Raw genomic sequence first — 57,671 nt, forward strand, 5'->3', positions numbered from 1 at the left:
GGTTTACTTGAGCCCAGATTCTTACTTAGCATTTGGCGGCTACTACCAGTGGATGCAGGATCTAACGACGATCAAAGATGCTTTTACTAACGCTAAATAATGTCGTTTTCTAGACAAACGACTGTTGCACAAGTAAGTATTATTACCGTTAACCCTGCTCATTTTTAAGCCAGTAGAGATTATGTCGTTATTTTCACCCCGTACTCATGCTAGGCTCAAATCCAGTACTGCTCCATCAGTATCAAGTTGGCAGAGCGGTACTGGCAATGTGTTACATCGACGTACTGTCATACCACCGTGGTTCATCAATACAGCAAGCCTCATTCTTATGGGGCTTTTGGTGTTATTGAGCTTATCTATCGGGGTGGCTGACTTTTCCTGGTCAGGTATCTTGCAGAGCCTGCTGACGCAGAGTGCTAATTCTGATAGCTCGCTGCTATTGGTTAGCCGCATACCGCGCACCATTGCCATTATCTTGACTGGTATTGCAATGGCTGTGGCTGGGATGATTATCCAAGTGGTGCTAAAAAACCGCTTTGTAGAGCCATCCATGGTCGGTGCAACTCAGAGCGCTGCACTTGGTTTGCTAGTGGTCAGTTTACTGTTCCCTGCCAGTGCGCTCATTGTCAAAATGGGCGTGGCAACCATCGCTGCCGTTTTTGGCATGATGCTATTTATGCTGCTCATTCACCGTATTCCGCCCACTGATTTTTTGATGATTCCACTGATTGGCATTGTCTTTGGTGGCATTATTGAAGCAGTCACTACCTTTATCGCCTATCAAACCGAGTCGCTACAGATGCTGAGTGTTTGGCAGTTTGGTGATTTTTCGGGCGTATTGGCAGGGCGCTATGAGCTGTTGTGGCTCACGGGTGGACTGTGTGTGCTGGCTTATATTATTGCCGACAAGCTGACCATCGTCGGTTTGGGTGACAATATCGCTTTGAACTTAGGCATTAGTAAGCGTCAAGTCACTTGGATTGGCGTGGGTATGGTAGCCATGATGAGCGCTGTCGTGGTCGTGACTGTGGGCATGATTCCTTTTATTGGGCTGGTCGTACCAAACATTGTGAGCCGTCTAATGGGAGATAAGTTACGTCGTAGCTTGCCAGCAGTTGCCCTACTTGGTGCTTCAGCAGTGTTGCTATGCGATATTATCGGACGCTCTATTCGCTATCCATTTGAAGTGCCGGTCGCCACTATTTTTGGTGTGGTTGGTACAGTGCTATTTTTATGGCTGTTATTACGTGCACCAGCTGAGCAGTAGCACTATGTTCACTAACTGTGTATTAATTTTCAACACTCACTTACCGTCGTTCATTTTTTGCCTTATTAGATAAGCTTGGCACCATAGGATTTTTGTATGTTCTCATCAACTAAGCTTACTTCCACCAAGACTGGTACTACAAACACTAGCACAGCGGTAGATAACTCATCTTCAACAGATGATCAGTATTCAGCCGCTGCACAAGGTCAGTTGGCAAAGCTTTGGGCATGGATAGCTGAGCATCCAAAATCCATAGCAGCTATTGTTCTACTTATCTCGATGACCTTGTTTATGACACTCAATGTCAATGGCTATTGGGACTTTGCGCTACCATTACGCGGCAAAAAACTGCTGGCACTGATGGTGGTTGGCTATGCGATTGGCGTGTCGACGTTACTGTTTCAGACGTTGACTCACAATCCAATTCTAACGCCCTCCCTACTTGGCTTTGATTCACTCTATGTTCTGTTGCAGAGCTTACTGGTTTTCTTTTTAGGTGCGATTAGCTTTACCAGTATCGACCCCCTTGCCAAATTCACACTTGAAATTGTCCTGATGTTTGGGGCATCTTTATTATTGTTTAAGTTATTATTTTCTAAAAGCAGTCAGGATCTGACGCGGCTAATATTGGTGGGCGTTATCTTTGGTGTGTTGTTTCGCAGCTTATCAGCACTTATTGCACGGCTGATTAATCCTGATGATTTTGTGGTTGTACAGTCTGCTAGCTACGCGCAGTTCAACACAGTCAACCCTCAGCTACTAGGTATCAGCTTATTTATCTGTGTCATCACCGCGATATTTGTATGGCGCTGGCGTTACCAGTGCGATGTGTTGATGCTCGGACAAGCGCAGGCCGTCAACCTTGGTATCAACTATCAACGTTTAGCATTTGGTCTATTAACTGTCATCGCTGTATTGGTTGCCACGGCTACCGCCCTGGTCGGTCCAGTGACTTTCTTTGGTCTATTGGTTTGCGCATTGACCAATCGTATCGCTCGACATATGTATCACACCGAGCGGCTGATATTAGTCAGTTTGGTCGCTATGATTTGCTTGGTGCTGGGTCAAACTATCTTTGAGCAAGTGCTAGATATGGCAGGCGTATTGTCCGTCGTGATAGAGCTAGCAGGTGGATTGATGTTCTTAGCATTGATATTTATGTCTCAACGTCGTTCTTTATGATTACTTAGCCGACATTGTTTATTTAGCTGATGCTGTTGATAGAGAAAACCCTAAGACTTTTTTAAATAAGACTGACTATGATTAAACTGAATAATATCTCTCACCATATTGGCAAACAACAAATCTTGCATGACATTACGTTGTCCCTACCAACGGCGCAGGTGATTGCTTTGATTGGTCCTAATGGTGCTGGGAAGTCTACGTTGTTTTCTGTCATGGCTCGCTTGCAGCCGCTACAATCTGGGCAGGTGAGCTTCGCTGTAGATAATGAGGAACGTGACATTGTCAGCTGTCAGGCGCGGACGCTGGCCAAGACTGTCGCGATGCTCGGGCAAGACAATCATGTACAAGGACGCCTGCGCGTACATGAGCTACTGATGTTTGGTCGTTACCCTTATCATCAAGGGCAACCAACCGCAGACGATCAGCAAAAAGTACAGGAAATCCTCGAACGCTTTGAGCTTGAGCCACTTGCCGAGCGTTTCTTGTCAACGCTATCAGGTGGACAGCGTCAGCGCGTGCTGATCGCTATGATTGTCTGCCAAGATACACCCTATCTATTGCTCGATGAGCCACTGAACAACCTAGATATGTATCATGCTGGTCGGCTGATGCGTGAGCTACGTCAGCTTAGCCACAATCAGCAAAAAACCGTGGTGATTGTCCTGCATGATATCAACCAAGCGGCACAGTTTGCCGATACAGTAGTTACGATGAAAGCAGGAGAAGTGACGGCTGTTGGTCGTCCTGCTGATGTTATTACTAAAGAAACGATGAAAGATTTATACAACGTCGATGTCACTGTCCTAAGTCATCAAGGACGTCCAGTGATTGTTGATACGGTTTAATGAGTGGTTAGACTCAAGTACGCAATAAAAAACTCAATATAGTGCCAGTACATTGGTACCAGCATTATATTGAGCACATTAATTTTATCTCTTAATATCTATTTAAGTTTTTGCGCTGCTTTAAGTCGTTGCTGTCGACCTTTCCACCATAGATAGACGCCCGTAATGGACAACACTGTCACAGCCAAACCTACCAGTGCTAAAAATATTTGATACAGTAAGTGGCCGATGCCATGGCCAATATGACCCATATGTAAAGTCATCAACCAATTGTTGGTTTTGCTACCAAATGATGAGTTCTGGTAGCCAAAGTTCACCTGTTCAACGCTACCCATTTTTGCATTGACCGTGATGGATGATGCACCGCCTTTTTTACCAATGTCCTTATCTGTCTTAAAGCGCAGCTGCCATTGACCTTCGTCCTCAATCCAACGTATGCCTAAAAACTCTCGTACTATCATACCCTTGCTTTGGGCAGCGATGTTTGCCTGTTCACTTAAATAAGCAATACTATTGGCTTTGTTGACCATATCGACAGCCTCGACGTCGACAGCCTCATTGTTTACAGCTTCAACTCTAGTCGCTGTTTCTGTACCAGAAGTCTGCTCTGCTTTTCCATGTGGTTTTCTTGAGTTCTCCTGTCTCTCACCTCTTTCCTCGAGTCCTACGACAGCGTGCATCACAGGTTGATAGACCTGTCTTAGGTTAAAACCAACACTCGACCACGCGATGACAAACAGCATGATCCATAACCATAGCCCAAAGGCATGGTGTAGATCATAATTCAATTTAAACATATTACTTTTGGTACGAATTTTCCACGCTGGTAACCAACGTTTCAAAAAGGAGGCACGTTTTTTAGGCGAGGTTTGATTCTGTGCTTTTTTCTTGATCGCTCTAGGAAACGTTAAGTAAAAGCCAATAAAGCAATTAATCGTCCACACGAGCGCGACAATCCCTAGTAGCAATTTTCCAATATCACCCAATAATAAATCGCGATGTAACCAAAACACTTTCCACATGGTGTTGTGCCATGCCCACTCATCTCTATCACGAGTACCAATGATATCGCCAGTATAAGGGTGGACATAAACTTGTTGAAACGGTGCTTTTGGTTGGTTTTGGATGGCTTTTCCTCGTGCTCTATCTACCGAAAATACGGCTGACCTCTCTGCTGCTATTGAGGTTGGCATGCTAGAAAAAGCATATTGAGGGTACGCACTAATGACCTTATCATGAAGCTCTGCAATAGGCAGATGTGATGCGTTTTGTTTCTCAACCTGAGCCAGTTTATGGTTAAAGATATCGTCTAGCTCGTCATGAAATGCCAATAATGTGCCAGTAATACCAGTGATAATTAAAAAAGCTGCCATGGCAAGCCCAGTATAACGATGGAGCCATAGGCAAGCTTGACGAGGATTGAATGAAATCATTAGTGTTGGTTCTTTATCATATATTGTTTTGGTAGATGCTTATCAGTTAATACATCATTACTGTTATAGCCAATGTAAAAGCTAATAGGCAATAAAAAGCCAGCTCCCGTGTAAGACAGCTGACTTTATAAGTACGATTAGACTTAAATTCGATAAGCTAGATTAGAACTGATAAGTTAAAGACGTTTTGATATTACGTCCCATCTCAAAATCAGTATAGGCATCATCGATAGAGTTACGTGACGCATGGCTTGCATAAGTCTCATCAAAGATGTTGTACACACCTAGTGTGGCCTTTAAACCTTCGATTTGAGTTGGCGTATAAGTCATAAAGATATCGTGCACGTCATAGCCTGGTTTTTCGTTGTCATCACCAGCGGTATTCGGTGTCACATCGGCGACATAAGTACTGCGCCAGCCAAGCTCAGTTGTGTTGGTTGGAGCGTAACCTAGGTTGACCATGTACTTATCGCCAGACTCAGAGCCACTACCACTGACAGAAGAGATATTGTAACCCGTATCTTCGCCTTTGCTACGCGCACGAGCATAGCTTAGACCCATGTTGAAGTTATCTGCTCGATAATCAGCTGATAGCTCTACGCCTTTGATTTTAAAATCTTCATCATTATTAATGACACCTTGGCAGCTACCGTTTAGTTGTCCAGTCGCACAATCTAAACCAACTCTACCATTGCCTGCACGTACAAACTCAATATAGTTTTCGATATTGGTTTCAAAGTATTTAGCACTTAACTTTAAAGAGTCATCAGCCACTGTCAGACCACGCAGCGTTGTAGCAATACCGACTTCTGCATTGTCGCCTTCTTCTGCTTTTAAGTCGTCATTGACATATGTACCAACACCATCGGAATTAAAAATCGTTTGGCTAAGATCTGGACCATTAAATAACTGAGTATAGCTTGCAAATAGTTGGGTGCGCGGTGCAATCTCATAGCTAGCAGCTAGTGCGCCAACGACATTGTCATAAGTCTTGCCAGCAGATACATATTCTGGAGACTCATAACGGTCATAACGGACGCCTGGCGTTAAGCTAAGCTTACCCATTTGCCACTGGTCTTCTAGATACACTGAAGTATTGGTTGCTTCATCGGTGCTCGCATTACCAAAGTCGCGTGTCATCTCAGATTCTTTTTTGTAATGCTCAACCCCAGCGATTAACTTATGAACCCCTGGCACACCGTTAATAATACTGCTATCGATGATACTGGTGTTTTGTACTTTTGCGCCTGTGGTTTGGACTTCTGCATCAAACTCAAACCCAGGTTCGCCATCAGAGTTACGCAAAATCTGCGTGCTAGTCTGATAGACATTGGCATCTACATTAACCAACTGGTTAGCAGGACTGTAAGCGTAGTCAAGCGCATAGGTATCACGTTTGACTTCCTGCGGGATGATTGGGTTCCAGCCCCCAGCAGGAAAATCTGGACGTAATGGGAACTTGCCTTTGTTTTCGGTACGGCTAAAGCTAGCGCCTACATGATGGTCACTACCGACATAAGCACCGGCTTTTAATAGGATGTTTTCGCCTTCGCTGTCTTCCGTCTGGATTTTACGACCTTTACCGTCTTCACCAGCGTCTGCATTGCGTTTGCCATAATAAGCCAGTAAATCAACATTTTCTGTTGGCGCACCATATACAGTAGCTGAGGTTAGCAGTTCATCATTGTTGCTAGCATAACCTGTATGCAGCTTAGCACCTATCTTCTGACCTGGCTTGAGTAAATCTGCCGCGTCGACTGTCTCAAAAGCAACCGCACCGCCGATAGCATCATTGCCTAGCGTTACTGAGTTATTGCCCACTGATACTTCTGCTTGTTTTAGCAGATCTGGATCAATAGTGACGTCACCCATATGGTAGAACAACGCGCCTTCTTGACGTGCGCCATCAATCGTTACTTTTAGGTTGGTATCATCAAGACCACGTACACGAATACGTTGGTTGACTGATGAGGTACCGCCCACGCTTACCCCTGGTACAACGTCCAGAAAATCGCTCAAATGGCTGGCTTGTGCAGCTGGGGTGTAGTCATCTATGTAGACAGAGTCTTCTTGTACAGCGTCACGTACTGAGCTATTTGCTGTTACAGTGATAGTCTGCAATGTCGTGTTTGGCATATCTGCTGCCGTTGCGGCACTGGCAGCTTGTGTCCACAATACAGCGGCAACACCGATAGACAATACTGTCAATTGACTAGATAACTTTACTTCGCGCATAACACATTTACTCACTTTGTTTACTGTCAGAAATTAGAATGTTTAGAATTATTTTTAAAAGTTGTCGTCAAACAACCCTTAAAATAGTGCCTACCAGAAGATGGAATATCTTGAAAACACTTAACTCGTTATGCAAATAACATGATTAATGTTAATGATAATGATTAGCGTTTAAATAATGAGAGGCATAATAACGAAGTATTAACACTTTGGCAATAATTAATATAATAAATTCTCAGTTTTAGCTCTGAATATGCTGAGAGAGTGCGAAAATGCTTCTGTACTAGCCGTAAATATAGCATTCAATATGATTTTGGCTATGTATGAAGGCTATATGTAGTCAGGTGTAGGAACTTATCACTTCTACATCAGTCTGCTATTAACTTAGCTCATCACTTGTTTTTATTGTACTACTGTACTAGAATGCTGAAACAAGATGGTTCGCAGCGAAAAATTGCTCAATAACCGACCTATCTATTTTCTTTGGCTAAGATTACCTACTATGACTACCGATCCTTATCAAAGCTTAGTGAAACATTTGACCAACTGTGCTGATAGCGCAGATATCGAAAAGCTGCTCAGTGCCCTGCTGACCCATAAAGAACAGCATGACATTGCCAATCGTATTCGGATTTTTGACTTGCTAGATCGTGGTAACACCCAGCGTGATATCTCTGAGCAACTAGGTGTTGGTATCGCCACTGTCTCTCGCGGTGCCAAGGCCAAGCAAAGCCATGATGTCAGTGCGTTACTGGCTACTCATAGAGACCACTCTTAACCATTTTAACGATACTATCTAGCTTTTTACTGACGAAACTTATACTTATTAATCGAAACTTATCAATCAACACATATTTGAACCATTTCGGACTTTGTTATGACCTCTAGTACTCGCACACAGACCAAACCTGCTCCTATCGATATCCCGAGCAAACCACAACGTATCAAACTGACGCAAGATATCGATTTTTTTGCATTATTCAAACGTATCGAAAGCGCGTTTGATACCTGCTATTTACTCGAATCATTAGGTGAAGACAGCCATATCTCGCGCCATCATGCGATTGGCTTTGACCCTGTGACAACTATCGCCGCATTAGACCGCAACACGCTTGCCATTACCGATAACAAAACTGCTGAAACAAGTTGCTATCAAACCGATAACCCTTATCAGCTACTGCGTGATATAACGCCCCAGCATGTTATCGCTCGCGATCAAAGCGGTGGTCTAGTCGGGTATTTGGGTTATGACTGCGTGAACTTCTTTGAACCTAGCCTCAATGCAAAGGCCAGTGAAGACTTCGAACCATTTAAGTTTGGCGTGTATCTAGATGGATTGACCCTAGATAAGATGACTGGAGAAATCTTCTACTTTTATTACCCAACTGCTCAACAAGAAAACCGCATCGAGCAAATCAAAGCCCTACTCGATGAGCCAACGCCTAGCTATGAAGCGCCTAAAGTTGAATTTTTAGGTGATGGTATGAGCCAAGAAGAGCATGCCAATGTCGTCATGCAAGTCAAAGAAGACATCATCGCTGGGCGTATTTTTCAGTGCGAGGTTGGGTTTAAATCTAAGTACCGTATTGCCGGTGACAAGATGCCGATTTATGAAAAGCTGCGCGCGGTCAATCCATCACCGCACATGTATTTTATGAAATTTGCGCAACAGTGCATCATTGGTGCCTCGCCTGAGCTGCTATTCCGCTTGCGTCAGGGTGAAATGGAAACCTATCCGCTCGCAGGAACGGCTAAACGCGGCGTCGATGTGATTGAAGACCGTAAGCTTGCCCGCGCCTTGCTCAACGATGACAAAGAAATTGCCGAGCATAATATGTTGGTGGATTTGCATCGCAATGATATTGGCCGTGTGGCACGATTTGGTACGGTAAAAGTACGTAGTTTGATGGATATCAAACGCTTCTCTCACGTGCAGCATATCTCTTCTGAAATCGTTGGGATCTTGCATCCTAACGAAGATATGTTTAGTGCCCTTGCCAGTAACTTCCCTGCTGGTACCTTGTCAGGCGCGCCCAAGGTAGAAGCCATCAAAGTGATTAATGAGCTAGAGCCAGATGGCCGCGGTGCTTATGGCGGTGCATTAGGCTCGTTCAATTTTAATGGTGATTGTATCTTTGCCATTCCTATTCGCAGTCTGTTTATCAATGGCGAGTCTGCCTACGCTCAAACTTGCGGCGGTAACGTTTACGACTCCAACCCAGCTGATGAGTACTTAGAGATTCAGCGTAAACTGTCGGCGATGAAAGTCGTGTTAGACAGCTTTATGCAGTCGTAATTCGTATCAGCCATAATTCATACTAAACGTACTGCATAAATTGACCATATTTTACCTAGCTATATTTTTATAAAAGAGTTTATGACCCATGAATGTTTTAATTATTGATAACTACGACTCATTTACCTTTAATCTCTACCAGTATGTGGGCGAGATTTTGCAAACCTTAGACAGTGATGAAGAAGCCAGCGTCATCGTCAAACGCAATAACGAAATCACCTTAGCAGACGTGGAAGCGATGAATCTTGATAGAATCATTATCTCACCTGGCCCTGGCTCCCCTGATGATCCCGCATACTTTGGCATCTGTAGCGAGGTCATTGAAACACTAGGCAAAACTGTGCCACTATTAGGTGTCTGCTTGGGTATGCAAGGCATTGCTCATGTATTTGGCGGTGATGTGGTACGCGCCAGTGTACCGATGCATGGCAAGGTCTCATCAATTCGCCATGATAATTCAGGTATTTATCAAGGCTTACCACAAGAGCTTGAGATCATGCGCTATCACTCGCTGGTGGTAAAAGCCGACACCATCCCAAGCTGTCTGACGATTACCTCAGTAGTCGCCAATGACAGCCGTGCTGAATTGAGCTTTGCTGAGTCAGCATTGACTGGTGATGAGATTATGGGACTGGCGCACAAAGAGTACCCAATCCAAGGCGTACAGTTTCATCCTGAGTCGTTTGCCACTGAAGGTGCTAAACGATTGCTGAGTAACTTTTTATTGCAGGTGTGAGCACTACTATCCAGCCACGCCTTCTATTTTAAATGACAGTCGATTAAATTTAGCACACGACCTAGTAGCGGTTTATAATCTTTTAGTGATAGACTCAAAAGAATAAACAAAAGACAGCCTTTAATCAGGTTGTCTTTTCTTATTTCAGTATTGCTTGGAGAGATTGTATCAATAGCAATTTTACAACATCTTGTGTCACTTAGATCGTAAGAAGAAAACAGTATGGCAAACATCGACAACGGAATGACGACCCATTCGCATCAATCATGGCTAGGCACCATCCAAATCATCACGGCTGCTATTTGCTGGGGCACCTTGGGTATATTCTCGACTTACCTAAACCAAATTGGCTTTAGTGGGTGGCAAGTAACCATATTACGCATTGTCACAGCGGCCTTTATCATTTTAGCCATGCTACCAACACTATGGCCACACCTTATCAAATTACAGCCAAAACAGTGGCTTGGTTTGGCGATGCAGTCGTTAATAGGTGTCCTTGGCATGTCGGTCTGCTATTTTTTTGCGGTAAGCTACGTTGGCGCTGGCCCTGCCGTTGCCTTACTCTATACCGCGCCTGTATTTAGTTTATTGTTTTCAAAGTTCTTACTGAGTGAGTCCATCACTCGTAAATCAGTGCTGCTAGCACTCATGGCAGTGTTTGGCGTTGGATTGACGATGCTAGGTGAGCAAGCAAAAATTAACTGGGGGATTTTACTCGGCCTATCAGCAGGGATGTGTTATTCGTTATATGGCGTATTGGGTAAACGTGCGATGCATTATGCTCACCCTGCCCCTTTGGTATTTTTCACTTCCATTATCATTAGTGCTGGCGTACTACTGCTCTTGCCTGAGACCTATAACACTTATAATCAGCTATTAGATCTCCCCTTAATGACTTGGGGCTATGTTTTGGGATTATCCTTATTGGGAACCGTCGTGCCATTTGGGCTATATATGAAGGCATTGGAAAAGCTGCCCGCCACTCGCGCATCGGTATTTACGATTTTCGAGCCATTGACTGCTATTGCGCTCGCGATGCTATTACTGCATCAATCTTTGTCTTGGATTCAGTATTTGGGCGTGGCGCTTATTTTGCTAGCAGCTTTATTAAATGCTGTATTAAATGGTACTGCTACTCGCGTACCTCGCTGGTTAAAACAACGACAAAAAGTATAGTTTACTGTCTATTTATTTGAAATACGTCCTATTTATTGCGATAAAAAAAGCCCCAACCATTACATCATGATTGGGGCTTTTTTTATCGCTTACGCAAAAACAAACGTTTTTACTGCTCAATACGTTGCAGAAATGCCTGTGTACGAGGATGCTTTGAGTCTTCAAAGAGCTGTTTGGCACTGCCTTCTTCGACCACATGACCGTCTTCAATCAGTACAACATGATCGGCAACGTCACGAGCAAAGTTGATTTCGTGAGTCACTACGACCATCGTCCAACCTTCAGAGGCGAGCTGCTTCATTGTCTCTAGCACATCCTGTACCAACTCTGGATCAAGTGCAGAGGTTGGCTCATCAAACAGTAATAATGACGGCTCAATAGCAAGCGCACGGGCAATACCAATACGCTGCTGCTGACCACCAGATAACTGGAACGGATAGAGATCCGCTTTGTCCGACAGTCCAACTTTCTCAAGTAGTACCAATGCCTGCTCACGGGCTTGCGCTTTGCTTTGCCCCTGTACTACCGTAGGCCCAAGCATCAAGTTTTCAATGGCTGTCTTATGTGGAAACAAGTTATAAGACTGAAATACCATACCTGATTTACGCTGTAAGGCTAGTAGCGTTTTTTTGCTTGGCTTAGTCGCAAAGTCGACGCTCAAGCTATCGTCATCAAAAGCAATCACACCTTGATCAGGAATCTCTAGCGCATTTAAACAACGCAAAAAGGTGGTTTTACCCGATCCTGAAGGTCCTAATATTACGACCACTTTGCCTTTATTGATAGTCAAGTCGATGCCTTTTAGCACCTGATTGCCACCAAAGGCTTTATGAATATTAGTGACTTTGATCATAAAAATTCCTGTTGTACTGGTCTTTATTTGCGACTGTTTATTCTTGCGTGCTTGTTCTTAAGCGCTTGTATGACTAATGGCTACGGAGCTAATAAAATCTGGGTAATAATTATCCAACCATCAATTATTTTGCCACATAGCGATCTAACCTAGTTTCAAGCTTGCCTTGGATAAAGGTCAAGAACAGACAGATACCCCAATAAATAATTGCCGCTTCTGTATAGACCAGCATAAACTCATAGTTACGAGCTGTGATGATCTGCGCTTGTTTGAATAGCTCGGTGACTAGCACCAGTGAAGCAAGTGAGGTATCTTTTACCAGACTGATAAAGGTATTAGACAACGGCGGCACCGACACTCGAAGTGCCTGCGGTAAAATCACATGGCGAAAAGTCTGTAGATACGTCAAACCAACCGTCGAGCCTGCTTCCCACTGTCCTTTTGGTATCGACAAAATCGAAGCACGCACTGTCTCCGATGCATAAGCACCGATGTTCAGTGAGAATGCAATAATCGCTGAGGGAAAGGGATCAAGCTTCACCCCAACACTTGGCAGACCATAGAAAATAATAAACAGCTGAACCAGCATCGGTGTACCGCGAATGGCGGACACATAGACACGAGCGAGCCGATAGATGATTTCATGGAACCAAGTGGCACGCGGAATGATACGAATCAATGCCACTGTCAGTGCAATGGCCATACCAATCGCAAATGAGATCAATGCCAGCGGTATCGAATAATAGATACCGCCTTTGAGCATTGGCCAAAACGACGAGATGACAATCTGCGCTCGATCAGGACTCATAAATGGCAATACTGCCAATAAGTCCGCGAACCATGATGTAGACATTACAGAAGCTGACATGATAGAAACTGACATTATTTTTGTTGACTTATATCAGCACCAAAGAACTGTTCGCTAAGCTTAGTTAGCGTGCCTTCAGCCGCCAATTCAGCCATCGCGTCATTTAGTTTTGCTACGACTTCATCATCACCTTTGATAAGCACTAGGCCTGAACCTGTTTGTTCACTTGCAGGTGCAGTTAGCTTAATCTCAAGATTAGAATCTGGAAATTTTTTGAGATAATCCAATACCGCTAGATTGTCATTCATCGTAAAGTCAGCACGGTCTTGCTTCACTAATTGAATCGCTTGCGCCATACCGTCGACAGGGACAATTTCTGCGCCGTATTTTTCTGCCAGCTCGCCGTAGTTACTGCTAAGTGATTGCGCCGTACGTAGACCTTTTAGACCTTCCCACGAGCTATAACGGTTATCATCAGTAGGTGCCAATACAACCGCACCTGACCAGCTATAAGCCATTGCTTTGTCATACTTTGCTTTACGCTCAGGCGTGGTCAAACTAACTTGGTTAGCCACCATATCAAAACGTTTTGAATCCAAACCAGCCAGCATCGCATCCCATTGAGTTTCTTTAAACTCAACGTCTACACCTAGTTTATCCGCGACTGCACGCGTTACTTCAACATCATAACCCGTTAGTTTGCCGCTCTCATCATGATACGTGAACGGAGGATAAGTACCCTCTGTACCGACGTTGATAGTGCCGCCGTCGTTGATACGTTGTAGCAAATCAGAACCGCCTGTTGCAGCGCTGTCAGTTGCACTGGTATCGGCTTCGTTGGTAGTAGATTGACCACAAGCGGCAAGGAACATGGTGCTGGCGGCAAGGGCTAAAAGAGTACGACGTTTCATAAGACGTCCTTATAAGAGTGAATGAATAAAGTAAAAACACATAATGCTAATAAGACACACAGCACTAATAAAATATACGGTGCTAATAAATAGGACAAGCCGACACAGAAGAACAATATAAGCTCATCTATGGTATTCGGCTTTGGTTGCCCGATTTGAGGTTATTCGGGCTATTTTTCAATACTGTTTCTATATTATATTTTAATTTTTAACGATTGTTCAAATATTCTGGCGACTTTAATTAACGCCAATTGCTATCTCATTAAATAGCAGCTTATGGATATAGTATCTCACTTTAGACAGAAAAACGTACACAATCAGTGAGCATACGTAAGCTATAGTCAGTTCAATATAATTTCGATACAAGCAAACCGAATGCAAGTTATACATGAGTATGCTTAGCGAGGATGACGATGTAGCGGATTTATATAGGCTTGACTATATCTGCTACAACTCGCCTGAGAACTGATAGCGAGCACCCGCATGCCACATTTTGACAAAGGTAACGACTTGGCCGGCCGAATAGGTCTGTCGACGCAGCACAAGCGTTGGTGACTGCGGCGCAATTTGCAAAAACTCAGCTATTTCATCAGGGGCTGCCAATGCTCGGATGGTATAGCTACCACTCTCTAGAGGGCTTTTGGCAATCAAGTAATCACTGGTATTGACCACACTAAAATCCTGATCGATAAACTTCGGCACTTTTTTAGCATCAACCCAACGTTCTTCAAACTGTATAGGCTGACCATCAGCAAAGTGAATGATTTTTACTTCATACAGGACAGCTTTATCACTAGCATCTGTCTGAGCAATCGCGTTTACAGACGTAGCCCCTTCATCAATCACAACCCCTTCATTAATACCAAACTTACGACGCAGCTCATTATCGAGCATATCAGCCGTAATAGCACGCTTACTCACGACCTGTGCCTCATAGTCGCGATTGGCTGACTTTAAATCCTCAGCGATGTTGCGTACCTCAACAAACGTATGATTGAACTGCTGCTGCGCGACAAACGTGCCCGACCCTTGTCGACGCTCTAGTACCCGCTCCTCGCTCAGCTCTTTTAGCGCACGGTTGACCGTCATTCGTGACACACCGAACTCTTCAGCCAATGCCATTTCTGTCGAAATCGCGTTGCCTGCTTGCCACTTACCAGAATGAATATTGTCTAGTATGGCGTTTTTTATGCGTTGATACGCCGGAATTGTCTTTGTCATATCCGCCTTTGACCGTCAGTTTTGCTAATAGGAATGACCACATAATATCACGAGACCACCGTGCAAGCCTTAGTCAAAATGTCTGAGCATTCAGTATTAACTAGGACGCTTTTCAACTCACTCGATAGTTATCTAAATCGGCTGAGTTAATAACAAAAATAATCAGTTCATGAAAAAAAATCCTTGCATGAAAAAAGCATCTTTGATAATTTGTATATACAAATATACAGCAGTGCTAGAAAATTTGTTTTATCGATTCGATATTTCTATGAATTTAGATGAACGCTTAGTAGTAGATAAATACTTAGTAGATGAATACCTAGGCTGACTGTAAGACACTTACTTTAATGACTTTATCGCCCTATTTGCTATCACAAGGATATGATCATGACTACTGACAATGGAACCAACAAAGAGACTAAGCTGACTCGCCGTGATGAGAGCCGTAATATTGCTGCGCCTACTGGTAGCACGCTACATTGCAAAAGCTGGCTGACCGAAGCCCCTTATCGCATGTTGCAAAACAATCTGCATCCTGATGTGGCAGAAAACCCAAAAAGCCTGGTCGTCTACGGTGGTATCGGACGCGCAGCCCGTAATTGGGAAAGCTATGATCAAATCTTAGAGTCATTAAAAGAGTTAGAAGATGATGAGACGTTGCTGGTACAGTCTGGTAAGCCAGTCGGCGTGTTTCAAACACACGAAAACGCACCACGCGTATTGATTGCCAACTCCAACCTTGTACCGCGCTGGGCAACATGGGAACACTTCAATGAGCTGGATCGCAAAGACCTGTTTATGTACGGTCAGATGACTGCGGGTAGCTGGATTTATATCGGTACGCAAGGCATCGTCCAAGGGACGTATGAGACTTTTGTGGAAGCGGGTCGTCAGCATTATGATGGTAGCTGGGCGGGTCGTTGGATTTTGACCGCTGGTCTTGGTGGTATGGGCGGTGCGCAGCCACTAGCTGCTACCTTTGCAGGTGCGACTTCGTTAAACATCGAATGTCAGCAGTCTAGTATCGATTTCCGTTTGCGCACGGGTTATGTCGATAAACAAGCGGACAATCTTGACCACGCTTATGAGTTAATCAAACAACATACGGACGCTGGTGAAGCCGTCTCTATCGCCCTACTTGGCAATGCCGCAGACATCTTGCCTGAGATGGTCAAGCGTGCTAATGCGGGTGGCATGAAGCCTGATCTGGTCACCGATCAAACCTCGGCGCATGACTTGATCAATGGCTATCTACCAAGCGGTTGGACGGTTGATGAATGGAAAGCTGCCCAAGAAGATCCAGAGCAACATGCAGCATTGACCAAAGTCGCTGCTCAGTCTTGCGCCGTACACGTACAAGCGATTTTAGACTTGCAAGCGATGGACATTCCAGCGACTGATTACGGTAATAACATCCGTCAAGTGGCGTTTGATGAAGGGGTCAAAGATGCCTTCAACTTCCCAGGTTTTGTCCCTGCTTATATTCGTCCGCTATTTTGCCAAGGTAAAGGCCCTTTCCGCTGGGTAGCGCTCTCAGGTGATCCAGAAGATATCTATAAGACTGATCAAAAAATCAAAGAGCTGTTCCCTGAAAACCAACATATCCATCGCTGGTTAGATATGGCAAAAGAGCGTATTCAATTCCAAGGCTTGCCTGCTCGTATCTGCTGGTTAGGGCTTGGTGAGCGTGACAAAGCAGGCTTAGCATTTAATGAAATGGTCAAAAACGGCGAGCTAAAGGGCCCAATCGTCATTGGTCGTGATCATTTGGATACGGGCTCTGTCGCCAGTCCAAACCGCGAAACAGAAAGCATGAAAGATGGTTCAGACGCCGTATCTGATTGGGCACTATTGAACGGTATGCTGAACGTGGCTGGCGGCGCGACGTGGGTATCACTACATCATGGCGGCGGTGTCGGCATGGGCTACTCGCAGCACTCAGGTATGGTCATCGTCGCGGATGGTACTGACGCCGCAGCCAAAAGATTGTCACGCGTGCTTGTAAATGATTGCGGCTCAGGCGTCATGCGCCATGCAGATGCAGGTTATGAGCTGGCCATTAAAACAGCGAAAGATTATGGTCTAAATCTGCCAATGATCAAATAGTTTGTCCCTTGTTCTTATACGCTGTAGCTGGGTATAAGGACATAATCGGCGTCTTATCAAGGAGGATAATATGATTGAACAAAATACAGCATCTGATCTGAACGATGAAAATGCAACGACATCGTCAAAAAAACTGCTATCAACCACTATTGCATTAATACAGCTGATTGTATTCAGTGCGATCGGTTTGGTCATGTTTTTCGTACCATTTACCATTGGTGAAAAAAGCACGATTTTGTTCGATCATGGCGCAACCTATCTGGTGACTCAGCAGCATACCTTGTCCGTGACGCTATTATTTTTACTCATGCTCTATGGAGTGAGTAAACCATTTATCGATGGCTCATGGCGCAAAAATATCACCCATATGATTATGACTACTTTCAAGATCATCGGTCTGATACTGGCAGTGATGTATGTGGCTGACGTAGCGCCTACCTTTATGATGGAAAAGGACATGCTGCCTTTTCTGTTTGAAAAACTGGCCTTACCAGTCGGCATGATTGTACCGCTTGGAGCGTTGATACTGGCATTCTTGGTTGGTTTTGGCTTACTAGAAATGGTTGGTGTGCTCATGCAGCCGATTATGAAACCTATTTGGAAAACCCCAGGTTCATCAGCGATTGATGCTGTTGCTTCCTTTGTCGGCAGCTACTCCATTGGCTTACTCATCACCAATCGTGTGTACTTGCAAAAGCAATATTCAGCACGTGAAGCCATTATCATTGCGACTGGGTTTTCGACTGTATCAGCGGCGTTTATGGTTATTGTTGCCAAAACGCTTGGTCTGATGGAGTTCTGGAATATGTTCTTCTGGTCTACGCTAGTAATTACCTTTATTGTTACTGCGATTACTGCTCGTATTCCGCCTATCAGTCTCTTTGATGATCATGTCGAACGTCCCACTTTAGATCATAAAGGTCGTACACGGCTAGCTGCAGCATTTGACTTGGGATTATCCACTTCGCGCCGTGCCACTGACCTCAAACAAATCTTGTGGTCTAACTTTCGTGATGGCCTGACGATGGCAGCCGCCATTGTACCATCTATCATCGCAGTCGGCTTAACAGGATTACTATTAGCAAAATATACGCCCGTATTCGATGCCTTGGGCCTGCTTCTTTATCCCTTTACATGGCTTGGCGGCCTACCGGAACCGCTAGTCGCTGCCAAAGGCATGTCAGCGGGATTGGCTGAGATGTTCTTGCCAGCATTACTACTAAGTGAGGCAGATATTCTGACACGCTATGTGGCAGGGGTCATTTCCATTAGCAGTGTGCTGTTCTTTTCAGCCATGATTCCATGCGTGCTTGCCACTGAAATTCCTATCTCTGTTGGCAAAATGGTCATCATTTGGTTCGAGCGCGTTGTACTTAGTATTTTATTGGCTGCGGCATTCGGACATCTGGCTATGTATTTCAACTGGATTGGCTAAAAAATTCAAACCCAATAATAAGTATTTCGTTGATTAAAATCCTTTTAACAACTTCATTTTAATAAAGATACTAGGGCGTGTCCTCAATTCAAACGAGTGTCCTCTAAATGGGCTAAAAACAGCTAAATTTTGCCAAACATCGTCAAATAGTTGGTCAATATCTCGATATTATCTGCACTATTTTCCTTGTTTGACGGCAATTTATCTCATTTTTATTACCATTTTTAAAATGAGGACACGCCCTAAACAAAAATAATATAACCCATACGGCTTACAACACTAGGATTACCCCTATGAACGACATCAAACAACTAACCCTACACCCTCGCCAGCTTAGCTTTAAAATGCTACGTGATATCTATGAGCAGCCTGTCATATTGACACTGCCCGAGAGCGCTTATGCCGCAATAGATGCCTCACACGAAGATGTGCGCACCATCATTGCACGAGACAAAAGCGCTTATGGTATCAATACGGGTTTTGGCCTATTGGCAAAGACACGTATCAGTGACGACCAACTTGAGCTACTTCAGCGCAACCTGATCGTTTCTCACTCAGTGGGTACTGGTGACGCGCTACCAGATGGCGTGGTACGACTGATTATGGTGATGAAAGTTGCCAGTCTGGCGCAAGGTGTCTCTGGTGTACGCCGCGAGGTAGTTGATAGCTTACTTGGCTTAATCAATAATCAAATCACACCCAATATCCCAGCCAAAGGTTCAGTTGGTGCATCTGGTGACTTAGCGCCATTATCACATATGACGCTTGCGATGATGGGTGAAGGTGATGTGTTTGTCGCTGACAAAAAAGTACCTGCTGCTGACGCTCTAGCACAGCATGGACTTGAGCCTATTACTCTTGCAGCTAAAGAAGGCCTCGCGCTTATCAATGGCACGCAAGTATCAACTGCTCTAGCATTACGGGGTTATTTCTTAGCGCGTGATTTGCTTGAGACCGCCACTATTGTTGGCTCGATGTCGATTGATGCTGCCAAAGGCTCGGACTCACCATTTGATGCCCGTATTCATGAAGTACGTGGCCATCATGGTCAAATCGAAATCGCCAAAGCACACCGTCAGCTAATCAAAGGCAGTGCTATTCGTGCCTCACATGACGGTGAGCAAGACGATAGAGTACAAGACCCTTACTGCTTACGCTGCCAGCCGCAGGTCATGGGTGCTTGCCTTGATATCATCAACCAAGCAGGGAAAACGCTACTTATCGAATCCAATGCAGTAACTGACAATCCACTTATCTTTAATAACGAAGATGGTCCAGTTGCTATATCAGGTGGTAACTTCCATGCTGAGCCAGTCGCTTTTGCCGCTGATATCTTGGCCTTGGCAATCGCTGAGATTGGCTCTATGTCTGAGCGCCGTGTCGCTTTGCTAATCGATGCGACGCTATCAGGTGGCTTACCGCCATTCTTGGTTGATAACGCTGGCGTCAACTCAGGCTTTATGATTGCTCATGTGACTGCCGCAGCGCTAGCTTCAGAAAACAAATCTATCGCCCATCCTGGTAGCGTCGATAGTATCCCGACTTCTGCCAACCAAGAAGACCATGTGTCTATGGCCACCTATTGCGCACGACGCCTATACGAAATGGCTCAAAACACTGCCACCATTATTGGTATTGAACTTCTGGCTGCTGGTCAAGGCATTGACTTCCATCGCGGACTAGATACGTCAGAGCCGCTGACTGTGGCACATCAGAAACTACGTGAAAAAGTGACTTTCTATGACAAAGATCGCTACCTAGCCCCTGATATTGAAGCCGCCAAGCAATTAGTATTAGACGGTACGCTTGCTGAACATTGGCAGTCACTACGCAGCGATTGGTACGACTCTAAATAAAGATCAATAAGCGGAGAGCAGCGATGACAATAGCGAGAACAGCAATGACTACCACACCCATTAGCCATACACCTGCTGATATGAGCCAGTGGACAGGACGTGCAGAGCCATTTGAGACTGCGCGTGCCCGCTATTGGTATCAGCTTGCTCAGCCCTATGAGAAACAACATATCGGACTAATTGGCTTTGCCTGTGATCAAGGCGTCAGACGCAATCAAGGGCGCGTGGGTGCTAGAGCAGCCCCGCCATTGATTCGTCGAGCTTTTGCTACGCTGCCAGTCATCGCTGAATTGCAACAACGCTTTGATGGTCAGTTATCAACCTTGTTAGGTGATGCTGGCGACATTCATTGTGATGATAATGATGGCCTTGCCGAGAGCACTCTTGAGCAAGCTCAGATCAAATATGCCGATGCAGTGAGCACTATCATCAAGCAAGGCGGATTACCCGTCGGACTTGGTGGTGGTCATGCCATCGCTTATGGTAGCTTTTTGGGATTATGGCAGGCCTTAGAAAATACTAGCGAAGCAACTATCAGCACAAACACAGCGCCTACTATCGGGATCATTAATTTTGACGCGCATTTGGATATTCGTCAGTCTGATGTGGCGACTTCTGGGACACCTTTTCGTCAAATTGCTGAGCACCTTGATGCACACGATCAGCCCTTTCATTATTGCTGTATAGGCGTCAGTCGCTTTTCTAACACGGCGGCGCTCTTTGATCGTGCCGAGCAATTGGGCGTACAGGTCATTAGTGATGAAGACTGTCATTATCAGCCTTGGGATACACTTGCTGAGCGGGTCAAAAGCTTTGTAGATCAGGTCGATATCATATATTTAACCGTCGATATGGACTGCTTGCCATCTAGTGTTGTGCCCGGTGTGAGTGCCCCAGCTGCTTACGGCATTGAGCTGGGTTTCGTTGAGCGTATGGTCAAAACCATTATGGCATCAGGCAAAGTAAAAATCGCAGATATTGCTGAAATCAATCCTACCTTTGATATTGACAGTCGTAGCTGCAAAGTTGCTGCTCGACTGCTAGCTACTATTGTAGAGCAGTATTTAATTGTCACCTAAACACATTAGCCTCCCAATAATTTAGGAGCATATTATGAATGCATCAAAGAACTCCGTATTGAAAAATTCTACAAAACAGACGCTAGACGAGTCTACTATGACATCATTTGACCACATCATTATTAACGCCAATATTGCGACCTTTTCAGCGCAGCATGGTTTTGGCATTGATACAGGTGTAGATGCAAATAAGAACGCTGATAGCATTCCATACGGTCAGCTACTTCACGCGGCTATCGGTATCAAAAACGGCAAAATCGCTTGGATTGGAACACAGAATCAAATCACTGCTCATTTGCCTAAATATCAAGCTAACCAAATCACAGATGTGGATGGCAAATGGATAACTCCAGGGCTTATCGATTGTCATACGCATATCGTTTATGGTGGCAATCGTAGCAATGAGTTCGAATCTCGTTTACAAGGCGCTAGCTATCAAGACATCGCTGCACAAGGCGGCGGTATTGTCGCGACGGTTAGTGCTACACGCGCCGCCAGTATTGAATCGCTATTTGCACAAAGTGAAAAACGCTTAGTCGCACTTATGAAAGAAGGCGTCACCAGTATCGAAATCAAATCTGGCTACGGCTTGGACTTGGACACTGAGCGAAAAATGCTCACGGTCGCGCGCCAACTGGGTGAAAAATACGACATCCATGTAAGTACCACTTACCTAGCAGCGCATGCCCTACCCACTGAGTACAAAGACCATGCGGACGACTATATTGAGCAAGTTTGCGAATGGCTACCAATCTTGCATGCAGAAGGCTTAGTCGATGCGGTCGACGGTTTCTGTGAAAACATCGCCTTTAGCACAGAGCAAATCAGACGAGTGTTTGAAGTAGCTCGCTCATTGGATCTACCAGTCAAACTGCACTCTGAGCAACTGTCTGATATAGGTGGTAGTGCCTTAGTTGCTGAATATAAAGGGCTATCGAGCGACCATCTAGAGCACTTATCAGAAGAAGACATCAAAAAAATGGCGGCTAGCAATACCGTTGCCGTGATATTGCCAGGGGCGTTTTATACGCTACGTGACACCAAGTTGCCACCGATTGAGGCATTACGTAAGCACCAAGTTCCTATGGCGATTTCAACTGACTGTAATCCTGGCACCTCACCGTTGACGTCGCTGTTATTGACGATGAATATGGGCTGTACGCTATTTTACCTCACGCCTGAAGAAGTATTGGCAGGCTCAACCGTTTATGCAGCACAGGCGTTAGGGCTACCTAATAAAGGAAAAATCGAAGTAGGCTGTGATGCTGATTTAGTACTGTGGGATATCGCCCGTCCTGCTGACTTGGCCTATCAGATGGGGTTGAACCCTATCCAGGGTATCATGGTTCAAGGAAAATGGCGCGAGACACTGTAATCAACCTACCTTTATTTATCGTCATTAGAAAAGCCCCAATCATTGAGTGGTTGGGGCTTTTTTAATAACAATGTTGCAAATTTTATGGAATTGAAGAAAAAAACCTTCATAACCTTACTTTAAATAGGGATTTACTATATCAATATTATTAGTAAGGATTTATAATACCCTTTTTTAAACAGGGTTATTTTTGGCTAACTATAGTTCATAAATAAAAATCAACAAACAGTATAGAGAAAGCGATATGCGTACAGATTCATTTCAGCAGATATTGGAAGACTTAAACAGTTCATCAGCAGATGTTGAAGCATCTGCCCTAATCTCTAACGATGGTCTTATGATTGCTTCAGCTCTACCAACCGGCGTGGATGAAGATCGCGTGGGTGCTATGTCAGCAGCATTATTATCATTGGGTGATCGTGCAGGACGCGAGTTGGCACGCGGTGGTATTGATCGCATCATGATTCAAGGCGAAAAAGGCTATGTGATCATGACCTCATCAGGCGATGAAGCGGTACTTACCATCATGGCAAAACCCAACGCCAAGCTTGGCTTGATATTCCTAGATATTAAGCGTGCTTCAGAAGCGTTGGCAAAGCTCATTTGATTGGCGACTGCTTATCGAATTTATTAGCTTTTTAATCACTATAAACATAGTCGGTTCAATATAGTTTGAATACAAGGAAGCCGAGTGAGAGTACTACAAGTAGTAGGCTAAGCAAGGCTGACACTGTATCCAATTTATAGAGGGTTGACGATATAACGATCAACGAAGGAGATGACCATGGGTTCTCCAATCCCTGATGCACACAAACCCGATATGCCTGCTGAGCAAATCACAATGACTTATTATGATGGCACGTCACGGACTGTCTATGATACTGGTATAGAGCGCCCCTACCCAGACGGTAAGCTGATTGTCTCGCGTACCAATCTCGACGGTATCATCACTCACGTCAACGACGCCTTTGTCGAAATCAGTGGCTATCATGTAGATGAATTGATTGGCCAACAGCACTATATTTTGCGTCATCCTGATATGCCAAAAGCTGCCTATAAAGACTTATGGAGTACTGCTGAGTCTGGACAAAAATGGCATGGCTATGTCAAAAACTTATGCAAAGACGGCAGTCATTATTGGGTCTATGCCACTGTGGTGCCTAACGTGCGTCGCGGCGAAACCGTCGGCTACACCTCGGTACGACGCAAACCATCACGCAGCAAAATTGAAGCAGCGATGACTCAATATGCCCAAATGAAACAAGATGAGGAAGGCTAAGTCATGACGACACACCATATGTTAATCGCCCCTGATTTTTCGCCTGATCGCTTTGCAGGCTGGCACATGTTCAATACTTTGATTCAAAAACGTGCCAACTTAAACATGCATCTAAATATCCCTGCCTCTCACGCTGAGCAAGAGCAGGTCATTGATGCTGGTGACATTCAAATCATTTATGCCAACCCTTTTGATGCAGCCACTCTCATCCGAGAGCAAGGCTATCGAGCCATTGCCCGACCTATCGGCAAGTCTGATGAGATGGTCATTGCAGCCGCAGCTAATAGCGCTATTAGCCGTTTGGAAGATATTCAAGCAGAGGCTACTGTCGCGATGGCTGACAACCGAGATGTCAAACTGATTGGCTTGCGCTTGCTAGAAGCCGTCGATATAGAAGCATCTGATCTCAACTGGGATGTGACCGAGACCTATCAAGCGGCTGCCCGCAAAGTCATCAAAGGTGAAGCCCAAGTCGCGTTCTTTTTGGCAGAGATTTTTCATAGCTTTTCACGCTTGACCAAGACTCAGCTATCGGTACTTATCGAAAGTGACTTGGCTGATATCAGTCATGTACTCCTTGTTAAAGAAGACTTTCCCGATGCGCAAATCTTCCTAGAGGCCATCCTCAATTTGCATAACGATGCAGATGGTAAAGAAGCATTGTCTGAGCTTGGCATGCCTCAAGGATTTGAGCCAATGAGCGAAGAAGATGCCGAATTTATGATTGATTTGATGCAGACACTATTGGATTAGTCGCTCAATCATTATATTGATATCAAGCGCTATTTCTCTGGATTACATCATCGCTTGTCGTATGACATCATTATCATTGAAGCAAGCACCGTCGTCATAATAGCGATGACAGGAGGGTATTATTATGTCTGATTCAGACCTGATCAAAGAAAATGAAAGAGTCGCACACCGAGTATTTCGGTTTTACTCTCGTAAAGTATTTTTGGCTCCTAACAACCGTCATTTTCATGAGCAGCGCATCAATGCAGCGTTACTGTTGACGGAGAAAGAACCGCTACAGGGTGCAGTGGCTGACTTTTTTTATGGGTGCTGGTTTGATATCCCATATGATGTAAACAATCTATTTACTCGTATCAAAGATCGTTTGTATCCTCATGTCCAGCAAGGCTTTCGCGAGTGCATTGATAAAAAAAGATACATCCAGCGCAATAGTATGTTGGCCACTCGTTGGAGTGTGCTGATATCCCCTTCTCTCAATGAGCAAAAGCAACGGCTGCGTATCAGCAGCGACGATGCCCGAGAAATCGCTAAAGACATCACCACTGAGCTGATGCAAGCGCGTGAGGACGAAGACTGGGGTACGATCGAGCAAATCGAAAATGAGTTTTTTGCCCATTGTACTGCGCGCAATGATCGTCTCGCATTTTCGTTGGTATGGTTTCGCTTGGGTAGAAGTGATTGGCAGTTCGATGCACGTTGGGACAACTGCCAACAACATCTCGATCAAACTATAGTCAAATCCATATAAAGCTGCTACATCGTCATCCTCGCTAAGCATAATAATGTATAACTTACGCTCGGTTTCCTTGTATCGAAATTATTTGAACTCAACAATATGAAAGCTTAATTTGTCACTTATTAATCACTTTTATCATAATGGTAGTTACTATGTCCTCTTACTTAAATGCTGATAAAACCTATCTTACCCTGACGCCAGCTGGTATTTTTGAGGCGTTTTCACAGAACGAACCGACTGATGAGCAGCTGGCATTACAGGATTTGCTATCTTATGATCAGACACTGCTCGCTGCTGACTGGCTTCAGCGCTATTCTGAACAATGGCTACAGAGCTTTATAGAACAAGGTTGGATTGAAAAGCTGTCGCTACTTTTACCAGCACCTAACTTACCATTGGACCAGTTCTTGCCTTATGTCGTGGCGAGCTTATCTGGTAAACGCCGTGCCGCGATCGGCTCTGATGAAGGATTTTGTTTGGCGCGAGTGAGCTATAGTCAAGAAGAAGCAGATATGCTCAGTGTCGCCGCCGCTGATTTTTCAGGCTTTATGCTTCGCCAAAAGCAACGTGGATGGGCGGTAGAAAGCCAAGCAATCTCGTTTTTTCAGCAGGTCGACCTACTCATTCCTGAGACCAGCTTTGTGTTTTTATGGATAGACAATGCAGGCTACGTTCTCATCATCGATGGCGAACCTCTGACCAACAGTCGCGCCTTTGTAGAGCTGGTATGGGCACTTAAAACGTCTGGATTGAGATTTCTTAATTAAAGAGGTTTCTTAACTGATTTAACTCGCTTAATTCATTTCATTGCATCTTTTGATTTAAGGCTCAAGCTCTATCTTTTACGCAAGAATAAGCAGTGCGATTAGCTCAAATTAAGCGCACTGTTTATTCTTATATAAGTCTTTTTCGTACCATTCTTACCTATATCACTCTCTAGTAACGGCTAACTCTACGCAGCAATAACAATACTCTCAGAATTAACAATAACTTGTCAGAATTTAGGTCATACTCTCATCACACATTTAAGTATTTTCTTGCCAAGACTTAAGTTGCCACAAACCTCTAACTGTTCAAACATCTATACCGCTTCCAATATTTTAACCATCTTTTCCAATGTTGTACCCTACCGAAATCGGCAACCCCTGCCAAACCTTGCATTCTTGCTTATTTTTTAGGACAGTTTATGACTTCGCTGACCACTGTGCGCGTGCGTTATCAAACGATTGAAATTGGCAACACCGACATTCATATTTGTACTTTGCGTGACAATCAACAATTTAGCGACCCTGATGACGAAGCGTTAAATTTGGGTATATGCTCCGCTTCTTGGCCGATGTTTGGGGTGATATGGCCGTCAAGCTTGGTGCTAGCCAATCATATGCTCGATTACGATATCGTAGGCAAACGTATCTTGGAAGTTGGCTGCGGTATGGCGCTCTCTAGTCTGCTACTGAATCATAGGCATGCGGACATCACAGCGACTGACTATCATCCAACGGTTGAGTATTTCCTTGATAGGAATACCACGCTGAATAATAACAAAGAGATTAATTTTGAGCGTTTAGATTGGGCAGAGGACAATAGCCATCTTGGTAAGTTTGATATGATTATCGGTAGTGACCTACTCTATGAAGACCAACACATTGACATATTAGCTGAGTTCATTGACCGTCATGCTATGCCGACTTGCGAGGTCATCGTGGTCGATCCTGGTCGCGGTCGCAAGAACAAACTAACCAACAAGATGACTGAATTCGGCTTTAGTAGTAAGCATGTAAAACCTGAAAATACGACTTATCTAGACTTACCATTTAAAGGGCATATTCTGACGTTTTCGCGTGATAATAGTAGCTAAACAGAGTAAAAGACAACCGTCAATGTAGCTAAGTTAGCACAGTATCCTGCCATTGCTGCCGCGTAATTTTGTACAGCACATGCTCAGCGAGCCGATGATTAGGATCAAGCATAGGGTGATAGAAGTTTTCTTGTGTATTGGTCATACCAAGGCGCTCCATAACCAATTGTGAGCGCTTATTAATGACTGCTGTAAATGAAACTACTTCCTCAATCCCTAACTCAACAAAGGCAAAATTCAGAGATGCTCGGGCAGCTTCAGTCGCATACCCTAATCCCCAATAGTCATTATCTAAGCGCCAAGCAATCTCGACAGCAGGAGAAAACGGCATATCGGCATTCGCGTTATTTAATCCAACCATACCGATAAAAGTATCTGTTTCTTTTAGACTGACCGCCCAAAAACCCCACCCATTATCATCAATCAGCGACTGGCATTTTTTGGCGATAGTATTACTCATGGAAGTAGTTAATAATTTAGGAAAGTATGCCATTACTTCAGGGTTAGCATTCATCTCAGCGAATGGCGCAAAGTCGCTCGCTTGCCATTGTCTAAGGTACAGTCGTTCGGTTTCTATCGTATTTATAATTTTATTCTCTCGCATTTTATTGTTCAGAAGGAATACTGTTCAAAATCAATTAAATTAATCATGCTAGCTATCAAGCCAACCCTGCCTTCTAGCAAATGCTAGCTGCTCGGGCGTATCCATATCGTAGCTAAGTTGGTCATTATCTATCTCGCCTATTTGATCAGTGGGCAATTCTCTAATGAGGTAACGAAGCCCTTTATCTCCTGTCAATTCTGACTGCCACTGTCTCAGCAGTTTATAGTTAATTGCCAAAGGCAGACCAATGATATCAGATACCGTTTTATCTTTATTTAGATGTTTTTCTAAACATTGCCAACTGTGATAACGACTGGCTACTACCGTCTGTTTGCCCACTAGCAAAGCTGTTAAATGTGGATCATCTAACAATACTTGATCGACTCCCATGATAAGCACTCGTTCGATTAAAGTCGATTCAAAAGCAACAATTGTCTCAATACCCAAACGTAAACTATGTGCCATACCAGTATCAGCTTGTGAGTTCACCACTATTTGAACCGTTGGATATTGATTAGCCAACTCTGTCATCGTACTAGCAATCAAACGATGGTTATCAGGAATGACAATGACAATAACTTGCGGATTGGTAGTTGTTGCCAGTCGAGTCATATAAGTAATTAACGGTTCGCCATTCTTAATGAGTAGCTGCTTGGGTTCACCGAGACGCTGACTGAGGCCGCTTGCTAAGATAATAACCGCATGGTTTGGGCTCTGCTGTTCAGTACTTTCTGTATGTTCAGCACCTTCTGTAAATGCACGCTTACTCATACGCCACTCTGGACAGTATTGGCATCCGTATCACTACTCACCGCTGAGATATTTGAGAAATCGTTATGCGAGTCACTTACTGGAGCGTTTTGATCGTGCATGACCGCATTAATCTCTGCCATGATACCGAGCGCGAGTGCCTCAGGGCCATCTCCACCCAGCTTGTAACCAATCGGATAATGCAATTTATGAATACCAGCTTCTAACATAGTAGGATTGCTAAGGTTCACTCTAATCTCATTAATCAGGCGTTCGGTACGATAGCGCGGCCCTAATTGTCCTAAGTATCTATAATTGTCTGGATGCTTGAGTAGTATTGCTAGGCGAGCACGATCTTGACTCAAGCTGTGTGACATCAGAGCGACTGCTGCGTTATTACTAAGCTCAAGCAAAGTCTCACTGTCGTCTAAAGATAGCAACATCACAACGTCTGCTTGAGGAAACCGCATACGCGTCGCATATTGCGCGCGACTATCTATAACTGTCACATGCCAATCTTGCAGCTTGGCCATGGTCACCAGTGGCATCACATCATTACCTGCGCCGCAAATCAATAGACGCACTTGTGGTTGCAAATGTTGCACAAGCCACTCTGTATTTACGTCGTCATTTTCCACCATCACATATTCGGCGTTTTTATCAGATAGCTTATATTGTGCTAACTCTTCTACAGTATTGGCAAGTATGCTTGAAAGAGCTGTTTTCCCTTGTGCAAAAACGCTTCCCAACCTGCGATGTTCATCTAAATTAATACGCATTCCAGTTTGCAAATTATCACTGTTTTGCGATATGGAATCTTGATGCTGATAGTCGTCAGCACGAATCAAAGTCGCTACAGTAATCGGCTGCTGAGTATGTCGAACATTACGGATGGTCTCTAACAATGACGTTGCTGTCGTTAGTCGCTCAAACAATACATGCACTCGCCCATTACAGCCCAATCCAAAATTTAGCTCATCAAAGTCCGCGTCATCTAAACCGCCATTTAAGCCGCTATCTAAACCTTTATCCGACTCATCATATATATCAGAGTTAGTTCGCTTCACACCTGCTTGCGCTTGGCCATCGTCAGCATATTGAATGTCATCACCCGTCTGATAGACTTGCACATTGGCACCGTTACGAGTAAGCCAAAAGGCACGTTTGATAATATGCGGCTCCAAGCAACCACCACTAATCATCCCAACTGAGCGACCATCCTCACAGATGAGCATCATCGCGCCAGCACGGCGATATGCTGAGCCTTCAGTACGTACGACCGTTGCCAATACAGCATCAATACCTTGTTGCTTAGCTTTGATTGCCAGCTTAAGAATGTCAGCGACCTGATTCATAACGCCTCTTATTTGGTAGTTATTTTCTTGATAATGACGAAATATACTGCTGATTGAGTTATAAAAACCCGCTCATTAAGCGGGTTCCTGTCGTACATATGGCTTAAAAAATTACTCTGGCATCTCGTAAAGCAGCTTATCGAGAGTAATCGGAAAATCATAAACACGTACGCCGACGGCATTGTAGACAGCGTTAGCAATCGCAGCGGCAGCACCGGCAATAGCCGTCTCACCAATACCTTTGATATGCATCGGGTTGGTATAAGGATCATCCTCTTCGACCAATATCACATCTAACTGCGGTACATCGGCATTAACTGGCACATGATACTCAGCGAGGTCATGGTTACATAGGCGACCGTCACGTTTATCATGGATGACCTCTTCCATCAACGCTGAACCAATACCAAACACCATGCCGCCATAGCATTGCGAAGTCGCTGTCTTGTGGTTAAGAATACGACCTGCGGCAAATGCGCCTGTCATGCGTTTTACTCGAATCTCACCCGTGACCTTATGCACGGCCACTTCAGCGAAGTTTGCACCAAAAGAAGACTGACGATACTTCTTACCATTTTTACCTGGCTTTATCTGCCCTTTGGCACTGACCTTTTGCTCATCATATCCTGCGACCACGTCAGCAAGCGCATATGATTCTATATTGTCAAAATCATATTTTTCTGATTCTGACTGTTCTTCTAATACATTCTCTGAAAACGAAACTCCTGTATTTTCAGATATTTTATCAATAGTGCTATCAGCAAACGCTTGACCGTTCTCTTTGGCTGCCTCTACTGCAGTCAGATCGTGCTTACCTACTTGCTTAATTTGACCATTATCCAGCTGAATCGTATCAGGATATAGGCCGACTTTTGCTGCTAACATTTCACGCAGCTGCTCACAAGCGAGGTAGACACCACTACCTGCACTCGCTGCGCCCCAACTACCACCAGAACCAGATGCAGGTGGTAAGGCACTATCGCCTAACTTCATCTCGATATGGTCAATAGGTAGTCCTAATAAATCTGCAGCTACCTGAGAAAATACGGTATAAGACCCTGTACCAATATCTGTCATATCTGTCTCAATAACCGCTTTGACACCGAGCGCTTTTGACTTATCGATTTGCAAAGTTGCGCGCGCTTCAGAAGACTGTAACTGATTACCACGTGCGGCCGCAGCCATGCCTGTGCCTATCCACCAGTCGCCTTCTAATTGACTGGCAGGTTTTGTGTTGCGCTGACTCCAACCAAAATGCTCAGCACCTTGCTCCATACAAGCAATCAGCTGGCGCGTCGAAAATGGAATGTCTTTACTAGGGTCTTTTTCGGGTTCATTACGGCGGCGCAGCTCTAGAGGATCAAGGTCTAACTGCGCAGCCAATTCATCCATTGCACATTCAACGGCAATCATACCGACCGCTTCACCAGGCGCACGCATCGAACCTGATAGCACTTGGTTCATGTCGACCATTTCATAATTTACACGGCGGTTTTTACCACTGTATAGATAGTGCGTAGACAAGGCAGTTGGCTCAAAGAACGCCTCGTCTGGCAAATTACTAGAAATGGTATCGTGAATTAACGTATCGATAACGCCATTTTTATCGCAGCCAATTGCAATGCGCTGACGAGTATTTGAGCGTCTAACTGTGGCTTCCATCACTTGTGGACGGGTCATGGTAATCAATACTGGTCGACCAAGCTCTTTTGACGCAATAGCAGCGGCAATAGATTCAGGGGCGATACCGAGCTTGCTACCAAACCCACCACCGACATAGTGTGCAATTAATTGAACTTGATCTTTATTTAAGTCTAGCGCATCCATCACTTGCTGCTTGCAAGACGCGAGCATTTGATTTGCCGTATAAAGAACGAGCTTATCCCCTTCCCAATGTGCCAATGTCGCATGTGGCTCCATCGCCGAGCTGTTTTGACTTGGCGTATGATAGAAGCGATCTAGTGTTACTTCAGCATCAGCTAGACCTTGCTCAGGATCTCCCTGGACATAATTTTTGTCAGAGCCTTTTTTTTCATCGACTGCATGGGCGTTAGACAACTCTTTGGTAAAATTCAATGCTGCTTGGTCAGTCTCATCTTTATAAGTGACTTTAAGTGCATTCGCTCCTTCCGTTGCTGCCTCAAAGGTTTCAGCGATGACCACCGCAATAGGCTGACCATGATAAAAAATCTCAGTCGCTCCCTGCTTTGGCGCTTTTTTTAATCCACCTTGCTGAGAGTTACGCAAGAAGTGCTTAGGGTCTGTCACGACCTTGATAATATTAGGAATGCCGTCTAAAGAACTGCTATCGATATTTTCGACTTGTCCTTTGGCAATGGTCGCACCGACTAAAACACCGTACGCTTTATTGTCTAAGTGAATTTCGGCACTGTAAGACGCTTGACCACTAACCTTCAGCGAGCCGTCAACACGGTTAATTGGCTTACCGACCAGTTTGCTCGCTGTTGTGCTAAACAAAGACTCAACAGGCTCATCCATTGTCATTTTTTTGGTCGGTTCTGATTGATTGATTGATTCAAATAATGACATGATTATGCTCCCTCGCCCGCTAGTGCGCGCTGAATGACTTGTTTTAGTAGGCGACGCGTCAACGGTATCTTAAAGTCGTTTTGACCATTACCTTTGGCATCATTCAATAACAGATCGGCAGCTTGCGCGATAACGTCATTATTGCCATCAGTATCCGTCAACAGTGCCTCCACCGCTTCGTTACGCCATGGCTCAGTACCGATACCACCAAATGCCAATCGCACCGTTTTCAGATTGCCGTTATTATCAGCGTCTATCACTGCGGCACAGGATACGAGTGCAAATGCATAAGAGGCGCGATCTCGCACTTTGTCATAAGTATGCATACCTTTGATAGGCGCAGGTAATACAACGTGAGTAATTAACTCGCCTGCTTCTAATACGTTTTCGATATGCGGCGTGTCTTTTGGTAAGCAATAAAAGTCTTTCACATCAATAGAACGAGTAGACCCGTCCGCCTTCACTGTCTCGATAGTGGCATCCAGCAAGCACATGGCCACTGCCATATCAGATGGATGCTGAGCAATACAGGCATCGCTCGTGCCTAAAATAGCCAGCGTACGGTTCTCGCCATTGATAGCTGGACAACCTGTTCCCGGTTCACGCTTGTTGCAGGCGCTGTCTGTCTGATAAAAATAATAACAACGGGTGCGCTGTAAGAAATTACCGCCAGTCGTTGCTTTATTACGCAGCTGTCCAGTCGCCCCTGCCAAAATCGCTCTGGACAATACTGGGTAATTGGCAATAACTTCAGGATGTGCTGCCAAATCACTATTGGTCACAAGCGTACCGATGCGCAAACCACCATCAGCAGTGGTTTCGACCTTTTCTAACTCTAAACGGGTAATATCGACCAATTTAATTGGCGTCTCAATCTCTAACTTCATCAAGTCTAGTAAGTTGGTACCACCTGCGATAAAAGACGCATCTTCAGTACTGGCAGATATTGCCGCTTGCTCTGGTGCATCAGCACGATTATATTCAAAGCGTTTCATGAGCGGCCTCCTGTTGTAGCAGCTGCTGTCTTGTTATTCGCTGAGGTCCTACCAAGTTGTGCCTCGCTCGGTGGCGGTGACCAGATACCTGTCACGCTTGAGTTTTGCACTGCGTTGTCTGTTGTTTGAGCACTAGACTCTGATACTTGACTATCTGATACCTGGCTTTCAAGCACTTGTGAAATGGCTTTAATGATATTTGGATAAGCTGAGCAGCGACAGATGTTACCGCTCATGCGCTCAGCAACTTCTTGTACAAGGCGACCATCAGGATTTTGCAAATCTGTGCTGACATGGCTTGGCCAATTTTGCTTTACTTCTTCTATCAAAGCGGTGGCTGAACAAATCTGACCAGGCGTACAATACCCGCACTGAAAGGCATCATTGTCTTTAAACGCTTGCTGCAATGCCGATAGTGATTCTGGCATCCCAATGCCTTCGATCGTTGTAATCTCATCACCATCATGCATAACGGCGAGTGTCAGACAGGAATTAACCCGTCGTCCATTAATGAGCATGGTACAAGCCCCGCATTGACCGTGATCGCAGCCTTTTTTGGGCCCAGTAATTTGTAGGTGCTGACGACAGACGTCGAGCAGTGTCGTACGGGCGTCAAGATTTTCAAGCTGATAATCTTGCTTATTAATTGTTAAGGTCAAAGTAGACATGCTGGCTTCTCGCTGGCAGATGAATATAATGGAATGGTGAAATACGCTTCAAAACAACAGCGTCAATAAATTTATTATGACGTATGAAAAAAGTTGTTTTGTTTTTACTTTGTAGGGATTCCAGTGTAGTTTCTAATCTATGAGAGTATCGAAATGTTAGCGCTACTAATAGGTGGTATATTGTTTATCATCAGTTTTTAACGTTGTTTCAAAGGAAATCTTGCTAAAAAAAGCCCCATAAACAGTCAGTTTATGAGGCTTTTAAATAGACTTTTTACGTATAATATTTAGTAGAGATGTCTATTAAATCCGTTCTTTGCTTAGCTAATAACTGGCTAGGCTTTCGTGATAATCGTTTCTTCATCAAAACGTGATTTTGACAGCTCAGCGTTAAAGTCATCTTTACTACGATAACCAAGCGACACGACCGCCACAGCGGTGTAGCCTTTACTACGTAAATCAAACTCTTCATCAAGTGCTTTCAAATCCGCCCCTTCCATCGGCACCGCATCAATACCTAAGGTTGCTGCTCCTAGTAGCAAAGCGCCCATATTAAGATACAATTGCTCTATCAACCAATGTGGCTCGTCCTTTTGCTCATAACGACGAATGTCTAAAAACATTTTACGCGTTTGATGCATTTGTTCTTTAAATTTTGGCTCTGCGAAACGACCATCTGCATCTTCTTTTTCTAAGATGTCATCCAAAAACTCATCATCAGCATAGACACGGCTACAGAATACAATAACGTGCGAGGCACCTTTTACTTTGGCATCGTTGAACTCATACATGCCCTCAGTGCCTTTTGCGATTCGGGCTTTACCTGCTTCATCATCAGCAATGACAAAATGCCACGGCTGAATGTTGGTACTCGAAGGACTAAGGCGCAAAATATCCTTTAGACTTTGGAAATCTTCTGCTGAGATTTTCTTATTGGTATCAAATTCTTTTGTGCTGTAGCGCCAGTTCATTGCTTCAGTAATATTTTTCATCTATGACTCCGTTATTGATATTTGTTCTTCTTAGAATTCTTCTTCTTTGATTGCTATTTAACGAAGCCACTTTAAATAAAAAGCTATTTTATGACCATGCTTGCTTGGTTAAGTATTCGTAGGTTTTGTTATGACTGAGTCAGCGTATTGCAAAAACGCCTACTTTCTTATTAGTAATGGTTACAATTACGCTACCGAATTGGCGACGCCGACTGCGCAGACTACATTGTAATCACTTAGTCATTCTCTTAGTATGAACTGACTTGATACATGGTAACTAGTTATAGTTGTCTGATAACTAGGTATATCTGCTTGATTCCAACTGATATGCCTCTATCTATACATCTCAAATAAAACATACATAATAATACCCGCGAGGAAATATGAGCACATCAGAAAAACCACTCCGAATAGATATCGTCTCAGACGTCGTCTGCCCTTGGTGCGTTATCGGCTATCGTCAATTGGCAGCAGCACTTGAGAAAACCAATACCGCTCACACTATTCACTGGCACCCGTTTGAGCTAAACCCAAACATGCCAAGCGAAGGTCAAAATCTACGTGAGCACATTATCGAGAAGTACGGCTCTACTAAACAAGAGTCAGATGCTAGCCGAGTCAGAATGACTGAAGCTGGACAGGAAGTTGGCTTTGAATTTAACTTCAATGATGACACACGTATGCACAACACCTTTAATTTGCATCAGCTGCTACATTTCGCTGATCAACAAGGCCGCATGCATGAATTAAAGCAAGCTTTGTTTGCCGCGCATTTCACTAACAATAGAGATATCTCAGATATCAATGTGCTTGCCGATATTGCAGCAGAGACTGGGCTTGATCGTAGTGAATCATTGGCAGTGTTGGAAGGTCAATTCTTTGCGAAAGAAGTACGAGCAGAAGAACAGCATTGGCAACAGCAAGGCATCCAAAGTGTACCAGCGATTATCTTTAAGGAGCGTCATCTGGTCAGCGGTGCTCAAGGGGTCGAAAACTACATCAGTATATTAGAGCAATTGGCCAACATGACTGAGTAAGCCACCTGACGCTATAAAAATGTCATTCTATAAAAGGATACTTTATGTCTTCTGAACGCTTTCCCTCGATTATTGTGTTCGACGTCAACGAAACATTGCTCGATATCGACACGCTAACGCCTTTATTCACCCGCGTCTTTGGCAAGCAAAGAGTACTGCGAGAATGGTTCGCTCAGCTGGTACTGTACTCGCAAACTATGACGTTATCCGGCCTCTATACGCCTTTCGGTGAGCTCGGCGTTGGTGCATTGCAAATGGTTGCTGATATCAGACAAGTGACTTTGACAGACGCCGATATCAATGAGTTCAAAGAAAGAATGAATGCGTTACCTGCGCATCCTGATGCAGCGCCAGCACTGACTCGTTTGCGTGATGCAGGGTTTCGCCTGGTCACGCTGACCAATTCAGCAAGCAGTGCGTCCCCAACGCCATTAGAAAAAGCTGGTCTCAGTCAATTCTTTGAGCAGCACTTTAGCATTGAGACTGTTGGCAAGTTCAAGCCAGCACCTGATACTTACCAATTGGTAGCTGATACGCTAGCCGTTGATACGTCAGATTTATGCCTTGTCGCCTGTCACCTTTGGGATACCATAGGTGCACAAGCGGCAGGTTGTCGCGGTGCATTTTTGACCCGTCCTTATAATGCGATGCTAAACGCGCCAAATGTACCAGTTCCAGATTTGACCTCATCAGACTTATCGACATTAGCGGATCAAATCATTAGCAAAAAAAGTGCTTGATACATTTAACCACTAAGCTATGTGTGGAAATAATATTACAAAAAGGCTGCCTCAATATCGAAGCAGCCTTTTTATTTTTAATAAAGTATTTCTAAGACAATAACGTCGTTGCTGTCTTTGTTGATTACTCTGAGAAGTGTACAACCGTACGGATACTTTCGCCTTTGTGCATCAAGTCAAACGCTTCGTTGACGTCTTCTATTGGCATCGTATGAGTGATGAAGTCTTGTAAAGGAATCTCGCCTGCTAGATAGCGCTCGACATAACCTGGTAGTTCTGTGCGACCTTTTACACCACCAAATGCGGAGCCCTTCCAGACTCGACCAGTCACTAACTGGAATGGACGGGTTGAGATTTCTTGTCCAGCACCAGCCACACCGATGATGACTGACTCGCCCCAACCTTTGTGGCAGCACTCTAGCGCTGAACGCATAACATCGACATTACCGATACATTCAAATGAATAATCAACACCGCCATCGGTTAGCTCAACGATAACTTCTTGAATCGGCTTGTCGTAATCTTTCGGGTTGATACAGTCAGTTGCCCCTAGCTTTTTGGCTAACTCAAACTTGCTTTCATTGATATCAATCGCGATGATACGGCTGGCTTTTGCCATGGCAGCACCAATCACTGCTGACAGTCCGATACCGCCCAGTCCAAAGATAGCCACTGTCGCGCCCTCTTCGACTTTTGCAGTATTCATAACCGCGCCCATGCCAGTAGTCACACCGCAACCAAGCAAGCAAACTTCTTCCAATGGCGCTTCTTTATTGACTTTCGCCAAAGAAATCTCTGGTAAAACCGTGTACTCAGAGAAAGTCGAGCAACCCATATAATGGTAGATCGGTTCGCCATCTTTATAGAAACGTGTGGTGCCATCTGGCATCAAACCCTTACCTTGAGTCTCGCGCACTGCCGAGCAAAGATTGGTTTTGCCTGAGCGGCACATTTTACAGACGCCACATTCTGCCGTGTATAACGGAATGACATGGTCGCCGACCTGAACGCTGGTCACACCTTCGCCAACTTGCTCAACGATACCGCCGCCTTCATGGCCCAAGATCGCAGGGAATACGCCTTCTGGGTCTTCACCAGATAAGGTAAAAGCGTCTGTGTGACAAACACCACTGGCAACGATTTTGACCAATACTTCACCTTTACGCGGTAGCATGACGTCCACTTCTTCGATAGATAATGGCTGTTTTGGACCCCAAGCAATGGCGGCTTTTGATTTAATAAATTTATCTGACATAAGAATCTCTCTTTTTAATTGATTGTTATTTATGGATGGCGACATGACAGTTTCGCGATAAGTGCAAGCAGTTCTGAAAGTTTGCTAGCGCATCTTATGGATTTTAGCGGTCACTATATCTACAGTTAAAACAAATAAAGATAGACTGAGCTTATCTTGCCTGCCCTCTATAGGCAAGCATCGATGACAGTAAAACACCATCTGTTTACATTGATACTAACCATTATATTTATTTCTGAGCGGATAACAATATGCTATATTTGCAAATATCTTTTACATATTGGTAATAATCATGCGTTGGGAAGGGATTAGTGAGTTTGTCTATGTCGCAGAATATGAGAGCTTTACGCGTGGTGCCAAAGAGCTGGGTATCTCAACCGCACAAGTCAGCCGTCAGATCAGCGCGTTAGAAAAACGCTTAAATATAAAGCTGCTATATCGAACCACTCGCAAGGTCTCATTAACCGAAGAAGGCCGCGTATTCTATCAGCATTGCCGCAGTGTACTCGATGGCTTGGATGCCGCTGAGCAAGCCGTAAGCAACTTACAATCAAAGCCCCAAGGCAGGATAAAACTAACAGCGCCCGTTACTTATGGTGAGCAGCAATTATTACCACTTATCAATGATTTTATGATGCAGTATCACGATATCGAAGTGACTGCCTTTTTGAGTAATCAGAAAATTGATTTGATTGAAGGGGGTTATGATTTGGCCATTCGTATCGGCAAATTGCATGACTCGACGATGATGGCAAAAAAACTTAGCTTGCGCACTAACTTTGTCTGCGCTGCGCCCTCTTATCTAAAAAAACATGGTATACCGCACCATTTAAGTGATCTAAGTCAACATAACTGCCTACTAGGTACTCGTGACTACTGGCATTTTATAGATACCACTAAAGCAAAAGAGAACAGTAATACTCATGGTAAGACGGACAACCAACAAACGAGCGTAGAAAGGAATCTGCGTGTCTCTGGTACGGTGCAATACAATAGCGGCTATAGTCTGGTCGATGCTGCGCTAAAAGGGCTAGGTATCGTACAGCTGCCTGATTACTATGTGCAAAAGTACTTAGCGTCTGGCGAGTTAGTCAGTTTACTCGATGACTATAGAGAACCCGAAGAAAGCATTTGGGCTATTTATCCGCATAACCGTCATTTATCACCAAAAATTAGGCTGCTCGTAGATTATTTGGCAGAACATTTGGTTTAACGTTCTGTTAAGACGTATTGCAATCACAAACCTGATTACGCACAATGAATATTCGATGTTGCTCATTATAGTTAGGACTGACCGTACTACAGATAACTTAAAGGTGTCATTATGATTAAAATCGTCTCTATAGCTGCGCTAGCAGTGGCCGTTTCCTCTTGTGCCAGTATCGATACGCTATTGGATAAAACCAATAGCACTGGTGCTATGACAGACACAACAACCTCTATCAATGCTGAAAAAGGCTTGGTAACTTTACAAAGCAATCACTCCGTACAAGATACCGCAGAAAAACTGGTCTCAGTTATCGAAAGTAAGGGTATGAAAGTATTTGCACGAGTCGATCATCAGAAAAATGCACAAAGTGTCGACTTATCATTGAGACCAACGCAAGTCGTTATGTTTGGTAACCCTAAAGCAGGTACGCCATTAATGAACTGTGAGCAAACTGTTGCCATTGATTTGCCGCAAAAAATCTTAATTAGCGAAGATGCCGATAAAAAAGTATGGCTGTCATACAACAACCCTGACTACCTCAAGACACGCCACAATATAAAAGGTTGCGATACTGAGATTGCTAATATCTCAAAAGCACTTAACGCTATCAGTACTGCAGCAATAGCAAAATAATTTGTTTGGTATAGTTGAGTAAATAAGTGAAATGTGGAGCGGAAGTGTTACTTATTTACTTGAAAATCCCTCATATCAAGAATGACTAGATTGCTCTATCTGGTCATTCAACTCTACTTTTAATTTTTTTGCGCACTCGATAATCTTTTTTCTATCGGCAGGAATAGCACCTTGTGCAATAGCGATTTCACGCATTTGAACCGTGATATCATAGTGAGGATAACTGGCATCACGATGAAATAGTCGCTCATCTAATTCAATGAACGCCGCAAAGTCATGCAGCTCTTGCAAGCTATCCGCCAACATATGACACCACTTATGGCCTTTAAATTTTATCTGTACAAAATCTACGTATATCGCCATATAACCACCTCTCTACTTATTCACTGATTCGCTTATTTAACTTATCGTCAGCTCGAAATACCTTAGCAACTTAATAACACTGTCATCAAAAACCTTTATAACAATGCGCGCACATCTTTTTTAAGTTGTTTGAGTCGTTCTTGATACTCGCTATGACTGCTATCAAATGTACTCAGTCGTCCATAGCGTAACTGACGGTAGTTTTGTCTAATTTCAATAAGCTTTGTCTGAATAACGATTGGGTCGCTACTATCTGTTAGTTGACTCGTAGCAGAGTCGGCATTGTCACCCTGACGGCTATCAATAGCCGATGCCAAACGTTCCAACCAAGCTAGCTGCCCTTCATTATCATTGCGGGCTAATAATTTATCATGCTTGGCAACACGTTTTGAGAGCTTAGCAAGAGGCAAGTCTGCTGGATGCCAGCGTTTACGGCGGCGATACCAAATGACAAAAACTAAGATAGCCATAACGGAAACCGCACTGGTGGCTAACCAAATGATTTGCTGCATGATTGAGCTGATATTGAACCACCTGAATAGCGAGTCGGCCTGTTTGTCTTGGTCATAACCGACTACGTCTTTTTGCCAGTAGTAGCTTGCTTGGTCTGATAGTCGGCGTAGCGTTTGTAGCATCTGATACTGCTGATAGCTGATTTGTGCACTGGCACCATTGCCAAATATAGCTGCCCCTTGCTGCTCGGTCATCGTATTCATGCCTTGCTCTACTCGCTCAGGCGCTACAAAGGCTGTCGGATCTACACGTACCCAGCCTTGGCCCTCAAGCCAAACCTCAGTCCATGCATGCGCATCCATTTGCCGCACTTCCCATACGTTACCATTACGACTCGGCTCACCGCCTTGATAGCCCGCTACTACTCGTGCAGGAATACCAGCGGCGCGTAGCATAAAGGTAAAGCTTGACGAATAATGCTCACAGAACCCTGCTTTGGTTTCAAATAGAAATTCGTCAATACGATTGGTATTGAGCCGTGGTGGCGACAGCGTATAGCGAAACTCTGTTCGATTGATCCATTGCTCGATAGCCGCTATGTAGCGCACAGGGTCTGAACCTGACTGCTCAAATAACTGCTTAGCAAGCGCGCGTGCTTGTGGATTACCTTCGTTAGGCAAAGCAAGGTTCTCACGTCTTGATGCCTCTGTTAAAACTGGATCAATACGCATCTGTGCAAACTGCAACACATCATAGCGAAGCTGCTGCGTAACAGGTTGATCCTTTGATAAGGTAAATTCAGAGGTAGTATTGATATCTGGCTGCTGGGAGAACGGATAATCAAGACCAAATAGCCAGTTTTGCTGAGTGGGTTCTAAGATAACCTTGTAATTGACAGGTGCCGCCCTTGATTCATCAGGTACAGTAGCAAAGGCATTCTGAATCCATGCAGGTGCTTGCAATCTCGACGACCATTGATCCTTTTGAGAGGCCGGACGCCATGTAACCCCATCGAAATCACTAAATACCAAACCGCGCCAATACAACTGCTGTTGTGGTGGGCGCTCATCAGCAAACTCTACGCGAAAGGCTAGCTCAGTTGACTGCCCTAAATTGGCAAAATCACCAGGAGACATGCTATCAGAGACACCTGTAACGGCTTGCTGACCGGAGAGCTGTACGGACCACAGCGGTGGCAGTCTCGGAAAAAACAAAAATAGCACCACCAATAATGGCAGTGCACCAACCCCTAACACGCCCAATGTACGCAAGCGTCCATCACCGTTAGCATTGCTATCATCATTAAGCGCAATAAATGCTAGCAATACAATGACTGCGCCAACGATCACTTCTAAAGTAGTCAGTAAACCTTGGTCCATCAAAAATAATGCCGCAAGCACGAACAATGATAAATTCAAAACCACATAGGCATCGCGGCGCTTATATAGCTCCCATAGCTTACTAACTAGGCATAGCACCAAAAATGCCACACCCATATCGAGCCCAAATGCTGTATTGTAGGTTAGCCACAGACCTAATAGCCCCAGCAAAAATCCTAGCATTTGTACACTTTGATAAATACGCTTTAGGTGCGATAGTTTTTTGAATTTAGCCTTGATATAAGGCAATTGAGCGGCGATACTGACGGCGGCAAATCCTATCAGCCATAATGGTAAATGTGCGGCATGCGGTAACACAACGACGACTTGAGCAATTAATACCCAATAATAAGCTGGCAGTGCAAATAACTTACGATACCATTTATCGTAAGTTCGCTCAGGTCGAATTGAGACTTTTTGACCTAAAGCTAACTGCTCAAAGCTGGCCGTTTTTGTAGCATCGACCGCAGAATACTCTGTGGACAGTGTATCAACATCAGCAGAAGATAAGCGTTTAGAATTGGTCATGGTGCTTTCGCAAGCCTTAGCAAGCATGCTTGCGCAAAGGATTCCCCGTTACCCATCTCCGCAGTAGCAGGAGCATCACTAGGTAAACGCATTTGAAACGGCACGCCTAGCTGACCCAGCTTCAATACCCCATAAGCCAATTGTGCAAGTTTTTGCTCGTGATGTGCAGCTGGCATATCTGCATAATCAAGCGTTTGCTCATGACCGACCGGATCAGCGAAGTGCTTGGTCAGCATACCTTGTCCCCGCGCTACATGCCCCCAAGAGACTCGGGCCAATGACTCACCCTCGACATAGTTATCTAGTCGCTCAAAGTCGTCCTGACCCTGTCTATACTGTCCACCTGTTGGTAAATCCTCTAAGCTTGCGATTGCATATTTTGCTTGCCAGTCAAAAACTTCAGGTTTTGGATATACCCAAGCCGTACGCGCAAAGTATACGTAAGACCATGCACGCATGATACCTAGAGGATAAACTGTTTTTATTTTTAACCGCGGAAGTTTAAGCTGACCACGGTTGTAAGTCTGGACAGGAAGTCGAATGACTTGCTCGCCTTGTAGCCGTGTGATAAGCACTGAGCTTTGCGCGTTTATGCCATTTTTGGTTTTCTTATTGGTTATCTGCTCAAATTCAAATAGCAACTGGCGCCGTGGTTGGCGACTATCACTATTCAACTGTAGCGTAACCCAAACAGGCGAGCCTGCTTCTGTCATAGCGACTTCTAGTAAACGCACTTGCAGACCAGATATATGAGCAAAAGTAACATGAAAACTAATTAGCCAAACACTGACCAGATAAAAGCACAAACCAAGCACCAAGTTGTTGCCATAGTTAATACCCGCGATAAAGGTAATTACTAACAATACGGCGAATAGCATTCCTTCACGACTAAAGAAAATATAGACATTACGCAAATTAAGCGTAGCACTATCACTCTTAGGTGCGCGCGCGGCAAACCAGCGGCTCAGAGCTGATTTTATTGGTGCGGTTAAGGCCTTTGGTAACAAGCTCATGACTACCCTATTATTACCATCTGATTGACAATGTTGTCAGTATTTGTATTTATATCTGACTGACAAGCAAACTCACGAATAGAACGATATAATTGATTAAGGACAATTCGAATACAAGAAAAGCGGGCGAAAATACCGTAAATAGTGAACTGAGTGACTTTGATATTTTTTTAAGTTATATAGATTTAACTACGTGTAGAACTATATTTCAGCGATGCAGTTAATCAATACGGTCAAACAGCATATCAGCTGCTAAGCGACGACTGACACTTCTGCTAGGATACGTTGGGCGATGGTTTTTGTCGCTTGTCCACCGGTCACATGCGCGGGTACGAAACGCTGACCGAGGCGATGATCAGTGACCGCAGCAAACACCGCTTGGATATCTTCAGGGGTCACTTCCATATATCCCGATACATAGGCATGCGCTTGGGCAGCACGTTGTAGTGACAATACGCCGCGAGGCGATAAGCCATGATACTCTTGGCTTGCACGAGTTTTTGCAACCAACCTTTGCAAATAATCCAATACTGTATCTGCCACATAAACCTGCCTGACACCCTGCTGAGCCAATAGTACAGCTTCAGTATCAAGCACCGTATCCAAATCTTTGAGCAGCTCGCGACGATCTTTACCCTTTAGCAGCTCACGCTCTGCGGCAGGCGATGGATAACCCAATGACAAACATAACAAGAATCTGTCTAACTGCGACTCTGGGAGCGGATAGACACCTGCCTGTTGCAATGGATTTTGAGTAGCAATGACAAAGAACGGTTGCGGCAAAGGATAAGTCTGGCCATCTTGCGTGACTTGTCGCTCTTCCATCGCTTCAAGTAGCGCACTCTGCGTTTTGGGACTGGAACGGTTGATTTCATCAGCAAGTAATAACTGTGTAAAGATAGCGCCCGGACGAAACTCAAATTGCTGTTTACTTTGGTCGTAGATGCTCATACCTAAAATATCAGCAGGCAACATATCATTGGTAAATTGCACTCGACTGAAGCTCAAACCTAATAACTGTGCCAAACCCTGAGCCAAAGTCGTCTTACCCATACCAGGCAAGTCCTGCAATAACAAATGACCGCCCGCTAATATACAACTGAGCGCTAGCCTAACTGCTTGCGGCTTGTCCAATACAATCTGATTTAATTGCGCTAACAGCTGTGCAATTTGCTGCTGATTGTGTTGAAAATCAGCCGTACTAGTTATGGACTGGCTAAGCGGATTCGCTGTTCTCTGAGAGGTAGATAATGATCTATCGTTAGCTGCATGGGTCATAGTAGGTTATTGGCTCATTTTTTAGGTCATAACGATGATAAGTCAGTTCACATCATCTGTAACGGTTGGTGCAGCGGCACGGAGCGTAGATAAATAAGCTATGATATCGGCACGCTCTTTCGCATCTGGCATCGGGTCTGACAGCATTTTGGAGTCTGGCATGGCTTTTTGGGCATCTGCAATATATGGATCGAGTGTCTCTGCATCCCATACCCAACCTGAATCTTCTAGCCCTTTGCTGTAGGTATAGTCTTTTAACTCGGCAGCCGGCGCACCATATATATTCATTAATTGTGGGCCTTTTTTATTCAAACCTGCATTACGTTGATGGCATTGACCGCAAGCATCTTTATAAATTATCGAGCCGTTGTCCGCATCGCCGTCAGTATATAAGGGCAGAGTCACAGGAGCACGGTGGTCAGGTGGTGTTTTCTCACAAGCTGTGAGCAACAGAACAGCAGCCAAAAGGCTGCTCATTTGATATCTACTGATAAGGGACATTTTTAGCAATCTTTGGTTGAGGAATATTATCGCCATGACATAAACGATATGATGTACTGGCCTTTTAACTCGCTACCTTTATTGTGCTACTAGGCTCTTCTAAATAATACCCTTGCAAATAGCGCGCGCCCACACTCCAAGCGACTGACATCGTTGCTGCATCTTCGATATAAGGCATGAGCACATCGACTTTGATATCATTAGTACGCGCAATAAGAGACTTAACCGTTTCTAGATTTTCTGCTGCACCAATATCTTGGATATAACTGCGCGCCAAGCGTACCATATCAGGCTGGACGAAATTAGCAATTTCAATAGATTTGACAGAAGAGCCAAAATTGTTAATACCGATTTGACAGTTAACATCGTTAAGTGCAGAAAATTGAGATTTGGCGACGGTTAAGTGATCAGAGATATCTATTTCATTGAACTGTAGTGTTAATACACCAGCTGCGCCGCCTACCGCTTTTATCAATTGACTAGCAACAATCGGCAGTTTCTTATCAACCAGTGAAGCATTGGTTAATTGTACTAATAATTTGGCTTCAGGATGAACTTTACGGACGTCATTGATTTTCTTACAGGCATTGATAAGCACCCATCGGTCAATCTTTTCTAACAGTTGATGTTTTTTAGCCACCGCCATAAATTGATCAGGGGTTAATACCGTATTGTCAGCATCTGACAGCGGTAACCGTAGATAAACTTCAAAGAAGTCACTACGATCGTTATTGATGTCGTATATTGGCTGAAATGATAGATCAAAACGGTTATTAGTAATGGCATCCACTAATGACTCAGCAAGTGCGTGATCATCGCTATTGGCATGTTCGCTTGGGTCATATATACGATAGGATCCACCACTATTAGAAGTCTCTACCATGATTTGGCTGATAGCATCCATGGCGCGTTCTAATATGATGACAGGCTCTACAGGATTTTTTTCAATCTTGACAACAGCAATGCTAACTGTTGTATTGGTTGTACGCTTATCAACTTCAATAAACATACCTTTTATAGACGAACCGATATGCTTAGCAATCTCTTCAAGATCACTCGTCGTCTTATTTTTCACCAATATCGTAAATGCGGTATCACTGAAACGGCTTACATGCCCATCAGGTACTAGCTCACTTAACGTGTGGGCAACTTGTTTGACCGTTGCATCTATTCCTTGTAGACCCAAACTACTTCTTATTTTTCCTACATTATCAAGCTGTACATACAGCAGGGCTGCGGTTATCAGTCCTTGGGACGCCTGCTGATGTATTGCTATCATTTGCTCTTCAAAACCGCGACGATTATCTAGGCCAGTTAAATTATCTTTACGTTCAGCTTCCGCTAAACGCTTGGCAACCTCTGCACTATTGTTACTATTCTGCTGAATAATAATCTGAATGACTGGCTCGCCCTCTAACGTGGCTGATGCTAGTTGTAGCTTTGCTTCAAAAGTACTACCATCTGTCCGTACACTTTCAAAATTAAACTCAACGTCTTGGCGACTACCTTTGTCAAACTGACGTAAAAATTGTTTAAACCCTTGAACATTATCTCCACCTGAAATCAGGTCAATAATAGGCACGCCTACTACTTCATTCATCGATTTAAAGCCGAATAGCTGAAGATAGGGATCATTAGCAAATATATGAATACCCTCGTCTATATAAGCAACTGCGCTCTTAGAGTTCTTAATCAATACATTGGCACGTTGTTCTGCTTCAGAAAGCACTTGACGTAAGGTTTTTAGCTCACGGCGACTGCGCAAACTACTATGCTGCAGACAAATAGCCATTACCACTGGCATTTCTTGATCCATTTCAAGCGCTTTGACCATCGTGCCACTAATCACAGTCGGTAGCTCATACTCATTGTAGGCAGTCGACGCTATCTCTTCATTCGTTAAACAGATCATTGGCAGATCGATATTTTGCTCTTGTACGAGGCTTACCACGTCTGTAAAGCTCATATTATAAGCTTTGCCAAATACCAGTACATCCCACGGTTGGCGCAGGAGTTTTAATAACTCTTCTTTATCGTCCAAAAACCCCAAATTCACACTATCATAATAAGGACTCAATAACTGCACAAGACGTTCAGCATAGAGCTGATCATCATTGATCACTAATAAATTTAAAAGAGATTGAGAGCGCATAAGAAGCCTTTTAATCGTACGTATTGTTATCTTTTATTTTGTTACTTCACATCTTTATTTAAAGCTAACCTAGCATAAGCATATAAAAAACATTAGCGTTAAAGTTCCATGAATATTATCAGTGTGGACTGTAATGATTGTTTTATTACCAGAAATACAATAAAAATCAGAGTAACAATATTTATCATTATAGACAATAATTTTGCTAATTGCAGATTAACTTCCAACCCTTACCCGCTACTATATTACTGTAAAAACTCTTATAGTTTTTCCCTAATGGCCCGAAGATACATATCATCTATAAACGCGCCTAAACCCTATAACTGCGCTACCTCATATTGACTAAACTCCTCAGTCATCATCAGCCTACGTCCCAATCGTAAGGAGGTTTGTTTATTGCCAATACGCATGACGACTCTATCATCAGTTTGAAAGTAAGAAGGTGGCACTATCAACGTGCCAGTAGTGTTCAGCTTTTCATCTTTTCCAAGGATAAATGCTGGTACAAAATGTCGACTTCGTTTTTGATTACCTTCCAAACGTAGTCCACATGCCACAATTTTATGCCCAAGTACTTGCCATTCTACTTCTGGATTTTTGGTATCTAGATTGAGCCAACGCACGACCCCTATTAACCAATTAGGCTGTTCTGTATTTTCAGATCCATAGACCAGAATCAGACTCATGATATGTAAAGGCTGAAGTGCTGTCATAGAAAAGTCAGGGTCAGTTTTTTCTATACTAGGTCCTTCTTGATTGAGAATATTCTTGTCGACAACATTCTTATTGAACTCATCATTTTTTGGTAACAAATGCAGTGTGCGATATGCTGAAGAACTGTCATGGTCATCAAATATCTCAATAGTTATGATGCTACTGCGGCCATGCTCGTTATCAAATGTATCGTATAAAGGCCTATCTTCTTCTCGTAGATGTTTGATAGCGATTAGATTGGCGAAAGTTTTTAAATGGCCTACATGGTAGTGTATATCATTAAAATTGGTGATTAACTTTGCCTGATGTTTGCTACTATATTTGGTTGGCAAGGTAATTGGCGGCTGCAAATAGCGGTAGCTGATGGTCATCGAAATAGTATTAAGCAAACTATATTCTGCTGTGCTACCTTCCTCGATAAAGTCTTTTTTACGTGACTCAAAATATTCAACTATCGGTGTCAGTTCTATAAATAGACAATCATGACGATCTTCATATGGGTTGATATGAGAGTTGACTGTTAGATAGCTTGGTGGATTACTACTATGAAGATCAACAAAAACCTTTGTCTCGGTGGCAGGCTTCATTGTCGCGACCATGTGTTTAGCCCATTCAGGCAATAGGCGCTGTACGAGTAAGATATTCGGGCGCCTCATAGCACGCAAATTTAACAAGTGATGCAAACAAATTTGGCAATATAGCTGATGGATACTGTTTGTTTGATTCGTGACAGTATGTAGACTTAAATCCATATCAGCTACTTTTCTCTGATGAGCCAGATAATATAACCGATTGACTTTAGACCACAGGTAATCTGATGGCTTTCGATAGCACAGTGTTTCTTCTGCTAATAGTTTTTGGTATCTTAATAGTGATTGATAAATCGCAATAGCAAGCGTGCTATCGGGTTTAGTCTCAGCACCAAAAAAACGCTGCCAACCTTTAACAGAAGATTGGTTTAAGGAGGCTTCTGACAACTGCGTCTCACGACGTATGACTTTGTCGTAAACCATGATAATTAAATAATGTAGCGATTGCATTTGAGCGATATAAGACATCTGAGCCTGACTAAGCGCGCCTGTCTCATAGATATAGTGCTGCCTAAAAGCTGCAATCAGTCGGTCTGAGGCATCAATGACTGTTGCCATTAATTTAAGACGCTGTTGTTCATCCATATTGGATTCACGTAATACTGTCAGTAGACTCTCTAAATGCTCTGTTTGCTGCTCTTGGGTAAGCGTAGGTAGCGTTGCCAACATTTTTAACAAGTAACGCTCTTGACCATTTACTGAGCGATTAGATAGCGGAGGTAGTGGCTCTGTAGAATCTAAATGCTCTTGAAACATTGATAACGTTATCATCAGTATCTTTACTCTCTATTATTCACTCTGAAGCAATCAGTAATATGCAGCAGTACAAATACATGTATGGCATAAAAAATGTTTGTTAAGCTCGACTATAGAAAAGTGATGAGATCTATTTATTGTGAGCCTAAATCTAGCAGTACGCTCTGACAATACCTACATACTGTCAAAATCTTATATCTAAAGTTGTATACTTTTTAATTAGCTTACATACTGACAGTCTATATTCTGTTCCAATCATATATCTATTTATACTTATAAAAAAGCATAAATCCTAGATTTTAGTTTCTAAAGATACTATCCGCATCTTTTTTAAGAGCCGCTCTTTGTTTACTAATTTTCCTAAATTGATATAGTGCCCTACATTAGCTATTGCTGTAAATATCAATCGGCACTTTAAAAGGTCTATTCGGCAACTCTCTGACCAACTTAGGGACGAGATAGCCTGGCAATGATGCTAATAACGCCCAATAAAGCTCAATCGCTGCTTGCTCACTACTATCGAAATGTGCCGCGCCAGCCACCTTATCCAACACATGTAAATAATATGGTAGCACGCCAGAAGCAAACAAACGCTGACTAAGCTGTACTTGCGCGTTAAGAGTATCGTTGACACCTTTTAACAACACGGCTTGGTTTAATAGCGTAACTCCAGCTGCTCTCGCACGTTGCAAGTATTCAGCGGTTAGTGCGTCTATCTCATTGGCATGATTACAGTGAATGACCATGACAATATGACAGCGACTTTGAGACAGCCTTTCTAACAATGCAGCGTCCAAGCGTGCGGGTATCACCAATGGCAAACGCGTATGCAGTCGAATGGTAGTAATCTGCGGAAGAGACTCCAAAGTATCTAACCATGCAAACAATCGTCTATTGGTCACATTTAGTGGGTCACCACCACTCAAAATTACCTCATTGACCTCAGGATTTGCATTAATATAATTAATGATATTTTCTTTAGCATCAGCAGTCGGCATGTTGGCACTATAGTCAAAATGCTGGCGAAAGCAGTAACGGCAGTGAATAGCGCACGCACCCGTAATCGTTAACAACACTCTCGACTGATATTTATGGAGCAAGCCTTTTACAGGGTTTTGAGTGTTTTCGCTTAGCGGATCTGCCACGTAGCCTGTGACATTGATTTGCTCTTGTTGGTCTGGCAACACTTGTTTAAGCAGGGGATCATTACGGTCGCCAATAGCCATTTTTGCCACAAAGCCACGCGGCACACGCAGTTCGAAATGCTTAGGTACGTAAACTTCTGCACGCATTGATTCAAGCTGTAGGATACTCAATAGCTCATCAACAGATGTAATAGCTTCCGATAATTGCGTTTGCCAGTTTTTTTGTGTGATTAAATGGTTTATCATGACAGCCTATTACCTGTGCCCAAAATCCGATATTATACGCCCTTAGTGTCTAGCCTATCAAAGTATCCTCGTTAATCCGTAAATACTTGGCATAACAGAAAATTTTGGTACAGTCAGCCCTATGTCTTACTATTATATTTACAACCCCTAGGAGTTTCTTGTGGCAAGTTTTTCTACTAATGAATTTAAAGCTGGTCTAAAAGTGATGCTTGATGGCAACCCTTGTGCCATTCTTGAAAACGAGTTTGTCAAGCCTGGTAAAGGTCAAGCCTTTAACCGTGTTAAGTTGCGCAATCTTCGTAGTGGTAAAGTGCTGGAACAAACGTTCAAATCAGGTGACAGCCTAGAAGCTGCTGATGTGATGGATACTGAAATGAACTATCTATACAACGATGGCGAGTTTTGGCACTTTATGCATCCTGAGAGCTTTGAGCAGATCCAAGCGGACAAAAACGCAATGAGTGACTCAATCAAGTGGTTAAAAGAAAACAGCAATGCTCTATGTACCATTACGTTATTTAACGGTGCTCCTCTGTCAGTCACGCCGCCTAACTTCGTTGAGTTAGAAATCACAGAAACAGATCCTGGCGTACGCGGCGATACTTCAGGCGGTGGTGGCAAACCTGCTAAATTAGAGACAGGTGCCGTTGTACGTGTTCCATTATTTGTGCAACAAGGTGAAGTGGTACGTGTCGATACGCGTACTGGCGACTACCAAACTCGCGTGAACTAATATCGCTCTAAACATGACTGGTAGTTGATATTTATTTATACCTCTATCATCAATAAAAAAGCTTAACCACTATATAGGCGGTTAAGCTTTTTTTATATTTATCGAGCATGGTTAGTCGAAATACTAATCAAGGGCGCTAATACTAATAACTAGTAAGTTACTCTTCCTCCAATGATTGCTTCTGTATCAGCCAATACTGTACTAAAGCATTTAGCTGCTCTTGCTTAAAAGGTTTGGTGCAATAGTCCTGCATACCAACTTTTAGATATTTCTCACGCTCGCCGTCCATTGCATTGGCAGTTAGAGCGATAATGGGCGGCAATACTTGAGGATCATATAATTTATGCAGCTTAATAGTAGCCTGTACCCCATCCAAAATCGGCATGTGATGATCCATTAATATCACATCATAACGCTCAGGAAATAGAGCAAAAGCCTCAATTGCTTGCTGACCATCAGTCACATGAGTGACGGTATGACCACTGTTGGTTAGTGCTTTTTTGGCAATAATCGCATTAACAGTATCATCTTCAACCAACAATATATGACCAGCTCGCTCGTGACTAGGTTCGATCATCGTCATATCGTTAGAGTCTTGCCATACCTCATATTTGTCTTCTGCAATAGTAGGTAGCGGCAACAATACGCTAAAAGTAGTACCAACTCCTACCTCACTGCTCACATGAATGTGACCACCCATTAAGTCGACTAGAGATTTGCAAACAGACAGTCCAAGTCCAGTACCACCATAAAGACGATGGGTAAATTTGTTTGCTTGATCATAAGCATCAAATATAGCTTCTAACGATTCTGGCTTAATGCCGACCCCTGTATCTTTAACTTCTATACACAAAGTCATATTTTGACTAGTTTTATCGCCTTCTGTTTTGTTTGCTTCTTTCTCTTGGCTCGTACTAACGAATTTTTCATCAATGTTATCTGGGCAGTAGCAATTGTCCATATGTTTGACATCGATACTTACTTGACCACCTTCACGAGTAAACTTAATCGCGTTATTCACTAAATTTGCGATAATCTGTTTAAGCCGTACAGAATCCCCTTTAACATAGGGCGATAATGTTTCAGTATAATGATAATCTAAAGTCAAGCCTCTTTGGCGCGCCTTTATAGCAAACAAACTGACGACTTCATTACATAAGCTAGATAAATTTAATGGAATAGAATCTATCGTCATTTTTCCAGACTCGACTTTCGATAAGTCCAAAATACCATTAATGATGACCATCAAATGTTCATTAGAAACCTTAATATTATCAACGTATTCTCGCTGTTCATCACTAAGATCGGTATCACCTAACATATCTACCATACCGATAATTCCATTCATCGGTGTACGAATCTCATGACTCATATTAGCCAAAAAGCTCGATTTCATTTCATTAGCGTGCTTTGCATCACGTTGCTTATCCTGCAACTGCAAAGCATCAGCTGCCATTTTTGCAAACTCTACTAATATCGCTGATTGCTGCTCACTAAAATTGTGATTAGGCTTCGTATCCATAAGACATAAAGTCCCTAGGCGGTAATTCTTATTGTCTTCATATAAGATAATAGGTGCCCCAATGTAGGATCGTAAATATGGGAAACCTGTGACCATAGGGTTCTGGCTAAAACGACTGTCGTTCCATGTATCTGGTACTATCAATACTTCATTAGACAATATTGTATAATTACAGAAAGCCGTATCACGTGGTCCTTTGGTTATACTCTCAGGCGCATCTTCAAATGTGCAAGCTGGTTTTAGATATTGGGTGTCCTCATCCATAAAGGTAATCGTAACTACTGGTACATCAAAGAACAGCTTTGCCAGCGCGACTAGCCGATCGAATGCAGGCTCATCATCTTCGTTGAGTACCTGATACTTTTTCAGCTTGTTAATACGCTCTGATTCATCTACTGCTACAGGGTAGCTTTGCTTTGGCGAGTTAGATATAGACAAGGTAAACTCCATTAAATAATATCAGACGCATTAGTTACGACTCGTCTGTCTTATTAATAATTGTAATGCTTCACTCACCATAATCATCGCCACTACTGACGTAACGACCACTGCTGAGCCATAACCACCGCACTGTAGGCCACCTGTCTGACAGCTCTTATCTACAATTGGCGGCTCTGTCGAATAGACACATTTGATACCAAATTTTTCTTTTAAAGCACTGTTAATGCCTTTCTCGTGGCGTAACTTGTTGCGTAACTTGGCAAGTAGTGGATCTTGATAACAGTCACGCAAATCACTTACTCTGATTTGACTTGGATCTATCTTACCACCTGCACCGCCCGCACAGACCAACTTTAGTTTATTAAAACGACAGTGTAAAGCGATTGCCAATTTAGCATTCATATCGTCTACACAATCTAAAATAACAATCGGTCTCCCTTGAGCATTGGCAGATTTAACTGCTTCACGACTTGGTAGAAGTGTGGCGACATTATCTACTGTCAAAAAGTCATCGACTAAATTTAACGTTACTGTGGGATTAATTTCTCTAATACGAGTTGCCATTGCTTCAATTTTACTTTGACCAAATGTGCTGTCCAATGCAGGCAGTTGGCGATTGACATTAGACGCAACCAATACATCCAAATCAATCAGCGTAATCGTTCCCACTGCTGTCCGAGCTAGTGCCTCTGCTGCCCAAGAGCCAACCCCTCCTACACCAATAATGTAGACATGAGCTGCCGAAAAAGTATCAACCGCAGAGGTACCATAGAGTGTCCGTGTACCTTGAAAACGACGATCGTACTGCTCATCTTGTTGGCGCGATTCGTCTTGTGCAAGACTGTGTTCGACGGATTCTAGTTGTTCAAATTGTCGCGTGTCACTCATAACAGATCAAATTCTCTTTTCAAATATTTTGGTTGTCATTTATACGGCTCATACTTTTTAGCTTCTAGTTACAACGATGCTTTTCTTATAAGTAGCACAGTTACATTGAATAAGCCCAGTCCACTTTTAGAGCATCACAGCTATTTTGCCACAATTGATTAGCAAGTTTATCATGTGGTATTTCTAATAGCTCACTTAAGCTTGCCAATACCCATGACAGATTGGCTGGTAAATTCCTATTATATGAATCAGTATCATCCGTTGTCTGACACATAATAGGTGTCATATCTGGACAATCCGTCTCAATGACCAAGCATTCGATGCCATGACTCTCAACTGCTACTTGAATAGCACGGCGCAGTTTTTTGGCATTCGGATTGGTAATCTGACCCGTAACACCAAGCTTAAACCCTAATTTTACAAAAGCCTTCGCCTCTTGTTCGCCACCGCTAAAGCTGTGGGCAATACCGCCTAATGTATGCGCATCGTATTTATGCGCTTTTAATATTGCGAGTGCTTCAGCATGCGCTTTACGAATATGTAGCATCACTGGCAGATTGTGAGCCACTGCTATATCCAACTGCGCCGCAAAGAACCTTTTTTGTTTAGCAAACACATCAGGCTGCTTCATTGCATCGGTAAAGGTGTCTAATCCAATCTCACCAATAGCTAATGGACGACGCTCTATCACTATTTGCTCAAGTTGTATTAGATGATCATCAGTATGCTGCTCAATATAAAATGGGTGTAAACCGAGCGCAATATACGCTGCAACTTCGCACTTATCTTGATGATTCTCCTTTGTCGCAGACGATTGTGACAGTTCATTGATGAAACCTTGAGTATCGTACATTCGATCAAAATACTGATATAAATAACCTACTAGCACTAAGTGACGGATACCTTGACTATAAGCTTGATCCACCTGTTGTCTTCGGTCAGGATCAAATACTGGAGCATCAAAATGTGTATGCGTATCTATAAGAGGATAGACATTTTTTAAAACTTCTCTAGCATTTGTTCTCTCAGCAATGGTCGCTGATTCGTTGCCACACATCAATAGACTCCAAAACTAACTTTTAAACACATAGAATTAAATGATAAATTGCTATAGACGCATTATTGATCTTCTATTTTTTAATTACTAGCTTCTGTTTACTAGCTGCATTTTCATGAGCATCGTCAAGATCACTACCCTCAGATACGGTATCATGGTTATTTACTATCTTCGTATTGTCCTTTCGACTACTGCGTCTAGGGATGAGCAATAGCGCAGTTGCAGCCACACTTAGTAAAAGCCATTTTTTTGTATTCTTATAATCTGTCATTTTAGTTTCTGATTTACTATAGTGAAAAACATGATACGTAACTCATTATTTTATTAGTAACCAATATACCCAAATATAAAAGCGGCTATGTTTATCTGTGTTATGAATACGCAAGCTAATGTACGATGCAACTATTATCTATCACATCGTACATTAATTTATGTTAGTTAAATCATATTAACCGTTATATATAGAGCTAATATTTTAACGATTAAGAGGATAGGTCGTGATACCGCTATTAGGACTATCTACTCTCGTAAAACCTTGCGAAGTAGATTTTGGCGCTTGATCACGTTTAGGGATAAGGGGATTTAGCGGCATGAGCTCGTAATCTGCACTGACGTTACCATTCCAACCTTCAGTGCCGCTCAGTGGTAATTGCTTGATCGTACCATTTTTATCAATGACCAACTGCAACACTCGCATTTGATTGAATTTGCGTTCAGTCACACTCGCTACCGCGCCGCCATCACGTAAAATAGTCGGCTGTAAAAAGATAATCAAATTGCTCTTTTGGGTGCTGTCATTGTCAGAACGAAAGAGTCTACCGATAACAGGGACGTTACCCAGTCCAGGAACCTTCTGTTGACGTGTAGTAGTGTTGTCACGCATCAGGCCGCCCAAGGCAATCGTCTGCTGATCATCCGCTAGAATGGTCGTATTAATAAGGCTTTTATTGGTAATCAATCCACTGGCATTACCCGTACTACCTGGTACGACTGACGATACTTCTTGCGACACTTCTAATCGTACCGTGCCATTGTCACCAATATGAGGAATGACATTCAGATTAATACCAATGTCTTGGCGATCAATCGTCTGAAATGGGTTGTTTGAATTGTTGCCACTGGTGGTAAAAGAACCTGTGACAAAAGGTACGTTTTGACCAACCAAGATACTGGCTTTTTCGTTATCGAGTGTCAAAATCGATGGCATGGACAATAGATTAGCACTGGTAGATGAGTCAAGCGCCTGTAAAATAGCGCCATAAAACTCTGTATTGCCCTGACTGTCTTTGCGACTGTCTCCAATGCCTATCAATGCACCTGCGATAGAGCTAGCAGCAGCGCTAATACCTGCCGTACTCGTCCCTGCTAAAGCCGCCGCCGCAAGCGTCGTCGCGCTGGCTCCCACATTATTAAAATTGACCACTCCATAGCCACTATTGGCGTTACCTAGCGCCCATTGAACACCTAGCTGGGTGGCATCATCGCCTGACACTTCAACAATAGCGGCTTGAATCAATACTTGTGCGCGGCGACTGTCTAATTGGTTGACTGCATCTTCAATCTCGAACATTAGCTCAGGTGCGGCGTTGACAATAACGGCATTTTGAGTCTCATCAGCGATAATACTAAACGGACGACCGCCCACTCCTGTGCTTGTTCCACTTGTGCTGCTAGTCGAGA

Annotated in this window: 50 protein-coding genes (2 of these 50 only partly in view); 24 read left to right on the forward strand and 26 right to left on the reverse strand. The window is 43.6% G+C overall.

Translation table 11 applies throughout. The features are described 5' to 3' along the window. From IEE84_RS10085 to IEE84_RS10100, 4 genes are all read left to right on the forward strand, one after another. A protein-coding gene (locus tag IEE84_RS10085) for a siderophore ABC transporter substrate-binding protein (RefSeq protein WP_191114075.1) crosses the window boundary here: on the forward strand, positions 1-100 show its end. It extends 953 nt beyond the left edge of the window; only the last 100 of its 1,053 coding nucleotides appear in the window; the start codon falls outside the window, past its left edge; it ends in the stop codon at positions 98-100. A gap of 81 nt (positions 101-181) precedes the next feature. Continuing rightward, positions 182-1,267 carry an ABC transporter permease gene (locus IEE84_RS10090; RefSeq protein WP_224737764.1) on the forward strand — a complete coding sequence of 362 codons (1,086 nt, stop codon included), beginning with the start codon at positions 182-184 and terminating at the stop codon, positions 1,265-1,267. Between the two features lie 96 nt (positions 1,268-1,363). Beyond that, positions 1,364-2,449, forward strand: coding sequence for an iron chelate uptake ABC transporter family permease subunit (locus IEE84_RS10095; protein ID WP_191114076.1), 1,086 nt, complete (start codon positions 1,364-1,366; stop codon positions 2,447-2,449). Positions 2,450-2,526: 77 nt separating this feature from the next. After that, the gene (locus IEE84_RS10100; protein WP_057761234.1) at positions 2,527-3,297 is read left to right on the forward strand and encodes an iron ABC transporter ATP-binding protein; all 771 of its coding nucleotides are present in this window, start codon (positions 2,527-2,529) and stop codon (positions 3,295-3,297) included. 98 nt (positions 3,298-3,395) lie between these two features. Here the strand turns inward: IEE84_RS10100 and IEE84_RS10105 are convergent, their stop codons facing one another. Together IEE84_RS10105 and IEE84_RS10110 are read right to left on the reverse strand one after the other, a co-directional pair. Further along, a complete protein-coding gene (locus IEE84_RS10105; RefSeq protein WP_267442788.1) occupies positions 3,396-4,670 on the reverse strand; it encodes a PepSY-associated TM helix domain-containing protein in 1,275 nt (424 codons plus the stop codon). Positions 4,671-4,892: 222 nt separating this feature from the next. Then, positions 4,893-6,965, reverse strand: coding sequence for a TonB-dependent receptor domain-containing protein (locus tag IEE84_RS10110; protein ID WP_191114078.1), 2,073 nt, complete (start codon positions 6,963-6,965; stop codon positions 4,893-4,895). A gap of 502 nt (positions 6,966-7,467) precedes the next feature. Between IEE84_RS10110 and IEE84_RS10115 the strand changes: the two genes are divergently transcribed. From IEE84_RS10115 to IEE84_RS10130, 4 genes are all read left to right on the forward strand, one after another. Beyond that, positions 7,468-7,743: a Trp family transcriptional regulator gene (locus tag IEE84_RS10115; protein ID WP_191114079.1), complete on the forward strand. Its 276-nt coding sequence runs from the start codon at positions 7,468-7,470 to the stop codon at positions 7,741-7,743. Positions 7,744-7,842: 99 nt separating this feature from the next. Further along, a complete protein-coding gene (locus tag IEE84_RS10120) occupies positions 7,843-9,261 on the forward strand; it encodes an anthranilate synthase component I family protein (protein WP_191114080.1) in 1,419 nt (472 codons plus the stop codon). Positions 9,262-9,349: 88 nt separating this feature from the next. Beyond that, positions 9,350-9,997: an anthranilate synthase component II gene (locus tag IEE84_RS10125; protein ID WP_191114081.1), complete on the forward strand. Its 648-nt coding sequence runs from the start codon at positions 9,350-9,352 to the stop codon at positions 9,995-9,997. Positions 9,998-10,219: 222 nt separating this feature from the next. Continuing rightward, a complete protein-coding gene (locus tag IEE84_RS10130) occupies positions 10,220-11,173 on the forward strand; it encodes a DMT family transporter (RefSeq protein WP_191114082.1) in 954 nt (317 codons plus the stop codon). A gap of 109 nt (positions 11,174-11,282) precedes the next feature. Here the strand turns inward: IEE84_RS10130 and IEE84_RS10135 are convergent, their stop codons facing one another. From IEE84_RS10135 to IEE84_RS10150, 4 genes are all read right to left on the reverse strand, one after another. Further along, the gene (locus IEE84_RS10135; RefSeq protein ID WP_057761251.1) at positions 11,283-12,026 is read right to left on the reverse strand and encodes an amino acid ABC transporter ATP-binding protein; all 744 of its coding nucleotides are present in this window, start codon (positions 12,024-12,026) and stop codon (positions 11,283-11,285) included. Positions 12,027-12,150: 124 nt separating this feature from the next. Further along, positions 12,151-12,894: an amino acid ABC transporter permease gene (locus IEE84_RS10140; protein ID WP_057762590.1), complete on the reverse strand. Its 744-nt coding sequence runs from the start codon at positions 12,892-12,894 to the stop codon at positions 12,151-12,153. A 14-nt stretch (positions 12,895-12,908) separates the two neighbouring features. Continuing rightward, entirely contained in the window at positions 12,909-13,745 is an 837-nt protein-coding gene (locus IEE84_RS10145; RefSeq protein ID WP_191114083.1) for an amino acid ABC transporter substrate-binding protein, read from the reverse strand. 447 nt (positions 13,746-14,192) lie between these two features. Further along, entirely contained in the window at positions 14,193-14,966 is a 774-nt protein-coding gene (locus IEE84_RS10150; protein ID WP_191114084.1) for a UTRA domain-containing protein, read from the reverse strand. A gap of 387 nt (positions 14,967-15,353) precedes the next feature. Between IEE84_RS10150 and hutU the strand changes: the two genes are divergently transcribed. The 11 genes from hutU to IEE84_RS10205 all read left to right on the forward strand — a co-directional run bounded on the left by hutU (position 15,354) and on the right by IEE84_RS10205 (position 27,443). Continuing rightward, positions 15,354-17,072 (forward strand): urocanate hydratase, encoded by a 1,719-nt coding sequence (gene hutU / locus IEE84_RS10155; protein ID WP_191114085.1) that lies wholly within the window; start codon positions 15,354-15,356, stop codon positions 17,070-17,072. Between the two features lie 70 nt (positions 17,073-17,142). Next, positions 17,143-18,507: a YjiH family protein gene (locus IEE84_RS10160; protein WP_191114086.1), complete on the forward strand. Its 1,365-nt coding sequence runs from the start codon at positions 17,143-17,145 to the stop codon at positions 18,505-18,507. A gap of 293 nt (positions 18,508-18,800) precedes the next feature. Beyond that, complete coding sequence (gene hutH / locus IEE84_RS10165; RefSeq protein ID WP_191114087.1) at positions 18,801-20,363, forward strand: histidine ammonia-lyase; 1,563 nt, start codon at positions 18,801-18,803, stop codon at positions 20,361-20,363. 44 nt (positions 20,364-20,407) lie between these two features. Further along, positions 20,408-21,442, forward strand: a complete 1,035-nt coding sequence (gene hutG / locus IEE84_RS10170) for a formimidoylglutamase (protein ID WP_224737766.1) — start codon at positions 20,408-20,410, stop codon at positions 21,440-21,442. Between the two features lie 97 nt (positions 21,443-21,539). Next, positions 21,540-22,817, forward strand: a complete 1,278-nt coding sequence (gene hutI / locus IEE84_RS10175; RefSeq protein WP_416383490.1) for an imidazolonepropionase — start codon at positions 21,540-21,542, stop codon at positions 22,815-22,817. A 244-nt stretch (positions 22,818-23,061) separates the two neighbouring features. After that, on the forward strand, positions 23,062-23,424 hold the full coding sequence (locus IEE84_RS10180) for a roadblock/LC7 domain-containing protein (RefSeq protein ID WP_179797756.1): 363 nt from the start codon (positions 23,062-23,064) through the stop codon (positions 23,422-23,424). A gap of 177 nt (positions 23,425-23,601) precedes the next feature. Then, positions 23,602-24,096: a PAS domain-containing protein gene (locus IEE84_RS10185; protein ID WP_191114090.1), complete on the forward strand. Its 495-nt coding sequence runs from the start codon at positions 23,602-23,604 to the stop codon at positions 24,094-24,096. 3 nt (positions 24,097-24,099) lie between these two features. Continuing rightward, a complete protein-coding gene (locus tag IEE84_RS10190; protein ID WP_191114091.1) occupies positions 24,100-24,849 on the forward strand; it encodes a PhnD/SsuA/transferrin family substrate-binding protein in 750 nt (249 codons plus the stop codon). A 124-nt stretch (positions 24,850-24,973) separates the two neighbouring features. Beyond that, complete coding sequence (locus IEE84_RS10195) at positions 24,974-25,597, forward strand: hypothetical protein (protein WP_165598499.1); 624 nt, start codon at positions 24,974-24,976, stop codon at positions 25,595-25,597. A 140-nt stretch (positions 25,598-25,737) separates the two neighbouring features. After that, positions 25,738-26,352: a hypothetical protein gene (locus IEE84_RS10200; protein ID WP_191114092.1), complete on the forward strand. Its 615-nt coding sequence runs from the start codon at positions 25,738-25,740 to the stop codon at positions 26,350-26,352. Positions 26,353-26,771: 419 nt separating this feature from the next. Beyond that, positions 26,772-27,443, forward strand: a complete 672-nt coding sequence (locus IEE84_RS10205; protein ID WP_191114093.1) for a class I SAM-dependent methyltransferase — start codon at positions 26,772-26,774, stop codon at positions 27,441-27,443. A 28-nt stretch (positions 27,444-27,471) separates the two neighbouring features. Here IEE84_RS10205 and IEE84_RS10210 read toward each other — a convergent pair whose 3' ends face one another. From IEE84_RS10210 to nfsB, 7 genes are all read right to left on the reverse strand, one after another. Further along, positions 27,472-28,047, reverse strand: a complete 576-nt coding sequence (locus IEE84_RS10210) for a GNAT family N-acetyltransferase (RefSeq protein ID WP_191114094.1) — start codon at positions 28,045-28,047, stop codon at positions 27,472-27,474. 48 nt (positions 28,048-28,095) lie between these two features. Then, entirely contained in the window at positions 28,096-28,818 is a 723-nt protein-coding gene (locus IEE84_RS10215; protein ID WP_191114095.1) for a nucleotidyltransferase family protein, read from the reverse strand. Further along, positions 28,815-30,152 carry an XdhC family protein gene (locus IEE84_RS10220; RefSeq protein ID WP_191114096.1) on the reverse strand — a complete coding sequence of 446 codons (1,338 nt, stop codon included), beginning with the start codon at positions 30,150-30,152 and terminating at the stop codon, positions 28,815-28,817. The genes IEE84_RS10215 and IEE84_RS10220 overlap by 4 nt, the downstream gene beginning before the upstream one ends. Before the next feature lie 111 nt (positions 30,153-30,263). After that, entirely contained in the window at positions 30,264-32,702 is a 2,439-nt protein-coding gene (locus IEE84_RS10225) for a xanthine dehydrogenase family protein molybdopterin-binding subunit (protein ID WP_191114097.1), read from the reverse strand. A gap of 2 nt (positions 32,703-32,704) precedes the next feature. Further along, positions 32,705-33,697: an FAD binding domain-containing protein gene (locus IEE84_RS10230; protein ID WP_191114098.1), complete on the reverse strand. Its 993-nt coding sequence runs from the start codon at positions 33,695-33,697 to the stop codon at positions 32,705-32,707. Continuing rightward, on the reverse strand, positions 33,694-34,365 hold the full coding sequence (locus tag IEE84_RS10235; protein WP_191114099.1) for a 2Fe-2S iron-sulfur cluster-binding protein: 672 nt from the start codon (positions 34,363-34,365) through the stop codon (positions 33,694-33,696). Before IEE84_RS10235 ends, IEE84_RS10230 begins: the two co-directional genes overlap by 4 nt. 335 nt (positions 34,366-34,700) lie before the next feature. Beyond that, on the reverse strand, positions 34,701-35,357 hold the full coding sequence (gene nfsB / locus IEE84_RS10240) for an oxygen-insensitive NAD(P)H nitroreductase (protein WP_191114100.1): 657 nt from the start codon (positions 35,355-35,357) through the stop codon (positions 34,701-34,703). Between the two features lie 383 nt (positions 35,358-35,740). Between nfsB and IEE84_RS10245 the strand changes: the two genes are divergently transcribed. Further along, the gene (locus tag IEE84_RS10245; RefSeq protein ID WP_191114101.1) at positions 35,741-36,394 is read left to right on the forward strand and encodes a DsbA family oxidoreductase; all 654 of its coding nucleotides are present in this window, start codon (positions 35,741-35,743) and stop codon (positions 36,392-36,394) included. A 44-nt stretch (positions 36,395-36,438) separates the two neighbouring features. After that, entirely contained in the window at positions 36,439-37,134 is a 696-nt protein-coding gene (locus IEE84_RS10250) for a haloacid dehalogenase type II (RefSeq protein ID WP_191114102.1), read from the forward strand. A 124-nt stretch (positions 37,135-37,258) separates the two neighbouring features. On the opposite strand, the gene IEE84_RS10255 is transcribed toward IEE84_RS10250, so the two are convergent. Then, positions 37,259-38,389 (reverse strand): S-(hydroxymethyl)glutathione dehydrogenase/class III alcohol dehydrogenase, encoded by a 1,131-nt coding sequence (locus tag IEE84_RS10255; protein ID WP_057761290.1) that lies wholly within the window; start codon positions 38,387-38,389, stop codon positions 37,259-37,261. A 292-nt stretch (positions 38,390-38,681) separates the two neighbouring features. Between IEE84_RS10255 and IEE84_RS10260 the strand changes: the two genes are divergently transcribed. Continuing rightward, on the forward strand, positions 38,682-39,602 hold the full coding sequence (locus IEE84_RS10260; protein ID WP_191114103.1) for a LysR family transcriptional regulator: 921 nt from the start codon (positions 38,682-38,684) through the stop codon (positions 39,600-39,602). A gap of 111 nt (positions 39,603-39,713) precedes the next feature. Continuing rightward, positions 39,714-40,232 (forward strand): DUF302 domain-containing protein, encoded by a 519-nt coding sequence (locus IEE84_RS10265; RefSeq protein WP_191114104.1) that lies wholly within the window; start codon positions 39,714-39,716, stop codon positions 40,230-40,232. Between the two features lie 75 nt (positions 40,233-40,307). On the opposite strand, the gene IEE84_RS10270 is transcribed toward IEE84_RS10265, so the two are convergent. The 8 genes from IEE84_RS10270 to epmB all read right to left on the reverse strand — a co-directional run bounded on the left by IEE84_RS10270 (position 40,308) and on the right by epmB (position 51,350). Further along, a complete protein-coding gene (locus IEE84_RS10270; protein ID WP_191114105.1) occupies positions 40,308-40,595 on the reverse strand; it encodes a DUF4031 domain-containing protein in 288 nt (95 codons plus the stop codon). 95 nt (positions 40,596-40,690) lie between these two features. Beyond that, entirely contained in the window at positions 40,691-42,955 is a 2,265-nt protein-coding gene (locus IEE84_RS10275; RefSeq protein ID WP_191114106.1) for a transglutaminase TgpA family protein, read from the reverse strand. After that, positions 42,952-43,968: a DUF58 domain-containing protein gene (locus IEE84_RS10280; protein ID WP_191114107.1), complete on the reverse strand. Its 1,017-nt coding sequence runs from the start codon at positions 43,966-43,968 to the stop codon at positions 42,952-42,954. The genes IEE84_RS10275 and IEE84_RS10280 overlap by 4 nt, the downstream gene beginning before the upstream one ends. Before the next feature lie 252 nt (positions 43,969-44,220). Next, positions 44,221-45,246: an AAA family ATPase gene (locus IEE84_RS10285; RefSeq protein ID WP_191114108.1), complete on the reverse strand. Its 1,026-nt coding sequence runs from the start codon at positions 45,244-45,246 to the stop codon at positions 44,221-44,223. A gap of 42 nt (positions 45,247-45,288) precedes the next feature. Further along, positions 45,289-45,723, reverse strand: a complete 435-nt coding sequence (locus IEE84_RS10290; RefSeq protein WP_224737767.1) for a c-type cytochrome — start codon at positions 45,721-45,723, stop codon at positions 45,289-45,291. Between the two features lie 88 nt (positions 45,724-45,811). Beyond that, positions 45,812-47,899, reverse strand: a complete 2,088-nt coding sequence (locus IEE84_RS10295) for an EAL domain-containing protein (RefSeq protein ID WP_191114110.1) — start codon at positions 47,897-47,899, stop codon at positions 45,812-45,814. A gap of 317 nt (positions 47,900-48,216) precedes the next feature. Next, positions 48,217-49,974, reverse strand: coding sequence for a hypothetical protein (locus IEE84_RS10300; protein WP_191114111.1), 1,758 nt, complete (start codon positions 49,972-49,974; stop codon positions 48,217-48,219). A 368-nt stretch (positions 49,975-50,342) separates the two neighbouring features. Continuing rightward, complete coding sequence (epmB, locus tag IEE84_RS10305) at positions 50,343-51,350, reverse strand: EF-P beta-lysylation protein EpmB (protein WP_191114112.1); 1,008 nt, start codon at positions 51,348-51,350, stop codon at positions 50,343-50,345. 160 nt (positions 51,351-51,510) lie between these two features. Between epmB and efp the strand changes: the two genes are divergently transcribed. After that, positions 51,511-52,083 carry an elongation factor P gene (efp, locus tag IEE84_RS10310; protein WP_057761310.1) on the forward strand — a complete coding sequence of 191 codons (573 nt, stop codon included), beginning with the start codon at positions 51,511-51,513 and terminating at the stop codon, positions 52,081-52,083. 157 nt (positions 52,084-52,240) lie between these two features. Here the strand turns inward: efp and IEE84_RS10315 are convergent, their stop codons facing one another. The 4 genes from IEE84_RS10315 to gspD all read right to left on the reverse strand — a co-directional run. Then, complete coding sequence (locus IEE84_RS10315; RefSeq protein WP_224737768.1) at positions 52,241-54,043, reverse strand: ATP-binding protein; 1,803 nt, start codon at positions 54,041-54,043, stop codon at positions 52,241-52,243. A 30-nt stretch (positions 54,044-54,073) separates the two neighbouring features. Then, complete coding sequence (locus IEE84_RS10320) at positions 54,074-54,934, reverse strand: tRNA threonylcarbamoyladenosine dehydratase (protein WP_191114114.1); 861 nt, start codon at positions 54,932-54,934, stop codon at positions 54,074-54,076. 100 nt (positions 54,935-55,034) lie between these two features. Further along, positions 55,035-55,991 (reverse strand): TatD family hydrolase, encoded by a 957-nt coding sequence (locus IEE84_RS10325; RefSeq protein ID WP_191114115.1) that lies wholly within the window; start codon positions 55,989-55,991, stop codon positions 55,035-55,037. Positions 55,992-56,466: 475 nt separating this feature from the next. Next, positions 56,467-57,671, reverse strand: the 3' portion of a protein-coding gene (gene gspD / locus IEE84_RS10330; RefSeq protein ID WP_191114116.1) for a type II secretion system secretin GspD. It continues 1,039 nt past the right edge of the window; the window shows 1,205 of its 2,244 coding nt (coding positions 1,040-2,244); its start codon lies off the right edge, out of view — the gene reads right to left on this strand; its stop codon occupies positions 56,467-56,469.

The organism is Psychrobacter sp. 28M-43 (assembly GCF_014770435.1).
Classification (GTDB): domain Bacteria; phylum Pseudomonadota; class Gammaproteobacteria; order Pseudomonadales; family Moraxellaceae; genus Psychrobacter.

Excerpts from the sequence above, each read along its gene's own strand:
- IEE84_RS10190 (WP_191114091.1), top strand. The coding sequence starts at position 24,100 with ATGACGACACACCATATGTTAATCGCCCCTGATTTTTCGCCTGATCGC.
- IEE84_RS10090 (WP_224737764.1), top strand. The coding sequence starts at position 182 with ATGTCGTTATTTTCACCCCGTACTCATGCTAGGCTCAAATCCAGTACT.
- IEE84_RS10235 (WP_191114099.1), bottom strand. The coding sequence starts at position 34,365 with ATGTCTACTTTGACCTTAACAATTAATAAGCAAGATTATCAGCTTGAA.
- IEE84_RS10095 (WP_191114076.1), top strand. The coding sequence starts at position 1,364 with ATGTTCTCATCAACTAAGCTTACTTCCACCAAGACTGGTACTACAAAC.
- IEE84_RS10325 (WP_191114115.1), bottom strand. The coding sequence starts at position 55,991 with ATGTGTGGCAACGAATCAGCGACCATTGCTGAGAGAACAAATGCTAGA.
- IEE84_RS10100 (WP_057761234.1), top strand. The coding sequence starts at position 2,527 with ATGATTAAACTGAATAATATCTCTCACCATATTGGCAAACAACAAATC.
- IEE84_RS10160 (WP_191114086.1), top strand. The coding sequence starts at position 17,143 with ATGATTGAACAAAATACAGCATCTGATCTGAACGATGAAAATGCAACG.
- IEE84_RS10225 (WP_191114097.1), bottom strand. The coding sequence starts at position 32,702 with ATGTCATTATTTGAATCAATCAATCAATCAGAACCGACCAAAAAAATG.
- IEE84_RS10105 (WP_267442788.1), bottom strand. The coding sequence starts at position 4,670 with ATGGCAGCTTTTTTAATTATCACTGGTATTACTGGCACATTATTGGCA.
- hutU (WP_191114085.1), top strand. The coding sequence starts at position 15,354 with ATGACTACTGACAATGGAACCAACAAAGAGACTAAGCTGACTCGCCGT.
- IEE84_RS10265 (WP_191114104.1), top strand. The coding sequence starts at position 39,714 with ATGATTAAAATCGTCTCTATAGCTGCGCTAGCAGTGGCCGTTTCCTCT.
- IEE84_RS10230 (WP_191114098.1), bottom strand. The coding sequence starts at position 33,697 with ATGAAACGCTTTGAATATAATCGTGCTGATGCACCAGAGCAAGCGGCA.
- IEE84_RS10145 (WP_191114083.1), bottom strand. The coding sequence starts at position 13,745 with ATGAAACGTCGTACTCTTTTAGCCCTTGCCGCCAGCACCATGTTCCTT.
- nfsB (WP_191114100.1), bottom strand. The coding sequence starts at position 35,357 with ATGAAAAATATTACTGAAGCAATGAACTGGCGCTACAGCACAAAAGAA.
- IEE84_RS10290 (WP_224737767.1), bottom strand. The coding sequence starts at position 45,723 with ATGAGCAGCCTTTTGGCTGCTGTTCTGTTGCTCACAGCTTGTGAGAAA.
- IEE84_RS10215 (WP_191114095.1), bottom strand. The coding sequence starts at position 28,818 with ATGAGTAAGCGTGCATTTACAGAAGGTGCTGAACATACAGAAAGTACT.
- IEE84_RS10120 (WP_191114080.1), top strand. The coding sequence starts at position 7,843 with ATGACCTCTAGTACTCGCACACAGACCAAACCTGCTCCTATCGATATC.
- IEE84_RS10210 (WP_191114094.1), bottom strand. The coding sequence starts at position 28,047 with ATGCGAGAGAATAAAATTATAAATACGATAGAAACCGAACGACTGTAC.
- IEE84_RS10220 (WP_191114096.1), bottom strand. The coding sequence starts at position 30,152 with ATGAATCAGGTCGCTGACATTCTTAAGCTGGCAATCAAAGCTAAGCAA.
- IEE84_RS10125 (WP_191114081.1), top strand. The coding sequence starts at position 9,350 with ATGAATGTTTTAATTATTGATAACTACGACTCATTTACCTTTAATCTC.
- epmB (WP_191114112.1), bottom strand. The coding sequence starts at position 51,350 with ATGATAAACCATTTAATCACACAAAAAAACTGGCAAACGCAATTATCG.
- IEE84_RS10320 (WP_191114114.1), bottom strand. The coding sequence starts at position 54,934 with ATGAGTGACACGCGACAATTTGAACAACTAGAATCCGTCGAACACAGT.
- IEE84_RS10260 (WP_191114103.1), top strand. The coding sequence starts at position 38,682 with ATGCGTTGGGAAGGGATTAGTGAGTTTGTCTATGTCGCAGAATATGAG.
- IEE84_RS10295 (WP_191114110.1), bottom strand. The coding sequence starts at position 47,899 with ATGCGCTCTCAATCTCTTTTAAATTTATTAGTGATCAATGATGATCAG.
- IEE84_RS10250 (WP_191114102.1), top strand. The coding sequence starts at position 36,439 with ATGTCTTCTGAACGCTTTCCCTCGATTATTGTGTTCGACGTCAACGAA.
- IEE84_RS10115 (WP_191114079.1), top strand. The coding sequence starts at position 7,468 with ATGACTACCGATCCTTATCAAAGCTTAGTGAAACATTTGACCAACTGT.
- IEE84_RS10200 (WP_191114092.1), top strand. The coding sequence starts at position 25,738 with ATGTCCTCTTACTTAAATGCTGATAAAACCTATCTTACCCTGACGCCA.
- IEE84_RS10110 (WP_191114078.1), bottom strand. The coding sequence starts at position 6,965 with ATGCGCGAAGTAAAGTTATCTAGTCAATTGACAGTATTGTCTATCGGT.
- IEE84_RS10205 (WP_191114093.1), top strand. The coding sequence starts at position 26,772 with ATGACTTCGCTGACCACTGTGCGCGTGCGTTATCAAACGATTGAAATT.
- IEE84_RS10285 (WP_191114108.1), bottom strand. The coding sequence starts at position 45,246 with ATGACCCATGCAGCTAACGATAGATCATTATCTACCTCTCAGAGAACA.
- IEE84_RS10185 (WP_191114090.1), top strand. The coding sequence starts at position 23,602 with ATGGGTTCTCCAATCCCTGATGCACACAAACCCGATATGCCTGCTGAG.
- IEE84_RS10180 (WP_179797756.1), top strand. The coding sequence starts at position 23,062 with ATGCGTACAGATTCATTTCAGCAGATATTGGAAGACTTAAACAGTTCA.
- IEE84_RS10130 (WP_191114082.1), top strand. The coding sequence starts at position 10,220 with ATGGCAAACATCGACAACGGAATGACGACCCATTCGCATCAATCATGG.
- IEE84_RS10255 (WP_057761290.1), bottom strand. The coding sequence starts at position 38,389 with ATGTCAGATAAATTTATTAAATCAAAAGCCGCCATTGCTTGGGGTCCA.
- IEE84_RS10270 (WP_191114105.1), bottom strand. The coding sequence starts at position 40,595 with ATGGCGATATACGTAGATTTTGTACAGATAAAATTTAAAGGCCATAAG.
- IEE84_RS10195 (WP_165598499.1), top strand. The coding sequence starts at position 24,974 with ATGTCTGATTCAGACCTGATCAAAGAAAATGAAAGAGTCGCACACCGA.
- IEE84_RS10275 (WP_191114106.1), bottom strand. The coding sequence starts at position 42,955 with ATGACCAATTCTAAACGCTTATCTTCTGCTGATGTTGATACACTGTCC.
- IEE84_RS10140 (WP_057762590.1), bottom strand. The coding sequence starts at position 12,894 with ATGTCAGCTTCTGTAATGTCTACATCATGGTTCGCGGACTTATTGGCA.
- hutH (WP_191114087.1), top strand. The coding sequence starts at position 18,801 with ATGAACGACATCAAACAACTAACCCTACACCCTCGCCAGCTTAGCTTT.
- IEE84_RS10245 (WP_191114101.1), top strand. The coding sequence starts at position 35,741 with ATGAGCACATCAGAAAAACCACTCCGAATAGATATCGTCTCAGACGTC.
- IEE84_RS10280 (WP_191114107.1), bottom strand. The coding sequence starts at position 43,968 with ATGAGCTTGTTACCAAAGGCCTTAACCGCACCAATAAAATCAGCTCTG.
- IEE84_RS10150 (WP_191114084.1), bottom strand. The coding sequence starts at position 14,966 with ATGACAAAGACAATTCCGGCGTATCAACGCATAAAAAACGCCATACTA.
- IEE84_RS10300 (WP_191114111.1), bottom strand. The coding sequence starts at position 49,974 with ATGATAACGTTATCAATGTTTCAAGAGCATTTAGATTCTACAGAGCCA.
- hutI (WP_416383490.1), top strand. The coding sequence starts at position 21,540 with ATGACATCATTTGACCACATCATTATTAACGCCAATATTGCGACCTTT.
- IEE84_RS10135 (WP_057761251.1), bottom strand. The coding sequence starts at position 12,026 with ATGATCAAAGTCACTAATATTCATAAAGCCTTTGGTGGCAATCAGGTG.
- hutG (WP_224737766.1), top strand. The coding sequence starts at position 20,408 with ATGACTACCACACCCATTAGCCATACACCTGCTGATATGAGCCAGTGG.